This is a genomic window from Rothia sp. P100 (assembly GCF_023712425.1).
GTDB classification, from domain to species: domain Bacteria; phylum Actinomycetota; class Actinomycetes; order Actinomycetales; family Micrococcaceae; genus Rothia; species Rothia endophytica.
Map to the genome: position 1 here is coordinate 173,015 of NZ_JAMAYG010000004.1, position 57,671 is coordinate 230,685.

A 57,671-nucleotide genomic window follows, 5' to 3' on the forward strand; every position below is an offset into this window, starting at 1 on the left:
GTTATAGCGGTGGGCCAAATTCACCTGCGGTCAGCGATTTTAGGCTACTCTGCAGCGCTGGTCGTTAACGCGGCGCTCTTCTTTGCAGGGATAGCCCCTGACACCTACGGCGGTTATCTGACAGGTTATCTGGGCGATAAGAACTATGCTGGTCTGGTTCATGTTCTCTTCGGGTTGCTGATTATGACGGCTTTTACTAAACGGTGGCAGCAGGTCACGGTTTTCTTGATTTCCTGCGGTCTGTTATGGACCACAGGTTCCCGTACGTCCTTAGGTGCATTGGTTTTTGCATATCTTTGGATTCTTATTGCTCCTCGTCTGGTGCCACTTGCTAAGGTGGCTCTGATGGGCGCTTTCTGGTGGCTCCTTGGCTTTTTAACGGAAGATTACTCGCAGGCAGAAGTTTTTGGCGATCGAGCGGGAACCGACGAACTACGGTCACGTATTGATGCTATGTCATGGGCCAAGGTGCAGGATACCGGCTTCTTCGGTCAGGGACTGGGCGAGGCGTATGTCTACGATGTGGCTGATGAACGTACCTGGTTCTTTCACAACTCCTACTGGTCAGCTTTTGTCGAAGGCGGTTGGCCTTGGGCTATAGCCCTGGTTGCTATTACCCTTTTTGTTGCTGTGCGCCCCCTGAGCAAGAACCCGGGCTGGAATAAATACCAAGTTATTGCACAGGGCCTAGGTATTGCGTCGTTGGTCTGTGCCCTGCGCTTGGGTGAGGTCTTCTATACACTTCCTTGGGCTATCGTAATGGGCTACGTCTTGCGTGCTTGGGTGATTAGTCTACCGAGCAATGAAAAGGTTCCCCTGTTCGGGTACGACAAAGAGATAGTGGATGTTAAACGATGAGTAGTCCATTGCAGGCCTCGGTTATTATCTGCGTCAAAAATGGTCAGGATTTCTTGAGGAGGCAGCTCGATGCTGTGACAGCCCAAGTCACAAACCCTAGAATCAGCTATGAGATTATTGTGGTTGATAACGGGTCAACTGACGGAACCCCGCAGGTGATTCAAGAGTGGCTAAAGACAGTTAGAGCGAACGGTCTCGTCAGAACTTTCTCTCAGCCTCATCTAAAGGGGATTCCCACTGTAAGAAACTTCGCAGCGCAACAGGCTGAAGGGAATCTCTTGCTTTTTTGTGATGCTGATGATGAGGTGTCAGATTCTTGGGTTCAAGCCTATATTGACAGACTAAACGGGCAAGAAGCACTTGCTGGTGGTTTGATAGAAGCTTATGATTCTGCAGGGGCAGCTCATCCGGGCCTTTTCCCTCACAGTCTTATACAGACGACATATTTACCGCATGTTGGTAACTGCAATTGTGCAGTAAGTCGATCTATCTTTTTCGCTGTGGGTGGCTATGACCAATCATTACCTACCTATGGTTTTGAAGACGTTGATTTCTCATGGCGGGTGCAAGAGGCCGGTTTCCCCATTATCTTCGTTGAAGAAGCCCATATACGGTTTCAAATGAGCGGTTCTACTGCGTCCTTTAGAAAGAAATTCCTTTTGGGAAAGGGGAGGGTCCTGATGGCCCGTCGGTACCCTAGCTATGATTCTGAAACCTATAGTGTCGGTTATTGCACCAAAAAAATCATCAGAGTTGCTTCTGAAATTATCCACAAATTTCGTAAAGAAAGAACCTTTAACCGGCGTGAGCTATCAGTTCTAGTAGCGAGCTTCGGTAATCTATACGGTGCTCTTTTCTATTCAGGCAAGAACAGACAACCCGCCCGTGAACTTCTACCACTTTCTGAGGTATAGCTGTGGATATTGTTATTGCTACTAATAATGGTGATATGGGGGGCGGCGAGGTCATGCTACTCAACATCGCCAGAGCGCTCCGTACTCTGGGCCATAAAGTGACCGTTGTTGGCCCCGCCCAACCTGATGAGCTACTTGACGCTGCACGAGATGAAGGCTTTACCACCCTTGCCTTACCGGCAACAGACCGCAAGACTTACATGGCTCAGTTACGAGCATGGCGCGCTCGTAACCGTAATGCTTTGCTGTGGTGTAATGGACTGGTGCCTTCACTTGCCACGGCGGGCGATAAAAACCGAATTGTTCACCTCCACCAGCTCCCCGCCGGTTCCCAAAAGGTAGCTTACCGGTTGGCAAAAAAAGGAGCCCGCGCCGTCCTAGTACCCAGTCACTTCATGGCGTCTCACATTAAAAATGCAACCGTTCTAGAAAACTGGGTTACGGGAGCATCCCAGCCACTAGCGAGGGCGGTACCTGCTTCACGGATTCGAGTGGGCTTTCTAGGGCGTCCCTCTTTGATCAAGGGGACTCACACCTTGAGTGTTGCCCTTACTTCCCTTAACTCAGCAGGCGGCTATACCTATCAGCTTGTCATCGGAGGGACCGCTAAATTTGTTGACAGTACTAGCCAGGATCAAGTTAAGCAATCCCTGGAAGAGCTTGGCAATCACGTAGAGCTATTGGGATGGGTTACCCCAGAGGAGCTTTTCGCTCAGACCGATGTGCTGGTTGTTCCATCTGAGGTTGAAGAATCTTTTGGGCTGGTGGCTGCAGAGGCTATGAGCGCCCGTCAACCCCTGATTATCTCTAATGCAGGTGCTTTGCCAGAGGTCTTGGGCGAGGGCTACCCCTGGATTTTCCGTCAAGCAGATAGTGATCATCTTGCTGCTGTGCTGGGTTCTATAACAGAGCAGCTGATCACCGGTGATGAGAAGCTAGAGGAGATTCTCTCCCAGAATTACTGGCGTTGGCAAGAGAACTATTCACCTGATGCTGGCAAAGAACGCATTAGGCGCCTACTGCAAGATTTTGAAGGGTAACCCCTCCATGAGCACATATTCAGCTGCCGTCATTATTCCTACACGTGGCGGAGCCTCAAAACTTCACTACCCTCTGGACGCTCTTGAACAGCAAACAGAGAAAGACTTTCAGGTCATCGTTGTGATTGATGGCGATATCGATGATTCAGCTTCGGTAGTGCAAAGATACATCGAGCGTTCTACCCTGAATCTCTCTATAATTGTCTTTGATGAAAACCGGGGTCGAGTTGCAGCTCTAAACGCTGGTCACAACGATGCTGATGCTGATGTGCTGATTCGCTGTGATGATGACTTGCAACCAGCACCCGACTACATAGCGCAACACCTTTCACACCACCGTGGAGAGAAGGAGGTCGGTGTCATTGGTATCTATAAGAATGTACTGCCCGACACGCCCTACGCCAGGTTTTATGGACGATACCGCGATGAAAAGTTTAGGCAAGATGCTTATTCGTGCCCCTCAAGCCGCCAGTGGATGTACTGGGCTGGGAACGTCTCTATGTCCCGCAACCTCTTCCAACAGCTAGGAGGTTATGATGAACGCTACCGTCTATACGGATGGGAAGACGTTGATATGGGGTATCGGCTCTACCAGGCAGGCGCAAAAATTGTGATCGATCCCCATCTAGCTACCCATCATTATGTGGCGGCAACAACTACTGCTAGCCGAGCTAAGCGAGCTCTTTACTCAGGGGCTGCGCGGAACATCTTTGTCGACCAGCATGGGAGCACTGCTCTGGGATCACCCAAACCTACGGGGGTATGGGGGCTGGCTGTAAGGTCAATTGCTAAACTTTCCACGGAAACTAATGTAAAGTATGTGGGAAATGCCATTGATACCGTTGCTGATAAGATCCCTCCGCGATTGGCTGAAAAACTGATTTCCTTGATTGTTGAGTCAGCTAGTTATGCAGGGATTACCCACCCTCAACGCGCACAGAAGAACTTCTAATCGAATGACTTTGCTCTCTATACGTTCTCGCACCACCACAGGTGACGGCCAGACAGCTGGCACAGTCCCTCTTGCTATAGCTCATGATTATCTCACCCAACGTGGTGGAGCTGAACGAGTGGTCCTTGCCCTTCACAAGGCTTTCCCTGACGCCCCCATTTACACAACCCTCTACAATCCAGAGAATACTTACCCAGAGTTTAAAGACTGTCAGATTATTACGTCACCTCTGAATCACTTTAAAATCTTCCGCAAAGACCACCGCCTTGCACTCCCTCTTTTACCATTCTTTTCCAGCCGTTTGAAGGTTGATGCCCACAGAGTCGTAGTATCAACTACAGGTTGGGCTCACGGGTTCGACGTTCCTCAGGACGCTTTGGTCTACTGCCACTCACCGGCGCGATGGATCTACCTTACCGATCAATATTTAGGTAACCGCCTCAACAAGGGTCTAGCCAGAATCTTTAAGACGATGAGACCCTTTCTGCGCAGGTGGGACCGGGCAGCTGCTATGAGACTGCCTAATTACGTGGCGAACTCAAGCACCATTCAGCAACGAATCTTTGATGTCTATGGCAAAAGAGCTGATATTATCTTTCCTCCCCACTCGGTGCAGGATGGGCAGCAACAAGAGCCGATTGCCGGTCTCGAGGATTTCATGGAGCGCGGCTATTTCATGATTGTTTCGCGGCTACTTCCTTACAAAAACGTCCAGTATGCAGTAGAGGCTTTTTCAGGTCTTGACCACCAGCTATTAGTCGTGGGGGCCGGTCCTATGCTGGATGAGCTCAAATCAATGAGCACCCCAAATGTTGCTTTCGTATCCAATATTTCTGACGCTCAAATGCGCTGCGCCTATGCGGGTTCGACAGCCTTACTGGCTGTGTCCCACGAAGATTTTGGGATTACCCCTCTTGAAGGTGGAGCTTTCGGCAAACCAACCATCGCACTACAAGCTGGGGGTTTTCTCGATACTATTTCTGAAGGGATCAACGGGGCTTTTATTAATACTCCCAGCGTTCAAGATATTAGAAAAGCTGTCCAAGAATTAGATTCGCAGCAGTATTCTGCAGAGGCGATCAAAGCTCATGTTAAGAGGTTCAGTGAAGAGCGGTTTATCGATCAGATGAAAGCTCGTTTGGTTCAGACCTCTTAGGATTCACTCACACGGTGTAGAAGCCCCTGGTTGAGAAGAGAATCGAGGAAAACGAGCACGCTTTCAGCAATGGTCTCGCGCGGCAATCCGTAGATATCACTGATTTCAGTAACAATTTCCTCGGTACTGGCGGGCTGATCTAAAATTTCCCAGATGACTGTGCTCGGGCCTTTGAGCACAGTAATCTCAGACGTCAGAAGGTTAGCAAGATATGACGTATCGTCGTGAGGTTCTGAGCAGTCAAAGCCCATGATGAAAGCTGTGTGCGGGGAGCGGTATAGTTTTTCTGTCACGATAACAATTTCCCTACTTTCCCCACACCCGAAAACGGCTGAAAAACTTTTCTCGAATTTCCTGAGGGCTCGGTTGGTGTCCTAGCTCCATGGCTAGATGGTCTCTGTTGACTCTAAGAATGCTGAGCAGAACCCTAGTTTTTCTCCTTGGACCTTGAGCGTGATTGAACCGTGCCCGCCACTGAAGATAGAGGGGTGTCTCCTCTGATACCGATTTCCATAGAAGATAATCCGGGTGTTTATCGAATCGCTCTATCTCACCAAGCGCTGCGGCGAAAGCTAATTCAGCCCCCAAATCAGGCACGCGATCCCTCATTGTTTGCCAGTCTGCAGACGTTAAGGAGCTGTGCAAATGGTCGATGTCAGAATTGATCTGAGTTGCAGAACGGGCGGCGTGAACTATAACAAATATCCTGGAGTCAACTAAGGACGGTAGAAAACAGGGGTAGTGAGCGATTTCGCGAACACGGCGATGTTGCCATAGGGTGTCGAAGGCGGAACCCTGAGCGTTCCCGATACCAGGGAAGTAACGATGAATATCTGCCAGACCCCACGAACCGTGATAAAGAGTCATAGCGTGCTCAAAGATAGACCCTGTCTCGAAGTGAGCCTTAATCTCCCACCCGTCTTTTAACGCTGACTGAACTAACCGGTCTAGGTGTTCTGGGCGTACCAGAATATCCACGTCAGTGCTGCTTCTGCCCGGAGGGTAGATTTCTTCAGCGAAGGCGTAACCCTTAATATGCAAGATATCTACGCCACTCTTCTCAGCAAGGTGTTGGAAATAAGCGTGTGACAACTGCATTCGAATATGCAAAGGTACATCAATGACCGGGGAAGTTGGAGAAGCAGGGTTATGAGACATAGCGCCTAGGAGGTTCAAATACAGGTAAATATGTACATACAGTTTATGCCAGCTTACTCGGGGAGTATAGCTGGCATAAACAGGCAAGAGCCCAAAAAATCAGGCACTAACTACGGTACTAGGCCTTAGACTTAGCCTTTTTAGCAGAGCGTTTGCTGCCCTTCTTTGACTGTTCGTCCTTGCCGTAGTAACTGGTATAAGCGCCGTTAGAGCTGTAGGCAAAACCGTAGTAGGAGTTGCCCAGACCCGTGCGAGGTGCCCGGTTAATCACCAGCCCAAGAATCTTGGCGTTAACCGCTCGCAGATTCTTAGCTGCTTCTGCCAGGTTTTCTTTGCGAGTCTTACCTACGGCGCCCACGAGTACAACGCCATCTACAGAGTTTGAAAGTAAGGAAGCGTCAGTAACGGGGAGAACCGGTGGAACGTCAATTACTACCGTGAACTCTTGAGAGAGCTCGTGGATGAGCTGACGCATCTTGTCTGAGCCCAGCAGCTCTGAAGGGTTCGGGGGTATGCGACCCGCAGGAAGAATAAAGAGCTGAGTATCCTCAAACTGTTGAACTGCATCAGCCAGCTCAACCTGACCAGCCAATACCTGGGTAAGACCTACCTTTGAGTCCACCTTAAACTTCTTAGCGATGGTGGGGCGACGTAAATCAGCATCAATAATAACGGTAGGCTGATCAGCATCAGCCAGAGCGCGCGCAAGCGAAGATGAGACAGTTGATTTGCCTTCACCCGGTTCTGCGGAGGTAACAATAAATGAACGAGGGGGGTTATCCACGTTGACGAAGCGCAGATTAGTGCGCATCTGGCGGATAGCCTCTTGCGAGATGTGGTCGCTATTAGTGTAGAGAATGCTCTCTTCACTGATTTCATCTGAGACCGGCAGAATACCAAGCACACCTGCATCAGTCGCTTTCGTGGCGTCGTCTCGCGTCCGAAGTTTAGTATCCACAGTACGACGGAGCATCACAGCAGCCAGCACCAGAGCAAGGCCCAACCCCGCTCCGAGGAGCACTAGCTTAGGGGTATTAGGACTAGTGGGTGAGGGGTTAAGAGCTGCATCTTCAAGAGGAATAACCCTTACGGAGCTTGATCCCTCCAAGTCATTGACAACCTTAGCAACTGCTTCAAGAGAGCTATTGGCAAGAGCCTGAGCTGCTTCGGGGCTGGACGCAGTCGCTGAGACACTAATGAGTGCAGAGTTTGAATCCACGCTTGCGGTGAGACTTCCTTGAATCTCCCCCCTCGTAAGGTTAATCTCAGGGTTTGCAGCAATAATCTCATCAGCGACAGCTGAGCTTTTAATGAGCGATAGGTAGGCATTGGCCTTCTCTTTGGCTGCGACCGAGCCAGAGAGAACATCATTTATGCCGCTACCTTCGCCCACCGTCACAAAACCGGTAGACGATGAAGCGTAGACGCGGGGCTGTAGGAGCGAATATCCAAAGCCCAAGAGAGCGCCAACCAGCAAGCCAATAAGTAACAGTTTGAGATTGGCACGCACCATGCGCAGAAAATCAAGGATGGTCATAGAAACCTATATCTAGTGCAAGTGAGGGGGTGTTTAATCATTGATTTTATCAATGCAGGGGTACTGAAAGGGATGTCAATATGTGAACGTTTTAGCACAGTGAGTTCTTTTTTCTCGCCTTTTACTCCGGGAGCAACAAGTACCCCGAATGATTACTTCATGAGGTTGAGCAAGTACTGGCCATAGCCGCTCTTGACGAGAGGTTGCGCCATTTCTTCAAGCATCTCGTCACTAATCCAGCCCATGCGCCACCCAATTTCTTCGGGTGACCCAATGGATAGACCCTGCCGGGCCTGGACGGTGCGAATAAAGCTTGAAGCGTCTGCTAAAGAATCGAAGGTGCCGGTATCTAGCCAGGCCGTGCCGCGAGGTAGCACCTCAACCTGCAGTTTGCCCTGTTCAAGGTAGGTTCTGTTGAGGTCGGTGATTTCTAGTTCACCGCGAGGTGAGGGCTTAATATTCTTGGCGTACTCAACAACATTGTTGTCATAGAAATACAGCCCGGGGATAGCGTAGTCACTCTTTGGTGCATGAGGCTTCTCTTCAATGGAGATGGCCTTGAAGTTTTCATCAAATTCAACGACACCGTAGGCGGTCGGGTCAGCTACACGGTAGCCAAAGACCGCGGCACCGTCGACGTTGCTGTATTTACGTAACTGATTACCTAGACCTGGGCCATAGAAGATATTGTCGCCCAGCACGAGCGATACTGACTCCTGTCCGATGTGCTCTTCGCCCAGCAGGAATGCCTGCGCTAGCCCATCGGGGGAGGGCTGTACTACATAGGAGAAGTTAACGCCGAACTGTGAACCGTCTCCCAGCAAACGCTGGAACTGAGCTTGATCCTGCGGGGTAGTAATGATGAGGATGTCTTGAATCCCAGCCAACATCAGCGTTGAGATGGGGTAGTAAATCATCGGCTTGTCATAAACCGGGGTGAGCTGCTTGCTAATGCCTAATGTGATGGGGTGAAGGCGTGAGCCTGTGCCACCCGCGAGTAGAATTCCCTTCATCCTTTTATTGTGGCATGAATGGCAGTGTTTTCACCCCCAAGCCGCAGCAATAAACACCACGATGTACCTTAGTCTGGTTACATGGGTAAAATTCTTGTGACCGGCGGCGCCGGGTTTATTGGTTCTAATTTTGTGCACTACCTGTTGGAGAATACCGACCACAGCGTAGTGGTGCTCGATAAGATGACGTACGCAGCAAACGAGATGTCTTTAGCCGGTTTGCCGGCAGACCGTTTTGAGCTGGTCAAGGGCGATATTGCTGACACGGATATAGTTGACCCCTTGGTAAAGGACGCAGATGCAGTAGTGCATTATGCAGCGGAGTCTCATAACGATAACTCCCTGAATGATCCCACCCCCTTCATTCATACCAACCTCATTGGTACCTTTACTCTCTTGGAAGCTGTCCGCCGGCACAAGACGCGCTACCACCACATCTCTACGGATGAGGTTTTTGGGGATCTTGAGCTCGATGATCCCGCTAAATTTACTGAGACTACCCCCTACAACCCTTCCTCTCCGTATTCCTCCACCAAGGCAGGTTCTGACCTTTTGGTACGCGCATGGGTTCGGTCCTTCGGTATTGAAGCAACGATTTCTAACTGCTCCAACAATTACGGCCCTTACCAGCACATTGAGAAGTTCATTCCTCGCCAAATCACCAATATTTTGGCGGGTATCCAGCCCAAGCTCTATGGTGAGGGTTTGAACGTACGCGACTGGATCCATGCCTCAGACCACTCTTCAGCAGTGCTTACCATTTTGGAGAAGGGAAAAATTGGCGAAACTTACCTGATCGGTGCAGATGGGGAAGTTAATAACATCACCGTTCTGCGCTCAATTCTTCGCCTGATGGGTCAGCCTGAGGACGCCTTTGAGCATGTTGTTGACCGCCCTGGCCACGACCTGCGCTATGCCATCGACGGTAGCCGCCTCCGCGCGGAGCTAGGCTGGGAGCCTCAGTTCACTAACTTTGAAGCTGGCCTCAAGGACACCATCGCCTGGTACACCGATAACCGTGCCTGGTGGGAACCCCTTAAGGCTGAGGTCGAGGCTAAATACGCTAAGGCTGGCCAGTAATGCCCAAGAACTTGACTGTTCATACCACTGACATTCCCGGGCTGCTGGTTATTGACATACCTCAGCACGGTGATAACCGCGGCTGGTTCAAGGAGAACTGGCAGCGTGAGAAGATGGTCGCCGCTGGCCTGCCTGACTTCGGGCCTGTGCAGAACAATATTTCCTTCAACGCCGCTGCCGGAACTACTCGCGGCATCCACGCTGAACCGTGGGATAAGTATATTTCTGTGGCGACAGGTCGCATTTTTGGCGCCTGGGTTGACTTGCGCGCTGGGGATTCCTTCGGTGCTACCGTAACCGTTGAACTGGGCCCAGATACCGCGGTCTTCGTGCCCCGAGGTGTAGGTAATTCATTTCAAACACTTGAGGACAACACGGCCTATACCTATCTGGTCAATGATCACTGGTCAGCAGATGCTGTGGATGGCTATAAGTTTCTTAACCTAGCGGATGAAACGGTGGCGGTGCCCTGGCCTATCTCTCTGGAGAAGGCAGAACTGTCGGACAAGGACAGGGCTCACCCACGTCTTGCAGATGTAGACCCCCTGCAACCAGCACCTCTGCTGGTGGTCGGCGCTAACGGTCAGCTGGGGAGTGAACTCGTGCAACAGCTTGAAGCTACGGGTACTCCCTATATCGCGGCAACCCGAGAACAGATTGATGTGGCAGAACCAAGCACCTGGGCTGACGCCTACCGTTGGCGTTCGCTGCGGGGCATTATTAACGCGGCAGCTTATACTGCGGTGGATACCGCTGAGACTGAGCAGGGCAGAGCGCAGGCATGGGCCGCTAATGCTACCGGTGTGGCTGCTTTGGCTCGAATTGCTGATGGGGCTGGCATCCCACTGGTGCATGTTTCTACCGACTATGTTTTTGACGGCAGTCTGCCCCTGGGGCAGGAGTACACGGTAGATGCGCCGGTAGCGCCTCTGGGCGTTTACGGTCAGTCTAAGGCCGCCGGGGAAATGGCGGCTCGCAGCGTAGCTCGGCACTATATTGTCCGCACCTCCTGGGTTATGGGAAACGGCAAGAATTTTGTTGAAATCATGAAGTCTCTGGCTGAGCGCGGCGTAGAACCCACGGTGGTAGCTGATCAACATGGGCGCCCCACCTTCACCGAAGATCTGGCCGGCGCTATTTTGCACCTAGTCGAAGCAGGTTGCGAGTACGGCACCTACCATGTGTCCAACACAGGCGACGTCATCACCTGGGCTGATCTCGCAAAAACAGTTTTTGAGGCAACTGGCCACAGCCCAGATCGGGTGACCCCGGTGACAACCGAGCAGTACTTTGCCAAAGCTGAAATCTTTGCCCCCCGACCCACAAATTCCGCCATGGATTTATCAAAAATTATTGAAACAGGCTTCAAACCGCGTTCCTACCAGGATGCTTTATCCGCCTATCTCGCATAGATTTGGTAGTCATGCTCTAAGTAGGACGTCGTGTGGCAGCTCACCAGCTTGTCGGCGGCGTCCTGCCTTGTTTAAGCCTGAAAAATCAGCAATACTGGAGGGGTTGTCTTCATCGGCAACAAGCCAAGGCAGTGGAATGCCGGTGGGAAACCCCGGTAGGTCCGTAACTGACGGTGGCTGGTTAGAAAACGATTTCTAGCGCCAGTTCACTTATATAACTTGGCGCATCAACCTCTAACCAGCGAAAGGAATGCACACATGTCAAGTGCAGAAAAAATTTCAGCTAACGTCCGTGATGACTTCGGTAAGGGTTACGCACGTCGTATCCGCATGGCAGGCGACATCCCCGCCGTCATCTACGGTCACGGCGAAGACCCCAAGCACGTAGTTCTGCCCGGTCACCAGACCACCCTCGCAGCTCGTACCCCCAACGCTATCTTCGATTTGGATATCGAAGGAACCAGCGTTCTGGCTATGATCAAGGACATCCAGCGTCACCCCATCCGCCCTGAAATCCAGCACATGGACCTTCTGATTGTTAAGCGCGGCGAGCGCGTCGAAATCGAGGTTCCCCTGCACGTTGAGGGCGAGCCCGCAGTTGGTGCCGTAGCTAACCAGGAAGAAACCGTTCTTCTGGTTGAAGCGGATGCCATCAAGGCACCCGAGTCAATCACCGTTAACATCGAAGGTCGCGAAGTAGGCGCACACGTTCTGGCATCAGACGTTGAACTGCCCGCAGACGTAACTCTCGTTGCAGACGCTGAACTGCTGATCGTCAACATCTCAGAGCCCGAAGAAATCGATCTTCCCGAAGCCGGTGAAGAAGGCGGAAACGCTCCTGAGGGCGACATCGTTGAGGCTGCCGAATAATCAAATTAGGTTGGCGAATCCAACGATTCAGATAACTCAAAGCACTAAAGCTATGAGTCACCTGCCGGCACTCTAAACCGCAGGTACCTGTCAATGCCCGCGCACTTGCACCTAAAATGTACAGTGCGCGGGCATTGATATGTTGAGAGAACCATGAATTTTTTGAGAAAACTTCTTGAGCCGAAAGAGGGCGTTATAGTGGCTGATACCTGGTTGATTGTAGGGCTTGGTAATCCGGGGTCTGAATATGAAAAGACTCGTCACAACATTGGTCAGATGGCGGTTGACGAACTAGCCCGTACGGTTGGCGGCAACTTTAGAAAACACGGGCGAGCTCGTGCGCAGGTCCTTGAGGGGCGCTTGGGAATGGGTGGGCCCAAGGTAGTTTTGGCTAAGCCTCTAACCTATATGAATGTTTCTGGAGGGCCGGTTTCTGCCCTCGCCCAGTTCTACGGTATCGACCCTGATCATATTATTGCTGTTCACGATGAATTAGATATCCCCTTTAATACCATCAAGCTCAAAATTGGTGGGGGAGAAGGCGGGCATAATGGTTTACGCGATATGACCAAAGCCCTGGGGACGAAAGACTACTACAGGGTGCGTGCAGGTATCGGACGCCCCCCGGGGCGCATGCAGGTGTCTGATTTCGTACTCAAGCCCTTTAGCTCAACGGAAGCTAAGGAGTTACCGTTCCTGGTTTCTGCTGCCGCTGATGCAGTTGAAATGTTGATTAAGCAGGGGCTCTTAGATGCCCAGCAGAAATTTCATGGAGCCTAAGGCTCCCCCACTCGTCACCCCTCGAGAAAGCCGCACCTAACTACCATTTTTCTCAGCTGAGGAATAGGCTATAAAAGTATGCCGTTATAGAGGCAGAGCCATAGAAAGGGCAGACACGTGGCAATCGAATACCGTACCTCACCCGGCGCACCGCTCACCAACGATTTGGTGCGCGAACTCCGCAAAGACTTCCCCATCCTAGACCGCACCGTGAACGGGAATGCTCTCACATACCTTGATACCGGTGCCACCAGCCAGAACCCTCTGCAAGTGCTGGACGCCGAGCGTGAGTACTACCTCGGGGCTAACTCCGCAGTTCACCGTGGAGCGCACACCCTCGCTGTTGATGCAACAGATGCCTTTGAGGACGCCCGCCGTACCGTAGCAGGCTTCATCAATGCCGCAGAGACAGAGCTTGTCTGGACTTCTAATGCCACAGAAGCTCTCAACCTGCTGACCTACAGCTTCGCCAACGCCTCACAGGGGATTGGCGGCCACGATGCTGCCAGATTCGCCCTGGGGGAGGGCGATGAAATCGTCACCACCGAGCAAGAGCACCACGCTAACATCATTCCCTGGCAGATTCTGGCTGAGCGTACAGGAGCCACTCTACGGTACATCCCCGTGACCGATGAGGGTCTCATCGACTATGAGGCTGCGCAGACCATTGTCAGTGACCGCACCCGCGTGCTGACCTTTACCCACGTCTCAAATGTCGCCGGTTCGGTGACCGATGTTGAAATGTTGGTCTCCCTGGCTCGTAAAGTCGGTGCTATCACCGTGCTGGACGCCTGCCAGTCGGTGCCTCACATGCCGGTGGACGTCAAAAAACTGGGTGTAGACTTCGCAGCTTTCTCAGCCCATAAGATGCTAGCCCCCACGGGTATCGGAGCGCTCTATGGCAGAAATGAGCTTTTGGAGGCTATGCCTCCCTTCCTGACCGGTGGATCCATGATTACCAAAGTGACCATGAACGAAGCCCAATGGATGCCTGCCCCCATTAAGTTCGAGGCCGGAACCCAGCGGGTATCCCAGGCGGTAGCTTGGGCAGCAGCTGTGCGCTACCTGGATCACCTGGGTATGGATCAGGTGCACGCCTGGGAGGCACACCTTGGCCAACTCTTGGCAGAGGGTATCGCTGAAATTCCCGGCATTCGGCTTATCGGCCCTGCCGCAGGTCAACCACGTGCAGGTCTTGCCGCCTTCCACGTTGAGGGGGTACACCCCCACGACGTAGGCCAGCTCCTCGATGAAAAAGGCATTGCGGTCAGAGTAGGCCATCACTGCGCTCAGCCCCTACACCGTGCCCTGGGGCTAACCGCCTCAACACGGGCTAGTGCCTACATCTACAACACCACCGAAGATATTGAACGGTTCGTGGACCAGCTATCAACCGTGCGTGCATATTTCGGCTACTAAAGACAAAACCGGGGTTAGAGCGCCAGCTGATACCCCTAATTTCTAAACCCATACCCAACACAGGAGAATCAATGAGCGGCCTTGAACAGCTCTACCAACAAATTATTCTCGAGCACTCCAAGCAGCGTACCGGCGAAGGTTTGATCGAAGCTGAAGGGAAGCGTGCCGCCAGCAACCACCAGTACAACCCCACCTGCGGCGATGAAATCAACTTGAGAGTCATCCTCAAAGACCAAGAAGAGGTCATCGAGTCTATTTCTTGGGAAGGGAATGGCTGCTCCATCTCGATGGCGGCAGCCTCCGTCCTCTCGGAGATGGCACCCGGTATGACAACTCAGGAGTTCCAAGCTCTGGTCGATGACTTCCGCGAAATGCTACGCTCACGCGGCACCGTAGAACCTGATGAAGAAGTGCTGGGGGACGCAGCTGCCTTCGCTGGCGTCTCTCGGTTCGTAGCGCGTGTGAAATGCGCTATGCTCTCTTGGGTCGCTGCTGAAGAAGCCGCTAAGGAAGCATCTGCATAGCACCTAACCAGACTGGTAAAAACCCTGCCTTCACTCCCGACGGTGGCAGGGTTTTTTGTTGCCTAAAACAAGCTCTGACCTGCGATGTCCCCCAAAAGGCTGGCTCTTCATACTACCCACTAACCTCCTCTTTACCGTACCGTTGAAGAAGACCAAAATACTTCGCGCTCGCACCGTGAAGACCAGTATCTTAGGGGATTAATGAACATCGGTTACGCTGCAGGCGCTTTCGACCTCTTTCACGTAGGGCACCTTAACGTGCTCCGTGAAGCTAAAAAGAACTGCGATTACCTCATCGCAGGCGTTGTTTCAGATGAAATGCTGGAACTCACCAAGGGGCGCAAGCCTATCGTGCCTCTGGCTGAACGTATGGAAATCGTTTCCCACATTGATTTTGTTGATGAAGTACGCGCCGAAACCGTTGTCGACAAGCTAGAAACCTGGGAACAGGTGCGTTTCAATACCTTCTTCAAGGGGGATGACTGGAAGGGCACTCCCCGTGGAATCGATCTTGAGAACCGCTTCGCTCAGGTTGGTGTTGATGTCGTGTACTTCCCTTACACCGCTCACACCTCCAGCACCAAGTTACGCGCTGCTTTAGCCGCACTTACCTCTGCAGCTGCCTAACAGAGCTTTAACACTCTCAGCCTTGTCAAAAGAACCCGGTCAACATCAAATGTTGACCGGGTTCTTTGATCATCAGAGAAAGCTTAGTAGTTATTCTTGATAAACTCTTCAGCACTTGATCCAAGGGCTGAGAAAACACGGCCAATGTGAGGCTCAGCGGCGGCCGCAATTTTCTTGCCAACCAGGGGGATGGAGCACTTCACTTCGCCGTTCACAGTGGCAGTAGTGCGATCACCTTCGGAAATCAGTTTCTGCTGCGCGGTACCGGTGACGGGCACACCCTTGACCGAAACCTCTGAATCTACAGTGCGCGAGCCGTCTGCAGCGGGTGCTGAGACACGATCGACCTGAGTCATGGTGATACCGCTGCTCACACCGGGGATTTTCTTCGCCATATCAGGAATACGGTCAGCGGGGATACCGCGAACAGTGGTTGCTGTAAAAGCGCCGGTGTGGTCGCCTTCTACAGAGAAAGATTCGAGAGTGACTCGCACCTTTTCACTGGAAAAGCGTGCAAAGTTTTCGTCAGCGAAAGCCCGTGCTACCTGGTCAATCGGTGCGTTGATAATGGTGGTGCTCTGAACAGCCATAATGGTGCCCCTTTCAAAGGCCTTACTGAAGTGTCCTGTTCATTCTACGTGTGCTGGCACCGTAAAGGTACGGATTTCTTCCTTTAAAGTATTAGGCGCCCCTTCTCTGAGAAGGGGCGCCCCATACTTCACTCATTCACAGGTCAAGGGTCTTATTTATTTCTTAGACCGCTCACAATCTGCCGTGCACGCCGGATAAAACTGGGGTGCTGCTGCTCCAGAGTCGATAGCTGGTCGCTCAGCTTATCTGCAGCTTCATTATTGCCCGGAACCCTCAAGGTGCCCTGAAGGGACTCTGGATTAGCTAAAGCAGCATCTAGTCTACGAGCTAGGTCTTCAGCGCTGGTGACAACGATGGTTTCACCGTGCTCCTCCATGACCCGGGAGAACTCTACCTGGTGGTTATCTACCACTTCATCCAGCTCAGTGCGTCGAGGAACAGCTAGAGGAATTGCACCTACCTCTCGGGCATCCAGGATCGAACCAGGACCGCCCTGAACCAGCACCACCTTCGCTGCTCGATAAAGCTCGAGGAGTTCAGCGCGAGGTATACGCTCAACGGCTTCAGCCTGCTGGGGCGCGGCTGTGAAACCGTGTTGTACCAGGCAACTAACATCAGGATGCTCGGCTAGGTAGGTATCCACCCAGCTCACCAAACGGTCAAAGTGGTGGTAGTCGGTGCCTAATGACACCACAAGATCATAATTCTTAGCGGTCACGTTCGACTCCAGTATTTAGAGAATATGGCCGATATTAACGGCTTCGGGGAATGCCTTCTTCTGCTCATCCCACTGCACTACAAAGAGATCGCTCATGGGGTAGCACATACGTCCGGTCATGGTCGGCATAGTGATCCGGTCGTAGGCCTCAATAAAGACTGTTCTGATCCCCAGTATCTTGGCGATGATGAAGAAAGGAACAGCCACAGCGGCACCGGTGGAGATGATGGCGTCAGGGCGTTCTTTGCGAAGAACGCGCCAGGCGACCCCCATATTGCGTACAGCATTAGGGATGTTGCGGGTGGTAGGGAAGTGCACCCAGTAGGTGCGTTCACCCTCGAGAGCTGAGCGTACTTCGGGAAGGTCGAAGGTAGCCCAGGCGCGGTCATGGTCTTTCCAAAATTTATCAAGAGCGATGAGCTGGGCAAGATGCCCGCCGGCGCTAGCGGTGAGGAGCACTTTCATGAGCTTACTTTACTTACTTCTAGAGGTTGGCAGAGGAAGCGTAGTAAACAGGGATGACCTGGGTACCAGCTGAGGGAGTTAGCTCGTCAAAGAGACGGCTGACGCTGGTGTGCTGGCTCTTAGCAGTAAAGGGCAGTAGCAACACGCCAGTGCTATCGGCGGCTAACATCACCTGGGCAACTGAAGCGGTAGATGCAGTTTCTACCAGAACCGGTGAGTTCTGCTGAAGCTGGGTACTCATAGCTGAGGGTGCGATGCTATCAAACGTTGTAGCATCCATAAATGAAGTGTTGGTTGCCAATACACCCTGCAGAGTATGTGCCAAGGAGGCAGCGACACCGGGGGTAGGGGAGTAAATCGTGATTCCGCCCAGACCAGCCTTGGCAAGATCACCCTCGGGCGCACCGATTCGGCGCAGAAGGTGCTGAGCAGATTCCCGTTCTTCACCATCTGCCATCAGAGAAACCTCTGAGCCTGAAATTTCAGAAAGACGCTGAGGGTAGCCGAGACCGCGTGCAGTGCGATCAGCGATGTAAGCAAAGAGAATACCCAACAGAAGACCTGTAGCTGCACCGATAAAAATAGTCTGAGCCATACTAAAGGAAGCAGACTCCTGAGGCGGCTGGGCCTCCGAAATGATGCTACCGCTGTCAGTTGAGGTAGTTACAACGTTCAGTACTGCTTCGTCCACCACTTGTTTGGTCATATCATCGGCTACAGAATCTACCTTCTCCCGCAGCTCGTCTAGCCCAGCCTGTAAAGTGCCCTTGCGGTGATCAAGGTAAGCCTGAGCGACAGTGTTGGCTGCATTGGCTGCATCCTCGGGAGTATCAGCAGTAACCACGATATCTAAGATGGTGCTGTTGGAGTGCCCGGCAACATCGAGGGTGTCCATGAGGTCCCTGACGTCCATTCCGAGGTCATCTGCTGCTGCCTGAAGGACGGTGCGTGAGCCAGCAATAGCCTCTTCGGTGTCCATATCAACGGAATTGAGCGCTGACCTCAAGGAGGTGCCGCTGCTGGGCTGAACCACATTGATAACAGCTTTAGCCTCGTAACGCTCCGGGAACATGGCGCCTACTAAGGCTCCCAAAGCAGCAAAGATAAGTACAAACAGTAAGACAATGAATTTTTGACGCATAATACGGCGAACAGCGGTGCCTAAGGTAATGGGTGGTGCCTGCTGGTCGTTGCGTGGGCGGTTATATCGCTCCATGGGTGTATGTTCCTTCCCTAGTTTTGGCCTAGCGGCCTAATTTGCGAGTGAGTGATTTGAAGAATTTTTCGAGGCCAACCGCTGTTCTAAAGCGGTATAGCAGTAAGAGATACGTTGGAATGATAACGGCTGCGTAAACCAGTAGAGCTGTGAGACTCTGCCCCCACAGCAGCACACTAAGCGCTCCTCCTAACCCCGGTAGCAGGGCTGCAATAGTGACAGTGGGTAGTATCTCGGTGGGCTGTGGTCTAATACCGACTTTGGTGTACACCTGGTATGTCGCCATTCCACAGTCAACGAGCACCGCAGCCGACCAGGCCGTGGCCGCGCCTTTTAGCCCCCATACGGGAATCAGGGTGAGATTGAGAGCTACAGCAACGACTAGAGCTGACAGCTTGTTATAGAGCTGCCACCTACTCTTACCGCTCATAAGGAGCACGCTTTGCACACCTCCGGCAGCCATCTGCAGTAGCATGGCTGAGCAGATGATCCAAAAGAGAGGGGCGCCGATCGTGAATTCTTCGCCGAAAAAGCGGAGCAGAGTTTCCCCAAAGATGGCCAGGGTAATGAAAAAGGGCCAGCCAACTGCAATGAGAATACGAGTGGCAGAAACAAAAATCTGACGCGCACGAACCGTGTCAGCTCGCGCAATGGCTGCAGAAATTTCTGGCCCGGTCACCACACGCGCAGTGTGCTCAACCATAGCACCAACGCGCACGCACCGGTTAACGGCTCCGTAGACACCGCTTGCAGCCGGACCCAAAAAGACGCCAATAAGCAACACATCAATCCATTCCAGCGTCGCTTCGACCATGGCAGATACGCCGCGGGCAGAGCTGAAAGACCAGAAGCTTTTCGCCGATTCAGGTGCAGCTACTGAAGCCTGAGGAACCGAAACCACAGCTAGGTGGCGCGGGAGATAATGCGGCAGGTCAGGCTCAGATGGCATATATTTCTTGACCCAAAGCACAGCGAACAAGAGAACCAGCAAGATAGGAAGTGACCAAGCTAGCGCCAAGTAAACTACCGCTCCTGAAAAGCTAACTGCAAGAAGTACTGCGAGAATGCGCAGGGTGGGTAAAACAGTGCTTTGTAAGAAAGTAAATTCAACGGTTTGACCTAAGCCACGGAGTGCTCCGAAAGCCAGCGTCATCCAGGCTGCAATCAACAGAAAGGGTGCCGAGACAAAGATTGCTAATCGGATCTCTGGTTCAAGCTGTGGAGTGATGGCAGGTAGCGCGTAGATGAGCGCAGCAGCAACCACCGCTAAAGCGATAAACGTTGAAGGTACCACCGCAAAACGGATGAGTTGTGGCAGTGCAGAGTAGCGTCCAACGGCCCGTTGCGCGCTCATGGTGCGCACCAGTCCGGTATCGGCACCAAAGACACACAAGGAAGTACCCATAGCGAAAAGCGCCATGACCTGAAAGAAAGCGCCAGCGCCTGCAGCCCCAGCACCGTTAGACACGATGAGTGTAGCTATAAATGCAGCAGCAGAACCGTATATGACGTAAAGGGTTGAAAAAGCCCCGCTCTTAGCTAAGGAACGAGCCACTAGAGACCCTCCCCGTACGTTCGAGATCGCATCATCAGCGCAGCACACAACATCAAAACAGAGAGCTGAATAACGTCAAAAGAGTAGAAAGTTACTACTGCTAAGGCCGACACAATCACAGAGTGAACCCATAGACCGGTGTGAGAAGCGATATGCCAGGTGTTAATTAATACGGAAATAACGTAGGTCAAGAAAAGCCCTAGGCCTACAAAACCGAAGCAGAACATGAGAGCCCAAATCTGGCCCTGCGTTCCCATCGAGACACCCACGCTTTCTGACATCTGCGACGTCCCGTAGCCGACGAAGGGCGAACGTAACGTGTAGGCAAAAGTGAGCTCGTATAAGGAGGCTCTACCGCCTGTGGAGTTAGAGTACTCCTGACGGCCCAGAATCTCTTCAACGGCACCTGAGACTGTCAGGTAGGTAACCGTTCCTACCAGTAGGAGTGCGCCGATACCTACCGCTCGCCAGTCACCCTTAAAGAGCAGCCTCATCAAAACGTAGGCGCAAGAAGCACCAAGCCCGATGAACATACCTCTGTTGGAGGTCGCTACAGCCGGTACTAAGGAAAGCACGAGGGCGATACCCAAAAGAAGCTTGATCTTGTTTGACTTCACGCCTGCCATCACTCCAAAAACCACAGGGGTCAACAAGGCATACGCCAGACCCCACGAGTTAGCGTAGGTGAAGGGAGCAGAGGGGCGGTTATAGGGGATTTCAACGCCCCACGGCATCTGTACTTCAGCCATTGCTGGGAAGACGTAGTTACGCACCAGCTCATTGCTCAGTAGGCCACCGGGCATGATAAAACTCATGGGGGTGCGCAAACGGAAGTCAGGGAAAATGAGGGCTAAATGACCCAGGACCACCATAGTGAACCAAACGGTCAGTAAACCACCCAGTAGATGACCGTTGGGGATGCGCTCGCGGGCATTGAAATAGTAGAGAGTGAAGATACCAGCGTTGAAGATATTCATGTAGCGCTGAAACCAGCCCAGGAATTCTGAAGCAGTATCAATCGAGACGAGGCAGACCACACCCCAGAACATGAGCGCAAACCAGATCCACATGGTTGAGTGCACCAGTACACGACGACGCATCACCATGTAAACAATCATGATGCTGGACAGAATGGTGGGAGCAAACTGCAGCAGCCCCATCGCCCAGATAACGGGTAGACCGTAAAAAAGAGTGAGAAGGGGCCAGGCAGGTAGCGGTGCATTCACTGAGGGATGCACCGCTGAGAGAAAACGGTTGTTTTTAGCCGTTGGCTTGAGAGAAACCGTCATTCGGTTTAGAGCCCTCGGCCGGTTTTGTTGACCAGGTCAAGAAGCAGCTGGGGCTTGATGAGACCGGTTGCCACAATGAGTGCTGCCCAGGCACGAAGCTGAGTAGGGTCGCGGCGGATGGCTGAGGTGGCGAACTGCTTCGCTAGCTGCTTGTTATCGAGGGCTGCGTGGGCGAAAGCAACCTGACCAGCAATACGAGCAAGACCTTTAGGCTGACGCTCAAATTCGGGGTACTTCTGCAGAATGTAGGTGAGCCCATCAACCATTGACTGCCATCGACCGGCAAAGAATGAAGGGCGATCCCACAGAATGAGGGCTCCTGGCTGCTGGATGGAATGGATATCGCCTAAGCGAGTTGCTCGCAGCAGCAGGTCATAGTCTTCACCATAGGCTGCAGGTAAGTCCTCGTCTACTAGCCCGATAGATCCCTCCGGGAGCAGATCATCACGCTTGAAGAGGGTGGTGCAGGGGTTGATTTCAATGATGCGAGAAAGCAAGAAATCATCAAAAGTTGCTACAGCGGGAGCAAGGCGCTCAATGTCCTTGCCTTCGGAACGAACGACAATACCTGAGGAAATTGCTACAGCTTCGGGGTTCTGCTTCCACAAATCAATTTGAGCCGAGATTCTGGTGGGGTACCAGTAGTCATCGTCGTCACAGAAACCGACGTACTCACCGGTGGCTTCAACGACACCGGTGTTACGGCCACCAGCCAACCCCTTTGAATGGGTGTTCACCAGGGACTTGAGGGACCTGTTATCAGGAACCGTCATGTCAGACAGGTCATCAATCTCGACATAGTCAAAGACGACGATAACTTCGATGGGTCCGGCGTAGTCCTGGTCAAACATAGACTGAACAGTCTGGCGGAGCAGCTGGGGGCGTGCGCCAGCAGTAGCAATTAGTGCAGAAATTTTAGGAACTGACATAGTGATTATGCTCCTTTAGGAGTGCTGAGTGAAACGAACTTGCGTCGCATTGATAGCAGAACTGTTGCCGCGTTTGAAAGGAAGAGTAGGCCGTAGACCAGGATAAAACCCCAGCCAGTGCCCCAGAAGATGAAGCTCCAGCAGAAAGTACCTGAGTCCATGTGAAGGTTGACAAAGGAACGGAGATTACCACCGGACGCTGGTGCAGCAGTGCCCCTGTTGTTGCGCAGCTGCTCTGCAAGAATCTGACTCATGAAATGCCCGGTGATAATGACGCAGAAAGCTAGGGGGAGCCACCACAGGCCCCAACCAGCCAGAGGCCAAGAACCCTGGTACTTGATGAAGCCAACCAAGATGGTGAGATGCATAGCAGGAGTGCGCATAGCGTCTACCACGTGATCTAGCCATTCTCCGGCGGGTGAAGATGCGCCGGTAACTCGTGCAACTTGACCGTCGGCTGAATCCAGTGCATACCCAAGAGCGAAGAGAAAAGCTGCTACAGCGCCAAGCCATACAGAAGGTGGGAACAAAATCAACAGCAGCATGGCCGCCACCGAGGTCAGTGCGCTAATAGCCGTGACACCGTTAGGGGTGACACCCCATTTGACGGCTGCTGCTGCAAAGACTCGGGCTACTCGACGGTTGACCCAGCGGGTGTAAGCGGGTACTCCAATCCCCGGTTTCTGGGCTGAATTGAGGTGTGAAAGAGTTTCCCTGAAACCATAAGAGGTGCCTGAGGCGCGTGAGGTCATAGCGGTGCCTTGAATTCCCTAGAAAAGTGCGTGCGTGATGAGTGGAGTTTATGAGCATCCCGTGAGCTGACTTAGGCTATACCTGCTGGTCAGGCAGGTAGTCGCGCACAGTGAAACTCCTGGAAAAACCTAAATCTATTCTTAATTTTAAATGAACAAGGAGAGGTGGAGACAGGCGATTTTCTTAGGACAAGTGTCGTACTGATGTATACCCTTCCCCACATTTTGTGGGGTGTCATGTGGACACCGCCCAGGAAAAACAGCGATCCGCCCCAAAGGACGGATCACTGCTTCTAATTCAAGAATTACTAATTCTTGAGGGTTGCTTCGAGATCGAAGGTAGCGCTCTCACCGCGACGGTAGGCGTGAACCTGTGCCGCAATGACGTTCTTGCCCTGGTTGAGTTCGCTTGCCGGAATCGTAATGGTGATGGGGCGCTGCTTAGCGTCGCTATAAGCAACTCGCGCCAGTGCCATGGATGAGGCAGTAGCGTTAGTGGCTAGATTTTCACGGTGAACTTCTTTACCGTTCACGTAGATTGCCATGCCATCATCAGCGTAGGTGGTCAGGACCAGTGACTGCCCTTCAGCAGGATTGAGGGTGAGCTCCTTGCGCAGGAACATGGCGTTGGGCTGGTTCCACCAGTTGAAGCTAAGGTTCGATTGCAGGCTCGGCTCGCCCCAGCCAATGCTGCTGGGACCTGTGTACCACTGACGCCCTGTGTTGTAAGCGTAGTTGGTATCTTGCCAGGTGCGGTCATAAATGTTGGTAAGACCGAAAGTTACATCCCAACGGTCCCCGCTGACCACAACCTTCTGATCAGCAGGAGCCTCGGGTTCGACAGGCTCAACTGGCTCAGCAGGGTCCGGATTCTCGTCAACTACGGGAGGGACGGGGTCATTGGGCGCAGGCTCATCAATGGGAGGGATAACCGGAATTTCCCCGTTATCTACGGGAGGATCAACTGGTTCTTCTACTGGAGGATCAACAGGTTCCTCAACGGGAGGATCAACAGGTTCCTCAACGGGAGGATCAACAGGTTCTTCTACCGGGGGAGCAGGTGCAGTAGCCACAGGGGTAGTCTCTGAGTAGTTGCCCACGCTGTCAACAGAGCGAACGAAGTAGCGGGCGCCATCGGCGTGATCCACAGAGTAAGAGGTGCCACTCTTTACGGTTGCGATGACGCGGTTATCGCGCAGCACCTGGTAGTCGGTGCGACTGCGAGTGTTGCTTGTCCAGGTCAGCTCATCGGTAACGCCATCGGTGGTTACCTGCAGGTTGCTGGGAGCAGCCGCTGGAGTGACATCGCGAGGGGTAAACCGTACAAAGCCAACGGTTGATTGAGCACCGTTAGAACCACGGCTCTTGGTGATGTCGCCGCCGGCCCAGAGAACACCGGTGGAGTCAACGAATGACTCCCAGACGCCGTAGCCTTTCTCACCTGAAATCTCGGGAGCAAACTCGGGCAGAACATCGCCGGTCTGAGCATCAAATGCGCCAACCAGTCGGATGCGGTGAATGTCTGATGCAGTGTCCCATGGGGTCTGGTAGAGGTCGCCGCCTTCATAAACCCAGTTGCCACAGTGGCAGGCACCGTACATAACATCGGTGTTGGTGTCGAGTTGAAGATCCTGGAAGTCCCCGCCTGACCTCGTGATGGATGAGGACATGCGGGAGAGGTCTGACAGGCTGTACTGGGCGATCAGGTGCTCTGAGCCGCCAGCCCAAATCTCGGAGTGAGCGTGCTGTACATCGAACTGGAAGCCACCGTTAGTAGTGTTGATGGGGTAGGAGGGCTTCCAAACCCAGGGCTTAGAGATAGTGCCTGCGGTGGGGCTTAGGTAAGCCAGCTTCACAGTATTTACGTCGTTGACTTTGTTGAAGTAGCCAGCCAGGGCAACGCCGTCTTCGCTTGCGGATATACCGTTGACGGTGCCGTTAGTTACAGGTCGCCATGATAGATCAACTGAATGATCGGCGAGCAAGAAACGTGCAGCGTTACGGGAGTATGCGTAGTTGCTGCCGGTTGCGCCCTTGACGTGGGTGAATGCACCACCGATGTAAACGTAGTCTCCCTGAACCTGGATGGTCTTGACAACGGGTACAGCGCCGGAAACTCGGTTGACAACGTCCCAACCAAGGGAGGTGTCGGTTTCACCGGTGACGGGGTTTAGAATCACAAAGCCGTTAGCGGGCTGACCGTTTACTTCGGTGAACTCGCCACCGACGGCTAGAAGACCGTTGGGTAGTGACTCAAGGGCCTTGATCTGACCATTGATTTCGGGGGTGAAACTTCGGACCAGCTCTGCGGAGTTAACATCGTAACCGGCCAAGAAAGCCTGATCCACGGTTTCACCGCTGGCGCTCACCACATTCTTGAAGTCGCCACCGGTGAAGACAGTGTTGCCTACCTGGGCGATAGCCTGAACACGGGTGTTTAGTTCACCTACGACGCCGGTGCCCGACTCCGTAGAGGTACGCCAACGCATCGAGGCAGTGTAGCTGTTAGGAAGCTGGCGGTTATCTTCCGCTGCTAAACCGCTGTCCGGAATCTGTGCGAAACTAGCATCGTTTTGGTTGATTTTGGGGCGAATGAATACCTGGGTGAAACCCATAGGAGATGACCCTGAGGGCGACCAGAGGTATGAGTTAGCATCGGTATTGCCGCGTACGTAGGAACCGAAAGCGAAACCGTTATTCCACCTGTAGGTAGATGAGCTGGTAAACCGCAGGTTGTTGTAGGTCTGGTTCCAGGAAGCGATTGCACCGGTAGTTGGGGAGTAAGAGTTGCTTGCACCAATGTAAGAAGGGTTCTCGAAGCGAACGCCACCCCAGTTGGTGTTGGCTTGTAGGGTCCAGCTCCAACTTTCGGTGTTGATACGTTTTGCGTAGACATTCTGCCAGTCAGTGCCTTCTACATTGACTGCACGACGGAAGCGGACGCCGTCCTCAAGCGAGTCAACACGTTCACCGTCTAGGAGCTCATCAACGGTATCTGACGATAGCTGAGCAGGAGTGAAGGCTTCAGGGCCGGTGGGCTTAGTAAAGATATCTTCAGCCTTGCCACGGCCAAAGTATTCTTCAGTCCAACCTTCACGGCCGCGGCCAATCATAACCCAGCCGCCGCCATCAGTTTCCTGATCACAGTAAAACTGCGCAGGGGCATCCATGGAGGGAGTGTAGAGCCAGTAAGTGCCTGACGTTGACTCGGGGTCATTCTGCTTAACTTCCCAGCAGGAAGCAGCAGCGGTTTCTGAGCTCAGGCCGTTAGGAACATACGTGGTAGTGGCGCTAGCGCCCGGCAGCATAGCTACACCGACGCCCAGAGCCGTTGCACCTACGGCCAACTTAGAGATAAATGATGGTTTTTTCATATCTGTTAGCAATCTGCGTTGTTGGGGAAGTCTTGTGAAGCGATCTTCCAAGCCCCATTGTCTTCAATAAGAGTAAAAATGTTGAGTGAACGTGGCTTCCCGGTGGGGTTCATCTGCGTGCCAGCTACGTTGACAACCTTGACGTCCGAGGAGTCCAGACAAACCTCAAGGATTTTGGCTGGCTGGCCCTCATATTCGCTATCAGCTAGCCTGGGGTTTCCCACGACCTTAGAGGTTCCCTCTACCTTCCACCCGCTCATGGCGTACTCGGTGGCGGTGGCTACATACTGATCCAAAGCTGATCCGGTTGTTGTTTTTTTCAACTCGTCAACGGTAGCTTCTGAGACGTACTTATAGGGGTCAATCTCTTCGTCAACCTCTGTATTCTCAGCGCCTTCGTCCTGGTTTTTAGGTGGGGCTTGATCTGAGGTTACAACGTCAACTGCCTCAATTTTGGAAAGTACCTGTTGTACGTCCGTGTACAGTTCCTCCGTTGTTTGAACCTCCGCAGTATCTAGCGGAACCTCTTTGGCGGCAGCCAGTTCACCAGACCCTGCGAAGTTCTCTTCAATAGAGGTGTCCTGGCCTTCGCTAGCACTGCCTTCTTGTGATGCAGAGGCTGATGCTGTTGGTGAAGCTGAGGAAGTTGTCGAGGTTTCAGCCGGTTCTGATTCGGCTGGCGAGTTCTCTTGCCCTGCTCCTGAACATCCTGTGAGGATGAGGGCGCTGAGAGCGCCTACTGTCAGAAAGACTGTACGGCTAGAACTCGTGAAAAAGGGCAGAGTTAACCCGTGTTTTTTCATGAATCCCTAATATTCTTTTAGTGCGAGGTTGCCCGATTCTCATTAAGCTGTGCGAAGAGCTGTGGTTGCAATGAGTGCGGACTGAAAAGTGTTTCTCTGACGACCATACTACAGCTGAGGATTTATAAATAGCGATAGTTTTGTGCCGCTGTCACTGTATGTGGTGACAGTTTTTTTCATGCGCTCATGCTTTATTTCACGACGTAAAATGTTTAAATTTTTATCGAGTAAACCTGCCTCTGAGCGTCCCTGCCTGAGGGGATGTCCATGTGGAATAATGAGAGGGTTGTTGTTCCGGGTTTGGAAGGGGAGAATATATGGCTTTATATGGCATAACAGAGGCACTCAAGGGCGAGGGGACCTATGCCGCCATCATGGGTGTCGCTGCCGCTCATCCAACTGCAAGAGTGGATGAATTTGTTATCGGGTGCCCGGAGGGTGCAAGACCCTTTTTACTACAAGGGATTTCGGATGTCACCAGCATGGGGGACACCCTCAGGTCCCCTGTTGTTTTAGTGATTACTGCCACTGATCGAGAGGCGGAGGATACAGTATTAGCCTTGTCCGCTTTAATGCCGGCAGAAGAGGCAGTGCTTTTCCCTGCCTGGGAAACCCTTCCTCATGAAAGGTTGTCACCCCGCAGCGATACTGTGGGTCAGCGGCTTTCAGTTCTTCGATCTTTGGCGGGCCTGGGGGCAACCTTTCCTCGTGTTGTGGTTGCACCAGTTCGTTCACTGTTACAGCCTCTTGTGGCAGGTTTGGAAAAGATGGAGCCCGTTGAAATCAAAAAAGGCCAAGAGGTCGATTTTAATTTAACTGTGAAACAGTTAACACAAGCTGCCTACTCGCGAGTAGACCTTGTTTCTAAGAGAGGTGAGTTCGCAGTGCGAGGTGGGATCTTAGATATTTTCTCACCAGTTTCAGATCACCCGGTACGCATCGATTTCTTTGGCGATGAGGTTGAAGACATCAGATACTTTTCGGTAGCTGACCAACGCACTATCAACGCCGAGAATCACCCCCGTGTTTTCCTTGCACCCCCCTGTAGGGAACTACTCATCACCCCCTCCATCATGAGTAAAGCCGCCCGGCTCAAGAATAGCTACCCCGGCGCTGCTGGCATGCTCGAAAAAATTGCCGGCGGTATTTACGTTGAGGGAATGGAATCCCTTATACCCCTGCTGGTTGATGATATGGTCACGTTACTAGACCACCTGCCTGAAGGCTCTTTGCCTATCGTCATTGAACCTGAACGTGTTCGATCCCGTGCCGCGGATCTCGTCGTCACCAACGAAGAATTTCTACACGCTGCCTGGGACTCGGTAACAGAAGCATCCGACGCACCCATCGATCTGGGGCAAAACGGCCTATCGGATTTAGGCTCAGGCAGTTTTAGAACGATTGCCTCGCTGCGTGAACTTGCTCTGACTAAAAATATGGGCTGGTGGTCCATGACCTCACTTGGCGTTGATAGTGCCATCGATGATGATGTTGACTCAGTTCAGTTTGCCGCTCGAGTGCCCCATACCTACGCCGGTAACGTTACTGAGTTGTTAGATGAAGTAGGCAAAAAAGTAAAAGATGGGTGGCGTATCGCCGTAGTCACCCATGGGCCAGGCCCCCTGGCGCGCTTTCTTGATCTCTTCCAAGAAGCTGAGATTCCGGCGTCCAGAGTGGAGAGTCTCGCACGAGCTCCTGAACCGGGCATTATCGAGATGACCACAGCTAGTGTAGGGCATGGCTTCATGATGGACGGCGCTAAGTTGGGGCTGCTCACGGAGGCTGATATTTTGGGGCGCACATCGCCCTATGCCACCCGTGATTTGCGCAACGGTAAGTTGCCGTCTAGGCGCCGTAAGAACGCAGTGGACCCCATGAGTTTAGCTGCCGGTGACTATGTGGTGCACGAGCAACACGGTATCGGTCAGTTTGTTGAGCTGGTACAGCGTCCTATCGCCGGGGCTACTGTGACTCCAGGGCAACCCAAGCCCATGAAGGAGTACTTGGTTCTGGAGTATGCCCCCACCAAACGGGGAGGCCCTAAAGACAGGCTATTTGTTCCCAGTGACCAGTTAGATCAAGTCTCTAATTACGTGGGTGGAGAGGCTCCCACTCTCTCAAAAATGGGCGGAAGTGACTGGGCTAAAACTAAGAGCAGGGCACGTAAAGCCGTCAAAGAAATTGCGGCTGATTTGATTAAACTTTACTCGGCTCGCCAGGCTTCGCGCGGCCACGCTTTTGCGGCTGATACGCCCTGGCAATCTGAACTAGAAGAAGCCTTCCCCTATAACGAAACTCCTGATCAGCTGGTTGCTATCAATGAGGTCAAGGCTGATATGGAAAAGGAAGTTCCCATGGACCGCCTCATCTCGGGCGACGTGGGGTATGGCAAGACCGAAATCGCGGTTCGAGCTGCCTTCAAAGCTGTGCAGGATGGTAAGCAGGTGGCGGTTCTCGTCCCTACCACCCTGTTGGCGCAGCAGCATTTTGAGACCTTTACCGAACGCTTCTCTGGATTCCCTATCAGCATCCGCGTGCTCTCCCGGTTCCAGAAGGCTAAAGAATCTGCTGAAACGTTAGAGGGAATCAAGAACGGTTCAGTGGACGTTGTAGTGGGTACCCACCGTATTCTCTCGGAGTCCACCGAGTGGAAGGACCTGGGCCTGGTCATCATTGACGAGGAACAGCGTTTCGGTGTTGAGCACAAGGAAAAGCTCAAGACCATGCGCACTAACGTTGATGTGCTGGCGATGAGCGCTACCCCCATCCCGCGCACCCTGGAGATGTCTCTAACCGGTATTCGCGAGACCTCCACCCTGGCAACTCCACCCGAGGAACGCCACCCCGTACTGACCTTTGTTGGGGCTCGCACTGATCAGCAGGTTACCGCGGCTATACGCCGTGAACTTATGCGTGAAGGCCAGGTATTTTTCGTTCATAACCGGGTATTTTCTATCGAAGAGACCGCCAACCAATTGCAGAAGTTGGTACCTGAGGCGCGCATTGCAGTAGCCCACGGTCGGATGAGCGAATCTCGGCTGGAAAAAATTATCGTGGATTTCTGGGAACGTAAGTTTGACGTCCTGGTATCTACCACCATTGTGGAGACCGGCCTTGATATCTCTAATGCCAACACCCTCATTGTTGACAACGCCCAGAATTATGGCCTTTCGCAGCTTCACCAGTTACGTGGACGCGTGGGGCGTGGGCGAGAACGTGCTTACGCCTACTTTCTCTACCCACCCGAAAAGATGCTGTCCGAAGTCGCTCACGAGAGGCTGAAAGCGGTCGCAACCCACAACGAGCTGGGTGCGGGCATGCGTTTGGCTATGAAGGACCTAGAAATCCGTGGTGCCGGAAACCTCCTGGGAGGCGAGCAGTCCGGGCATATCGCTGGGGTAGGGTTTGACCTCTATCTGCGCCTGGTGGGGGAGGCCGTTGCCAACTTCCAGCACGGTGAGAAGGAAGAGACACCAGCGGAGATCAAAGTTGACCTACCGGTCAATGCTCATATGCCGCATGACTATGTCTCTTCAGAGCGTCTGCGGCTTTCTGCCTACCGCCAAATCGCCCAAGCACTGACAATTGAGGAACTGAACGAAGCCCGCGAAGAGCTGGTAGACCGCTACGGTGCTCTGCCTGAACCTGTAGAGAACCTCTTCACCATTGCTGCCCTGCGCCAACGCGCGCGTGCAGTGGGTTTGAGGGAAATCGTTGCTATGGGGCCAAAGGTTCGCTTCTTCCCGGTTAACAATCTGCCCGAATCTAAACAGATGCGGCTAGAGAGAATGTACCCCGGTTCTCTTTACCGCCAGGTGCCCGGCACCGAGAACTGGCAGATTCTGGTCCCCCGCCCTAAGACCGCTAGGGTGGGTGGAAAAGATTTGGTGGACGCCGCTATGGTTGAATGGACGGAGCAGTTCCTCCACGCCATTTTCGAAACCAGCTAGTAGCCGATACACAAAATGGGACTCCCCAACCGGGGAGTCCCATTTTTATCGTAACGTGGTGACTACTTCATGTAGAGATCGGTGCCACCTGAATGCACCGCTTCATTGGTCTTTGACGGTAGGACCCAGAGCGGGATCATGAAAGCAAGAGCGTAAAGCACGATTGCGATAGACCACCAGATCCAGCCACCCTCGGGGTAGGTGCCCAGCGCGTAGAAGCAACCGAGCAGAATGCCGAAGCACAGTACGAACAGTGCGATGTTGGAGCCCATTTCCTTGGTACCAGAGTGCTGGGGAGTACCTGAACGGGGAGGGTTACCTGATTCCAGGCCGAGTGACTCGACGTTTGAGCGCTTCTCAGCCTCAGAGCGATCGTTATCAGACATAAGATAGTCCTTTGGGTGTGTGTACAGCTTAATGTTTAGTATAGGTGCTCAGGGGCAGCTTCGCACGGTGTGTCACTAAAATGAACGCTAACTTGGGTAGGTGGCGCGTGCTTTAGTAACCGCTTTCGCTTGCCTCGCCCGCACCAATAATAGCAATTCCCTTTGAAGCGCCGATACGGGTTGCTCCGGCAGCAATCATTGCCAAAGCCTCTTCACGGGTGCGGACACCACCAGAAGCCTTAACGCCCAGCTCAGGGCCAACGGTTGCGCGCATGAGGGCGATGTCTTCAACGGTTGCTCCGGCAGAGGAATAGCCGGTAGAAGTCTTCACAAAATCGGCTCCGGCTTCAACGGATGCTTCACAAGCCAGAACTTTCTGGTCATTGGTCAGCTCACTGGTCTCGATAATGACCTTAAGAGTGGCACCGCCGGCGTGAACGGCGTCTGCTACAGCCTTGATATCTGCCACCAGAGCAGCGCGGTGGTTAGCGCGGGCAGCTGCAATATTGATGACCATATCAACTTCGCGAGCACCTGCCTCTACAGCGGTTTTAGCCTCGAACGCCTTGACCTCGGTAGCTGAAGCACCAAAGGGGAAACCAACAACCACGCAGGGCACCGACCGGGAGCCAGCTAGCTCCTCGGCGAGAACCGGAGCCCATACAGGGTTAGCACAGACACTAGCAAAGCCGTATTCCCGGGCTTCGCTACACAAGCGGCGGACATCTTCTTCAGAAGCGTTGGGGGCAAGAATAGTGTGGTCAATCATTGCTGCGAGCTGGTCGCGGGTTAGTTCAGAGGTCATTGTTTCTCCTAATTGATGCAGTCAAAGGTATGCCTGCTGAAAGTACAAGTGGTGGGCGGGTTTAGAGGCCCAGGGCTGCCGACATATCGGCTTTGATGATATCGAGCTTGGTGGCTGCGGTTGCGCGAGCGTCAGCTACTGAACCGGTCACTGGAACTACCGCCTCAAGGTAGCACTTGAGCTTGGGCTCCGTGCCCGATGGTCGCACAATGACTCGCGAGTCATCCTCGGTGTAGTAGCGCATACCGTCGGTGGGAGGCAGGGTTTCGGTACCCTCGGTGAGATCCTCAACAGAGGTTACTGGTGAGCCTGCTAACTGGGCCGGGGCGTTATCGCGCAGTCGCTTCATCATGGCAGGAATCAGTGCCAGGTCATCAACGCGCACCGAGAGCTGGTCGGTAGCATAGACCCCGTGCTGGGCTGAAAGATCATCAAGCAGAGCGGGCAGGTTGCTGCCAGCATCCTTGAGCTCCTGAGCGTAAACCGCCATGACCAGGGCAGCTGAAATACCGTCCTTATCGCGCACCTGAGCATGGTCCACGCAGTAACCCAGTGCCTCTTCATAGCCAAAGCTCAGGTTTTCTACACGGGCAATCCATTTGAAGCCAGTGAGGGTTTCCACATGTTTGACGCCGGCTGCATGAGCAAGCGCCCCCACCTGTCGTGAGGAGACAATGGAGTTAGCGAAGGTTGCCTCAGCATGGTTCTCAAGGGTGGAGAGCATGCGGTTGGCTAGAATCGATCCGGTCTCGTCGCCTCGGAGCATACGCCAGGTGCCGCAGTCATTGACGGCAAAAGCCGCGCGATCAGCATCGGGATCGTTAGCAATAATCAAATCGGCACCCAGCTTCTGCGCCAGAGCAAAGGCTAGGTCGAGGGCGCCGGGCTCTTCGGGGTTAGGGAAAGCGACGGTAGGGAAGGTGGGATCTGGGTCCGCCTGCTCCGGCACTAGCGTGACATGGGTGAAACCTGCCCCGCGTAAGACAGCTTCGGCAGTTTTGCCGCCCACACCGTGCATAGGGGTCAGCACAATCTTGAGGTCACGGTCCTGCTGGGGTACGAGCGAGAGGACCTTCACCATGTAGTCATCGGCCACGGTATCGGGCAGAACGCTCCAGCCCTCATCAGCTAGAACTGGCTGGCTAACAGCGGCAATAGCCGCCGCAATGTCACCATCGTAGGGGGGGACGATTTGCGCACCGCGAGCACCATCTTCTACTGCCTGACCGCCCAGATAGACCTTATAACCGTTATCGTTGGGAGGGTTGTGAGATGCTGTGACCATCACACCAATTTCAGCCCCGTATTCACGGGTAGCCCAGGCTGTCACGGGGGTGGGCAGGGGAGAGGGCATGAGCTTGACCTCGATACCCGCTGCTGTGAAAATTGCTGCGGTATCGAGAGCGAAGACATCAGAATTCTTGCGGGCATCAAAACTGACGACCGCTGAAATCTGCTCCCACCCTTCGGCCTCAGCCCGAGCGGTGGCGTAATCAGCTAGGCCCTGGGCAGCCCGCTGGACTACCACGCGATTCATGCGCATTGGGCCAGCACCCAGCTCAGCGCGCAAACCTGCGGTGCCGAACTGCAAAGTACCAGAGAAACGGTCAGCTAGATCAGCTGCTGCAGCTTCATCGCCAGCCTCAGCCTGAGCCAGAATGCCTTCAAGCTGGGCGCGAGTCTCAGCGTCCGGATCGTCAGTGATCCAAGCGCGGGCTTGCTCGACGAGCTGAGGTAAAAGGGTAGACATCAATAAATCCTTAGATTTCAGCAGCCACATTATGGCTGGCCAGTGGTTAGAGTGAAGCGATAATGTCTGCCAGAAGGCGGGAAATACGGGGGCCAGCGGCCTCGCCTGCCTCGATCACCTCAGCATGGCTGAGCGGGGTTTCCTGAATACCGGCAGCCAGGTTGGTGACCAGTGAAATACCAAATATCTCAAGCCCGGCGGCACGAGCTGCAATAGCCTCCAAGGCGGTAGACATGCCAACCAAGTCGGCACCTAGAACTCCAGCCATCTTTACCTCTGCGGGAGTCTCGTAGTGAGGACCGGGGAACTGCATGTAGACACCTTCCTGTAAGGAAGCGTCAATGCTGCGAGCGATTTCACGGATGCGAGGGGAGTAAAGATCAGTGAGATCAACAAAGTGTGCACCGCTCAGTGGGGAAGCCGCCGTGAAATTAAGGTGATCAGAAATGAGCACCGGTTCACCGGCGGAGTATGCGGGATTCAAACCGCCGCACCCGTTGGTCAGAATCATGGTCTTGGCTCCAGTAGCCGCCACGGTGCGTACCCCATGAACTACCGCGTCCACACCGCGACCCTCGTAGTAGTGGGTGCGTGAGCCAATTACGAGAGCACGCTGGCCCTTTGGGGTAAGGATTGAAGTAAGGGTGCCGGGGTGACCCACCACAGCAGCCTTATGGAAACCAGGCACCTCCGAAGCATCAAGAGTATGGGTGACCTCGCCGATGAGGGTGGCGGCTTCGCCCCAGCCTGAACCCAGAGTCAGACCCAGATCGTGCTTCTCAACACCGGTCTTCTCAGCAATAAATTCAGCTGCCTCACGAGCCCGCACCAGCGCGGGATGGTTGGGGTCAGCGGTCGATACAGCGGGTATATTTGATTCATTCAACACGCCTTCTAGCCTACCAATAATGACGGGGCGAGACTAGGTAGATCGAGGGGGCTAGGCCTTTGGTTGGAAGACGGGGCTGACCCAGAAGGGAAAAGGGGCAAGGTAAACGAGTGCGCCCAACTTACACCCTTTTAGTGTTCTAGCCCTAAAATTCTGTGCCTGCAAGTTGAGCCATCCTGGGATGTGGGACACAATGGATAGGTGACTCTAAAAACAGATTACTCTTCCCACAAACTCGTCATCCTCGGCGGCGGCCCCGGCGGCTACGAAGCTGCTCTGGTGGCAGCTAGCCACGGTGCCGATGTTACCATTATCGAAGATAAGGGCATGGGCGGATCAGCCGTGCTCACCGACGTCGTTCCCTCCAAAACCCTCATCACCAGTGCGGACGCCCGCAACCGCTTTGGTAAGGCACAGGAGCTCGCTATCTCGGTGGGCGAAGACGATAACCCGCCTCAGATTTCGGTGGACCTTGCCAAGGTTAACCAGCGCCTCATTGACCTAGCTCTACAGCAGTCCCACGATATTAAGCGCACACTGGAACGCAACGGGGTGAAGGTAATTGCCGGGCGTGGCACGCTCATTGACCGTAACACTGTTCAGGTAACCGATGCGGACGGGCTGACGTATGAACTCAATGCCGAGTTCATTCTGCTGGCTGTCGGTACCCACCCGCGCGAGCTACCAACTGCACAGCCAGACGGGCAACGTATTCTCAACTGGACCCAACTGTATGACCTCAAAGAACTACCTACAGATTTGATTGTGGTGGGCTCCGGTGTAACCGGCGCCGAATTCGCATCAGCCTATGATGGTCTGGGCTCTAACGTTACCCTTATCTCTTCGCGCGACCAGGTGCTTCCCGGCGAAGATGGGGACGCTGCAACCGTGCTAGAGAACGTCTTTGAGCGTAAGGGTGTGAGGGTTCTACCGCGCTCGCGCGCGGAGGGTGCTGAGTATAACGAAGCCGATGACGGTGTAGTAGTTACGCTCTCTGACGGTCGCAAGGTCGCAGGTTCTCACGTCCTGATTGCCGTTGGATCTATCCCCAACACAGACAACCTGGGGTTGGATGCAGTCGGTGTTGAGATTTCAGAAACCGGGCACATCAATGTGGATCGTGTTTCACGTACCAATATTTCAAATATCTACGCGGCCGGTGACTGCACCGGTGTTTACCCGCTGGCGTCGGTTGCGGCCATGCAGGGGCGGGTGGCGGTCTCCCATATGCTGGGTGACACGGTTAAACCTTTGCGGACCCACCAGGTTGCAGCCAATATCTTTACTGCCCCCGAAATCGCGACTGTCGGGGTCAGTCAAAGCGAAATCGAAGCGGGTAAGTATCAGGCTGATATGGTCATGCTGCCCTTGGCAACCAACGCACGCGCTAAGATGCTGGCGGTAGAAGACGGTTTCATCAAGATTTTTGCCCGTAAACATTCAGGCACCGTGATCGGTGGTGTGGTAGTAGGGCCTCGTGCCTCCGAGCTTATTTTCCCGCTTTCACTGGCAGTGGATAAGAAACTGCACGTGGACGATATCGCCGAGACTTTCGCGGTCTATCCCTCGCTCAGCGGCTCTATTTCTGAGGCTGCCCGCCAGCTGCACATCATGCAGTAGGGTTTCAGCTTCAACAAAAAGTCCACCGAGAAACCTCGGTGGACTTTTTTGTAGTGAGTGATTTACTTGGTGCGGGCCATGGTGGAAAGATCAACATCACGGGTTTCGTGAGTGATTGCCATGAAGATGAAAGTGAGAACCCCGGCGCCTGCCAGGTAAAGGCCCACAGCACCCACACCGCCGTTAGCGTTTAGCCAAACCGCTGCATAAGGGGTCAGTGCAGCACCCAAAATTGAGGCTACGTTATAGGAGATGCCCGATGCGGTGTAGCGGACGTTGGTGGGGAAGAGCTCGGGCAGGTAGGCCGACATGGAGCCAAAGGTCAGGCCCATGAGCGTCATGCCGATTGCCATAAAGAGCACGATGCGGCTGGTGTTAGCTTCAGCGCCGGTGCCCACTACCTCGGGGTTCATGAGCAGGCCAAAGCAGAGGCCGAAGGCGATAATGCAGGCGGTGATGACGAGCTGCGATGAGCGTCGACCGTACTTATCCGCTAGCCATCCCGAGACAGGAACCATAGCTGCAAAAAAGAGGATGGTGATGAGCTGAATAACGAGGAAGCTGCGGTAGGGGATGCCCAGGCCACCCTTCTCTGCTGCGCCGATGCCAAAGGAAAGAATCCAGGCAGTCATCAGGTAGAAGAGCACGTAGGTTGCCAGCATGATGAAGGTACCTTGAACCATAGGCCACCAGGCAACCTTGAAGGCCTCAACCAGCGGGGTCTTAACCTTCTCGTCCTTAGCCACCGCCTGCTTGAAGACGGGAGTCTCTTCTAGCTTGAAGCGAACGTAAAGACCCACAGCCACCATGATGACGGAGGCGATAAAGGGAACGCGCCAGCCCCAGACTAAGAAGTTGTGGTCCAGGCCGTCACCGGTAGCGACCGAAGTGAAGCCCATCGCTACAGTCAGCAAAAGCATGAAACCGTTGGCGAGGATGAAGCCGAACGGTGCGCCCAGCTGGGGCCACATGGCAGCGCGGGCGCGTTTGCCTTCCTCAGCGTACTCCGTGGCGAGAAGAGCCGCGCCGGACCACTCGCCACCCAGACCCAGACCCTGGCAAAAGCGCAGGATGGTCAGCATGATGGGCGCCCACAGACCGATGTGGTAGTAGGTGGGGAGTAAGCCGATGAGGAAAGTAGCAATACCCATGGTGAGCAGTGCGCCTACCAGAGTTGCCTTACGGCCTACCTTGTCGCCAAAGTGGCCAAAAATTACGGAGCCAATAGGGCGGGCGACGAAAGCAGCCCCAAAGGTCGCCATCGATGCAAGAAGCTTGGCAGTGTCATCTTCACCGGTAAAGAAGAGCGCTGGGAACACTGCCACGGCTGCGGTGGCGTAGATGTAGAAATCATAGAATTCGATGGTGGTGCCGATCAGCGATGCCATGATGACGCGGCTGCGGGGTATGGTGATATCGCTGGCCGATGCGGCCGTTGATGCGGTTGAAGTGGTCACGGAAAGCTCCTGTATATACCGCTGACACGGTGATATGTGGTGTAACAGAAACTCACTGTAAACTGGCTGACTGATATATGAAACCGGATTTCATATTCTAAGACATCGTCTGAGGTAAAAAAGTGCCGGGGTGCAGCTGTAAGTTGCCCCCGGGCACTCGGATAAAAACTTAGCGAATTGTGGCGATGACTGCCCCGGCAGAGACGGTCTCACCCTGCTTGAGCTTCAGTCCATTGACCTTGCCAGCCTTGTGAGCGGTGATAGGCTGTTCCATCTTCATGGCTTCAAGAACTACGATGAGATCGCCCTCTGCTACCTTGGCGCCCTCCTTGACGGCTACCTTCACGATGGTCCCCTGCATGGGGCTGGTCAGCTCATTGCTGTTGGCCGCTGTGGTACCACCACGGGTTGAGCGTGACTTGCGTGCCTTAGCCGCTGCGGGTTTAGCTACCGCTGAACCTCCGAATGCGGGAAGCGTGACCTCAAGTCGTTTGCCACCCACTTCAACGGTAACCTTCTGACGCTCGTCTCCATCATCAAGTACGCCCAGGGCTCCGTTGTAGGCGGGTAAGGTGTTATTGAATTCAGTTTCAATCCAGCGGGTATGCACGCTAAAGGGCTGCCCATCAGCAGGTGCAAAAGCCGGGTCTTTAATGACGGTGGCATGGAAGTTAGCTACGGTGGGCAGGCCCTCAATCTTAAGCTCCGCCAGTGCCCTGGAGGCACGAGCGAGAGCCTGCTCACGGCTATCACCGGTCACAATCAGCTTAGCTAGCATGGAGTCAAAGTTGCCGCCGATAGTATCACCAGAAACCACACCGGAATCCCAGCGGACGCCGGGGCCCTGCGGCACTATCAGTTTTTCGATGGTACCGGGGGAAGGCATGAAGCTGCGGCCGGCGTCCTCACCGTTGATGCGGAACTCAAAGCTGTGCCCGCGCACCTCGGGGTCGGTAGGGTTGATTTCTTCGCCACGGGCAATGCGGAACTGTTCACGCACCAGGTCGAGGCCGGTGACCTCTTCAGAAACAGGGTGCTCTACCTGTAGACGGGTGTTAACCTCAAGGAAGCTGATGGTGCCGTCGGTACCAACCAGGAACTCGCAGGTGCCTGCGCCCTGGTAGCCAGCCTCTTTGAGGATAGCCTTGGACGCATCATAGAGGCGCTGATTCTGTTCTTCGGTGAGGAAGGGGGCAGGGGCTTCTTCAACTAGCTTCTGATTGCGGCGCTGCAGGGAACAGTCGCGGGTAGAAACCACCACAACGTTGCCGTGGGCATCAGCCAGGCACTGGGTCTCGACGTGACGGGGGGAATCGAGGAAGCGCTCAATGAAGCATTCGCCGCGGCCAAAAGCTGCGATGGCCTCACGTACAGCTGACTCATAAAGCTCGCCGATGCCCTCGCGCTCGCGAGCCACCTTGATGCCGCGTCCGCCGCCGCCGAAAGCTGCCTTAATTGCTACGGGGAGACCGAATTCGTCGGCAAAGGCTTCAACTTCTTGGGGGCTGGTGACCGGGTCTTTGGTGCCGGGAACCAGGGGAGCGCCTACCTTCTCGGCGATATGGCGGGCTGCTACTTTATCACCCAGCCGGTTGATAGAGGCGGGGGAGGGGCCGATCCAGGTGAGGCCAGCGTCGATGACCTGCTGGGCGAACTGGGCGTTTTCAGAGAGGAAGCCGTAGCCTGGGTGTACAGCATCGGCGCCTGAGCGCTGAGCAACTTCAAGGAGCTTGTCCATTACCAGGTAGGATTCAGCAGCAGTTGAGCCACCCAGGGCATAGGCTTCATCGGCAAGTTGAGCATGCTGAGCTTCGCGGTCGGGTTCAGCGTAAACTGCCACCGTCGCGATGCCCTCATCTTGAGCAGCACGAATAATGCGTACCGCAATCTCACCGCGGTTAGCGATTAGAACCTTGGTGACTGGGCCGGTGTGGCGCCCGGTCACCGGGGTGAAATTCTGTCCAGCATCGATAGTTTCAGTCACTCAAAGCTCCTTGGGAAGTATTGCGCCACGTCAAGGCGTCTAGTTGATGGCGCAACGGCTCATTTTAGGTGGCGTTTAGAAAAAATTTAACCGCATCTTGAAATTTATCGCGAATTTTTCCAAATGTCGCTGATTGAAACACCGAACGTGGTGAGCATCGTGCGGAGGGCATGTACCGAGAGGCCGACGATGGTGTGAAATTCTCCCTCAATACCCTTGATAAAAGCTGACCCAAAACCGTCGATAGTAAAGGAGCCAGCTACCCAGAGTGGCTCACCGGTCGCCACGTAGCTTTCTACCTCAGCCTGGGTGAAGTGATCAAAGTGCACAGTGGCGCTACGTAACTCACTGGTTTCTACCGGCTGCTGCCCGCGGTGATCAATCAACCAGTGGCCGGTATGCAGAACCCCAGATTTTCCGCTCATCGCGGTTATTCGCTCTAGTGCCACTTCTGCACTGCCGGGTTTGCCGTAGGGCCGCCCCTCAAGTTCAAAGACAGAATCACACCCAAGGACGATTGCCCCCGCGCACTGGGGTAGGGATGCAACAGCGCGGGCTTTAGCCTGAGCCAGTAAAAGGGCAGTCTGTGCCGGGGAGATATCACCGAGCCCCTTAGTGTAGGCATCTTCCTGTGCTGCTGCCAGAACGGCGTCCTCATCAACATCACTGACAAGAACCTCAAAACTAATGCCCGCGTCCTCAAGAAGTTTCTTACGAGCGGGAGACTGAGAAGCCAGTACGAAGCGGGGCTGTTGGGCGGGGATATTATGCATAGCTCTAAGTGTATTGAATAGCCAGCTTTTGTGGTTGCTTAAACCCCGCACCATCCCTCAGCATCCTGCCTGATATGCAGGGGGTAAGAAGGATGGCGCGGGGTCTAAGTGAAGCGGGGCTTAGAAGAGACCCATGGGCTGATCTGAGTAGGAGACCAGCATATTCTTGGTCTGCTGGTAGTGATCCAGCATCATCAGGTGGTTCTCGCGGCCGATGCCACTCTTCTTATAGCCACCGAAAGCTGAGTGAGCTGGGTAGTTATGGTAGTTATTGACCCAGACACGCCCTGCCTGAATGGTTCGCCCCGCGCGGTAGGAGATGAACTGGTCTCGGCTCCAAACTCCGGCACCCAGACCGAAATCGGTGTCGTTGGCGATGCGCATAGCTTCGTCAAAATCGGTGAAGCTGGTGGTAGCTAGGACGGGGCCGAAAATCTCTTCCTGGAAGATGCGCATATCATTATTACCCGCGAAAACGGTGGGCTGAATGTAGTAGCCACCCGCTAGATCTCCGCCCAGTTCGCAGGCTTCACCACCGATCAGGACGTCCGCGCCTTCATCCTTTCCGATTTTAAGATAGCCAGTGATTTTGTCCCACTGTTCCTTAGATGCCTGGGCGCCCACCATAGTTTCGGTATCCAGGGGGTTGCCCTGCTTCATGGCCTTGACTCGTTCGAGTCCAGCTTCAAGGAAAGAGTCATAGATAGGCTTTTGGATCAGGGCGCGGGAGGGGCAGGTACAGACTTCGCCCTGGTTGAGACCGAAAGAGGCAAACCCTTCAAGAGCCTTTGAATAGAAGGAGTCCTCTTCGCGAGCCACATCCTCAAAGAAAATGTTAGGGGACTTGCCGCCTAGCTCCAGGGTGATGGGGACGATGTTCTCTGCGGCAGCCTTCATAATGATCGAGCCAGTAGTGGTTTCGCCGGTGAAGGCAATTTTGCGGATGCGCTTGCTCCCCGACAGGGCAGCGCCTGCTTCAGTACCAAAGCCATTGACTACATTTAGCACGCCAGGAGGCAGTAGGTCCTTCCAGAGGTCAACCAGGAAGAGAATGGATGCCGGGGTCTGCTCTGCGGGCTTGAGCACAATGCAGTTGCCGGTGGCTAGAGCCGGTGCAATCTTCCAGATTGCCATGAGGATAGGAAAGTTCCAGGGGATAATCTGCCCCACGACGCCCAGCGGCTCGTGGAAATGGTAGGCGACGGTGTCCTCATCGATTTGAGACAGACGGCCTTCCTGAGCACGAATGGCTCCTGCAAAGTAGCGCAAGTGATCTGCTGCTAGGGGAATGTCTGCCGCTAGAGTTTCGCGCACCGGTTTACCGTTATCCCAGGTTTCGGCTACCGCGATAGCTTCAAGGTTGTCCTCGATAACCTGGGCTAGTTTGAGCAGTAAGTTGGAGCGTTCGGTGACGGAGGTTTTGCCGTAGGTTTCAAAAGCCTTCCAACCGGCGTCCAGTGCTTTATCGATGTCAGCGGCGGTGCCGCGGGCTACCTCGGTAAAGGGCTTGCCGTTGACCGGTGAGATGTCTTCGAAATACTGGCCTTCGGCGGGAGCCACCCATTCGCCACCGATGAAGTGGTCATAACGGCTCTTGAAGGTAGCAAGTGAATCTGAGGTGCCTGGGGCGGCGTAGACAGTCATGGGGACTCCTTTGACGAAACTGTTTGTAACACGGGTCACGTTTCAAGAAGTCTAGCCGCTCACTGAGGTGGTCGGCAAGGGTATATTTTGAGAAGATAGACAGCCTTCGCGCTGCACACCTTATGCGCTACCCCGGAGGAAAATATGGATAGCCCCCGCCTCGGTCTCATCGGGACTGGAATGATAACCCAGGAATTCGCGGCAGCTACTAAAGCTGAGAATGCCTTCGAGCTGGTTGCTGTGATGAGTCGCTCTAGCGCTACCGCACGTTCTTTTATTCAGGATGCTGATCTAGACCGGGTGGGCATCGCTACCGAAATAAGCGAGTTGCTGGAGCATTCGCTAGATGCGGTGTATATTGCTTCCCCCAATTCCTTCCATAAGAATCATGCCTTGGCCGCTATCGATGCGGGGGTGAATGTCATTGTGGAAAAGCCAGCTTTCTGGAACCCCGCGCAATGGCAGGAGGTACACCGTGCTGCTGAAAGAGCCGGGATCTTGGTCTTTGAAGCCGCGCGGCATCTTTTTGAGCCCGGCTTCGAAACAGTTGGGAAGTGGGTGGATGAACAGAAGTCAAGCGGGCGAGAGGTGACAGGTGCCAGCCTGAACTTTCACCAGTATTCTTCCCGCTGGGACGCTGTGTCGGCAGGCCAGGAACCCAATATTTTCTCGCTGCGTCACGGCGGCGGTGCCCTGGTTGACCTGGGAATTTACACGGTCTATGCAGCGGTAGCCTGGTTTGGGGAGCCGCAGGCTATTTCATACAGAGCCCAGCTGGCGCCAACCGGGGTGGATGCTGCCGGCGTCCTGCTGCTGACCTACCCCGGCTTTACCGCTGAGCTATCTTTCTCTAAAAACCAGGTCTCCCGCCTGCCCAACGAGATTAGGGCGGGACGCTCGGGCTTGTTACTGAATGCGGTGCAGGGAATCGACAGGGTAAAGACAGTCGAGGGGCAGACCCTCTTTGAAGCAGATAAACCCGGTGCACCGTTGAGCCAGCTGATGCGCTATGAAGCTCTTGCCTTTGCGGAGCTGGTCGCAGCTCAGAGGCAAGGCAACCTCACCGCGCAACAGAGGGACCACTACCGCTACCTAACTCAGCTGTCGCGCATCGTCAACCGCATCTGCACCGAGGCGCGCCACCAGGCGGAAATCGTGTTTAGCGGGGAAATTGGTAGCTCTGAAAAGCGCTAACCCGGGGGCTGAGGTCCTCGCGAAGAGCGGGCACCTTGTCTGTTAGCTGGCTCGGGGCTAGCGTTTAAGGGTACTAACAGACAGGGTGCCCGCTCATGAGCTAAATACTCAGTCTAATAACCTAGTGCTCGCTTGAGGGTGTCTAGGCCAACAGAACCGAGCATGAGGGCGCGGGTGTGGAAGTCCCTATCTGAGACACCGGCGGCGCGGGCATCCTCACGCAGCTGTAACCAGAGGCGCTCGCCTACCTTATAAGAGGGAGCCTGGCCGGGCCATCCCAGGTAGCGCAGGAATTCAAAGCGGCGCTGGCCGTCTGACATGTCCAGGTTGGCCTCCAAGAAGCGGTAGCCGCGGTCGGCGTCCCAGATACCGGGTTCAATGCCGAGTTCCTCAACCCAGCGCTGGGGGATTTCGAAGCCGCAGTGCAGACCGATGTCAAAGACGACGCGTGCAGCGCGCAGGCGCTGGGCGTCCAGCATACCCATGCGGTCGCCGGGGTCTGCCAGATAGCCGAGTTCGTCCATGAGGCGTTCGGCATAGAGAGCCCAGCCTTCGCCGTGGCCTGAGACCCAGCAGGCTGAGGCGCGCCAGTTATTGAGGGATTCTGCCATGGCGGTTGCGGTGGCTATCTGTAGGTGGTGGCCGGGGGTGCCTTCGTGGTAGACAGTGGAGACTTCGCGCCAGGTGCCGAAGGTGTCTTCGCCTTCGGGGACTGACCACCACATGCGACCGGCTCTCTCGAAGTCGGCTGACGGGCCGGTGTAGTAGATGCCGCCTTCTTGGGTGGGGGCGATCATGCACTCGAGATTTCGCAGGGGCCCTTCGATGGTGAAGTGTTCTTTAGAGAGAAAATCCAGAGCTTCGTCGGAGAGCTTCTGCATCCAGGCTTGGAGTTCATCGGTGCCGTGCAGAGTGCGGGCGGGGTCAGCATCCAGTGCTGCCTTGGCCTCTTCGATACTGGCACCGGGCTTAATCTCTTCTGCTACTTCCTGCTGGGCTGCGATGATGCGGTCTAGCTCTTCAATGCCCCAGGCGTAGGTTTCTTCTAAATCTAGGGTAGTACCCACGAACTGGCGGGAGTAGAGGGAGTAACGCTTACGTCCTACAGCGTCTTCTTGAGGTGCTGCCGGGCGCAGGGTTTCTTGCAGATAGGTCAGCAGCTTGCCGTAGCCTGCCTTGGCGGATGCCGCGCCCTCCTTAGCATGGTCGGCGTGGGTGGGAGCTGCTTCGGCAACTTCAGCGGCTAGGGCGTCAAAGAAACCGCCGTCAGCGATGTAGGCGGTGACCTGCTCGATGGCTGTGTCGACCTGACGCACAGCGGCTACGCAGCCGCGGGTGTGTGCTTCTTCGAGGCTCTCGATATAGCCTTCGAGCGCAGAAGCGACGTTGTGGAGGCGCCCTGCAATAAAACCCCAGTCTTCTTCATTATTGCGGTTCATGAGGTCAAAGACTGAACGGATACCCTGAATGGGGGAGGCTAGGTTATTGATTTCCCAGGTTCCCAGCCCAGCCTCATGAAGCTCAAGTTCTAGGCCCAGACGCTCCTGCATGGCATCGACGGTGACCTTGTCGATGTCATCGGTAATTTCTGCCTGATTCAACTGTTCAAGGGTTTCACGGATAACAGCGATATTGGCAGCGGTGCCGGCGGGGGAGAAGTCGGCGTACTCGGTTTCCCTGCCCTTGCGCCCTTCTAGGGTAGCGCTGGCGGGGTCTAGCTCCAGGCACTTCTCGTAGTAGGCATTGGCAATTTCATCGACGCGAGTTTGTGTGCGGTTGGTGGTAAAAATAGCAGGTAAATCTGGGTGAATAGTCATGAGACCTATATTACAGTTCAGATGCAGAAAAGGGCCTTCACCCTTGCCGGAGTGAAGACCCTTTTTGAAAAATTGAACTACTGCGGCCGTGCCCGCTTCCAGGAGCCCGGACCTGGTCGCAGACGGGCGCCTAGCTGCTGGGTGGTGTTTAAGCGGCGCTGCCAGTGCTCCAGCGTAGTTTCCCTATTCTGCTCTGCTTGCGCGGCAGAAGCTGCCACCACTGCGGTTAGAGCTGCCAGCTCCTCGTCGGTGGGGTTGCCCTTGACCACGCTCAGCAGGGGAGCCTCCGAAGGGGCAGTCGTGCTGGCGGCCAGGCTAGCGTCATCCTGCGCGGTTACAGGTGTGGGTGCTGCTGCCGGTTTCTTACCGAAGCCCAAGAGCGAGAGGGGGTTGGGGGTTGCCATAGAGAATTAGCCTTTACAGAGGAATATTGCCATGCTTTTTGGCCGGGCTTGCTGCCCGCTTATCGTTCAAGGCACGCAGGGCGCTGACGATGCGCACACGGGTCTCTGATGGAGCGATGACCTCGTCAATATAGCCCAGCTCAGCTGCCTGGTAGGGGTTGAGCAGCTCTTCTTCATACTTGGTGATGAGCTCAGCACGGCGGGCCTCGACGTCCCCACCTTCTTCGGCAAGGGCGGCAAGCTCACGACGGTAGAGAATGTTTACCGCGCCCTGAGCGCCCATCACACCGATTTGAGCGGTGGGCCAGGCAAGGTTAATGTCTGCGCCCAGCTTCTTGGAGCCCATCACAATGTAAGCACCGCCGTAGGCCTTACGGGTAATGACGGTAACCAGGGGAACAGTAGCCTCAGCGTAGGCATAGAGCAGCTTAGCACCGCGGCGGATGATGCCGTTGAACTCCTGGTCGGTACCTGGCAAGAAACCCGGTACGTCCACAAAGGTCAGAATAGGAATGTTGAAGGCATCGCAGTTGCGTACAAAACGGGCAGCCTTCTCGGACGCGTTGATATCTAGGGTGCCAGCGAACTGCATAGGCTGGTTAGCCACGATACCAACGGTCTTACCCTCAACACGGGCGTAACCGATCATGACGTTAGGGGCGTAGAGCGCCTGCATTTCCAGGAAGTGCCCGTCATCCACAACCGCCTCAATCACCGAGCGCATGTCGTAGGGTTGGTTGGCTGAGTCGGGAATCAGCTGATCCAACTCAAGGTCATCTACGGTCGGTTCGGGGTCCTGGTCATGGTCTAGGGGCAGATTGACCGCCAGGTTGTTGGAGGGCAAAAATTCGATGAGCTCGCGCACGAAATCGAAAGCGTCCTCTTCATCCTCTGCCAGGTAAGTGGAGGTACCGGTGACCGCATTGTGCTGGCGCGCCCCACCCAGTGTCTCCATATCAATCTCTTCGCCGGTTACGGTCTTAATGACATCCGGTCCCGTGATAAACATGTGACTGGTCTTATCAACCATCACGATATAGTCCGTCAAAGCGGGGGAGTAGGCTGCACCGCCAGCTGAGGGGCCCATAATCACAGAAATCTGCGGAATGACACCTGAAGCGCGCACATTCATGCGGAAGATATCAGCGAACATGGCTAGGGACGCCACACCTTCCTGGATGCGGGCACCACCACCGTCATTGATACCAATGACCGGGCAACCGTTCTGGAGTGCGAACTTCTGCACCTTAACGATCTTCTCGCCGTTGACCTGGGACAGTGATCCGCCGTAAACCGTGAAGTCCTGAGAATAAACAGCCACCAGGCGGCCGTCAATCGTGCCGTAGCCTGAAACTAAGCCATCGCCTAGAGGGCGTTTCTTATCCATACCAAACGCTGTGGTGCGGTGGCGCGCCAGAGCATCAAACTCAACAAAAGAACCTTCATCAAGCAACATCTCAACACGCTCACGGGCGGTCTGCTTACCGCGCTCATGCTGACGATCAATCGGAGCCTGGCCGGTAGGAGCGAGAGTCTGCTCCCGGCGGGCATAAAAATCCTCAATCTTTCCTGCGGTTGTTGAAAGATCTGGCCCGTTGTCAGCCTGCTCGGTGAGATTCTCGCTCATGGTGCCTCTTCACGCTCTTGGTGTGTCTAGGTGCCCCTGGTCAGGGCATTCGTATCAACTATAGTCGTCGCCTGAGCCGAGGGTAAATTTTTTTAGGAATTTTGGGGTGTTTTCTCTAAATAAGAGGGGTAAATGTTTGGTGGACGCACCCGAAGCTGGTTTCGGGTGCGTCCACCAAATACGTGTGGGTAAGGAAAGCTACTGACCTACCTTGCCAATGACTGCGTTCCATTCGCGCACCTTGTAGCCGGTGAGAACGCCGCCGGTGCTCATGGGGTCAGCCGCAATGAGAGCGTCCAGGTGTTCCTTGTTATCGGCAACAAAAATGAGCAGAGCACCAAAAGGCTCCCCATCGGGGTAGGCGCCTGCGGCGTGCAGGTTGCCTTCTTTATGAAGTTTGGCTAGGTACTCGCGGTGGGCTGGGCGGTGCAGCGTCTGAAGATCGGCAGGCCCATAGGAATATTCAACAGCGTAGGTGGTCATAGGTTGCTCCCTAAAATATTGTGAGACTAGATTCAAGAAATCCTGCTGTGTTACTGGGACCCGTGGGGTGTCTTTGCACCGTTTGGCGCAAGGATACCCCATCGGGTTTCCGTACATCATTGTTGTGCAAGACTGCTGAACTGAATTGCTCTCCCCAGTATCTCACCTCACAGGCTCGCCGCTAGTATTAAGAGGCAGATTAAAGAAAGGTAACCATGACTCAGCTTGACCCCAGCGCTGTTGACCTACCCGGCTTCGACCGGGTAGAAATTCTTGAGAGCATCGGCTCAACTAACGACTACGGGCGGACCGTACTGATGGGGGATGCTGTGGCTCGGCGCAGCTGGGGCGAGCTGTCCGTCATCTCAACCGGGGACCAAAACTCCGGGCACGGGCGGTTGGACCGGGTCTGGTCAGCACCTCCGGGATCCAGCTTGGCGACAACTTTTGTGGTGCGTCCTCACGCCAACCCCCGGGTGCACATCGCCCCCGATCAGTACCACTGGCTAACCTCCCTAGCCGCACTTTCAGTCCGCGACGCACTGATGCAGGAATTTAGCCTGGTTCCCAGCATTAAGTGGCCCAACGATGTGCTGTTAGGTAACCGTAAGGTATGTGGCATCCTGGCGCAGCTAGTACTAGAACCTGAGGGCGATATCTCGGTAATTGTGGGGGTGGGGCTCAATCTCAATATGACCGCTGAGCAGCTGCCGGTCCCCACTTCAACCAGCACCTTGGTAGAGAGCGGTCAGCTAGCTGACCTGGAGCAGGTGCTTACTTCTTTAGCGACCCGGTTTGAGTATTACTACCGCGAGTTTGCGTCAGGCGGGTTTGACGCATCACAGCCCTTTGGCGGTGCCAGCCTGTTGGAGCGCCTGCGCGGTGCTCTCAGCACGATTGGTGCCCATCTCACCATTCATCTGCCGGGCGATGAGACCTTCCGCGGGGTTGGTGTTGATATCGCTGACACCGGAGAGTTGGTAGTCCGGGCTGAAAACGGTGAAGAACGCCAGTTTACGGTGGGGGATGTCGTGCACGTGCGACCCGATGGCTATGGCTCATAGTCTCCCTGGTTGTCTGAAGCAAACATTCAGGTTTAAGCACTACACTCTACAACGATGAAAATTAGAGGTGAGCTCATCCCTGGCGAATATGCTCTAGCGGCAACCCGGTCCCACGGGGTGCTACTTTTGCGCCCCCTTGGTTGGGCACTGGGATCGATGGTGGCGTGGAGCTTTTCCTCAGCGCTTGGAACTGATTCCCGCTGGATCAGTTATTTAGCGCTCGCGCTGGCACTTGGACTGCTTTACCGGGCTGTTAAGAGTGGACTGCGCTGGTGGTTAACCGGCTATGTCCTCACCAGCCACCGTCTTTTAGTGCGTACCGGTATGAAATCTTCTACCGACGTATCAATTCCCCTTGAGATCATTGAGGGTGCTAACCTGAAACGGCTTACACTGATGGGAATAGTGGATGCCGCGCCCATAGTAGTGCGGGTAAGAGGGCAACAGTATATTTTGAATGCCGTGCCCGATGCTGCCCGTTTCTCGCACGAAATAAGGCAGGCGCAGATGAACGTGCTTGCTACTGGTAAGGGTCGCCCCCAGGGCAACTGATGCCTAGCTTTTCCTAAAAATTGAGAAATGAGATGTGGGCAGGGTTAAGATGGAAGAATGCGCCACAGACTGCGACCAGTCGTAGTCCAGCTCACAAAAGAGTATTCTGGATGTAGACCGTCACCCACCGGTGCCCGTCTGATAACCGCAAACACCAGAGACAGCGAAAGCGAGAGACTCCGTGGAGAAGCCAGCAAACGGCATCGGCTCTGAAGCCGGTACCGAACGCTACAGGAGCAAGCGCCGCAGGCACCGGGTGCAGGGTCAGCTTTACCGCAGCGACGAAGCCCGAGAGGGTGTTTTGGAGCTTGAGCGGGCTTTGCTGGGCGATAACCGCAGTCTCACCCGCGCCGAAGTCGCTGCTGAAGCTGACGTATCGCTCCTGACGGCGCGTAAAATCTGGCGTTCGTTGGGTATCCCCAACCTTAAAGACGACGATGCCTTTTTCACGCATATGGACAGTGAAGCTCTGACCACCATTAGCAATATGGTGCGCGAAGGCAAACTCACTGAGGATGCCTCCCTTTCAATTACACGATCCGTCGGTCAGATGATGGACCGCATGGTGGTGTGGCAGGTGGAAACTCTGGTTGAAGATATGGTCATCAATCGGGGAATTACTGATGCAGAAGCTCGAGCCGAGTTACTCCACCTCCTCCCTAAACTTCTAGACGATTTGGAACTCATCACCGTCTACGGCTACCGCCGCATGATGAACTCGGCAATCTTGCGTCTAGCTCTGCGCGATGAACAGGACGATGCTGATTTAGCTGAAACTGCTTTACCGCTTGCCCGAGGCGTGGGCTTTGTTGACCTGGTTTCCTACACCTCCCTATCTCGTGAGATGAACGAGAAATCTTTAGCGCGTTTGGTCAAGCATTTTGAGCAACGGTGCGCAGAGGTCATCGCAGTAGGTGGCGGCCGCATTATTAAAACGGTGGGGGACGAGGTCATGTACCTGGTAGAGTCACCCGAGGACGGAGCACGCATTGCGCTGACTCTATCCAAACTGATCAGCGAAGATTCGCAGCTGCCCGAAGCTCGCGTGGCTTTTGTGTGGGGGCGGGTGCTTCCCCGCCTCGGTGATATTTATGGCCCTACCGTCAACCTGGCGTCACGGCTCGTGGCTCTCACCGAACCCGGCGTCGTGCTGACCGATAGCTCAACGGCTGATGCGTTAGAGGGCGATGAACGATTTGTGCTGATTCCGCAGGGCGTGCGTAACGTGCGCGGCTTTGGCAACGTCAGGCCCGTGGCCATCACCCCGGGAATTGGTAACGAACTGGAGATTGAATTCGAATGAGCACGGCAGAACGCCTGACTGTTTACACTGGCACCGCCACTGACGTTGGGCAGCACAGGGACAACAATGAAGACTCACTGACTGTTGCAGGTACCCTCTGCGTCGTGGCAGACGGTATGGGTGGGCACGAAGCTGGTGAGGTTGCCTCACGTCTGTGCACTCGCACCCTGGCTTACTCTCAAATGTTTACCCGCCCCGGGGGTATGACAGAAGAAGAAGAAACCGAATTTCAGCAGGCTTTAGAGGCTGAAATTCAGCAGAAAACTGAGGAGCCTCAAACTAATCGTCGTTTGCGCCGCCGCAAGGACACCTCGGTGCTCAACCAGCAGATTCTTAAAACTATCGAGAACATCAAGGGCGTTATCTCTGAGGCTGACGAAGCCATCAAAAATACTCTGGGCCTACGTGCCGGTACCACGGTGACCGGTGCCTGGCTAACTCATATTGGTGAGCAGCCGATGTGGTTCATCTTTAATGTGGGTGACTCACGCACCTACCGGTTGCTTCGGAGTGAAGACGTAGAGACCGAGGAAGCTCTATCGATTTCTAATGGCCCCATTGAGGGTCTTCGGTTGGAGCAAGTCACGGTCGATCACTCTGAGGTGCAGTATCTAGTAGATACCGGTCAGATTACCGCACTAGAGGCGCTTACCCACCCCCGCCGCAACGTCATCACCCGTGCTCTGGGTACCGGCAATTATTGGGAACCTGACTTTTGGGTTATTCCGGCTAAGCCGGGTGACCGCCTCATGATGTGCTCAGATGGTTTGTCCGGCGAGCTTTCCCACAACTATATGGCGCGTGTTCTGGCGACCGTTGAGCACCCTCAGGACGCTGCGGATGTGCTACAGATGGCAGCCCTGCGTGCAGGAGGTAGGGACAATATCACCGTGGTGGTGGCAGATGCCATCACGGAAAGCGATGCCAAGGTGAGGGCTGAAGAGCTCAAGGAGCTGACCCACACCGATGCCCACAAGATTGCCGCCCGTATCGAAGAATTCGACTATGAGCACACCACTGATACCGAAGAGGAACAGTTCCACCCTGAACGCGAACTGCACCGCGGTATTAACGGCTAGTACCTTTTCTCTATGGCAGTCCAGGGCGCCGCACCCCTACCCGGGATGCGGCGCCCTTTTCCTTAGCTAATCCGCTTTTAGGGCACGCATTTTCAGGGCACAATAGAGGGGTGAGCGATATGAAGAACCTACCCGGTGTAGAAGAAGAGACCGTGCACGGCATTGACCGCGACCTGCTAGAAAGCCAGGGGGTGTCAGCTGAACTTAAAGAAGAATATGCGCAGCTGGTAGACCGTGTGCGCAAAGCTAGGCAACAGTATTATATGGACGACGCTCCGGCGCTGTCAGATGCTGAGTATGACCAGCTCTACCGGCAATTGGAAGGTTTGGAAGCTAAGCACCCCGAACTGATCGCCAATGATTCTCCCACTCAGGAGGTCGGCGGCGAGGCGTCCAGCGCTTTTGCACCAGTACAGCACCTAGCACGTATGTACTCACTTGAGGACGTCTTCTCGCTGGATGAGCTTGGAGCCTGGCTCGACCGCGCCGAGACGAACGCCGAGCAGATGACAGGTGCGCGCCCCACCTGGCTGACTGAGCTCAAGATTGACGGGCTGGCAGTTAATCTGCTCTACCGTGATGGGGTTTTGGTGCGTGCTGCCACGCGAGGTGATGGCACTATCGGCGAAGATGTCACCCACAACGTTCTGACTATTAAGAGCATCCCCACCCAGCTGACCGGTAGCCAACACCCTGCTGAGATTGAGGTTCGCGGGGAGATTTTCATATCGTCTAAAGATTTCAAAGCACTCAACGAGAGCATGGTAGAGCAGGGTAAAGCCCCCTTCGCCAACCCCCGCAACGCAGCTGCCGGTTCTCTGCGTCAGAAGGACGCCACGCTGACTGCCCAGCGCCCTTTGAGCATGTTTGTGCACGGTATCGGTGCTCAGAGCGGTCTGTCTATTAGCAATCAGTATGAGACCTATGAGCAACTACACCAATGGGGGCTACCGGTCAGCCCTTACTCACGGTTGTTGAATAGCCGTGAGGAGATCCTGGAGTTCATTGCCACATATGGGGAGCAGCGCCACTCCTTGATTCATGAAATCGATGGCATTGTTATCAAGGTCAATGATTTTGATACTCAGGCACGTCTGGGTTACACCTCCCGAGTTCCACGATGGGCAGTGGCCTACAAGTACCCACCCGAAGAGGTTCACACCAAACTTCTAGATATTTTGGTGAACGTGGGCAGGACCGGTCGAGTAACTCCCTTTGGCATGATGGAGCCTGTGAAGGTGGCAGGCTCTACCGTTGAGATGGCCACACTGCATAATCAGGAAGTTGTTAAGGCTAAGGGTGTCTTGATTGGCGACACAGTGGTATTGCGGAAGGCTGGGGACGTCATCCCCGAGATTGTTGGCCCTGTAGTTGCCCTGCGTGATGGCAGCGAGCGGGAGTTTGTGATGCCTACTCTCTGCCCCTCCTGTGGGGAGCCTCTTGCTCCTGCTAAAGAGGGGGATGTTGATATCAGGTGTCTCAACGCTCGTTCCTGCCCATCCCAGCTCAAAGAGAGGGTAAACCATCTGGCTGGGCGTGGTGCCTTTGATATTGAAGCACTAGGTTATGAGGCAGCTCGGGCACTCACCAGCCCAGCGGAGCCAGAGGTCCCCCCACTCACGAGTGAAGCCTTCTTATTTGATCTCACCCCTCAGGATCTGGCGGATGTGAAAATCGAGAGGGAGAAGACCCTGCGCGGTGTCACACAGATGGTGCGCGAACCCTATTTCTATAGCAAAGGGACCGCTAAGAAACCCAGTGCACCGAAGGCGAACACACTCAAGCTCTTCGAACAGCTGGAAAAGGCTAAACAGCAACCGCTCTGGCGTGTGCTGGTTGCTCTATCGATCCGCCACGTTGGGCCTACCGCAGCTCGGGCACTTGCCACAGAGTTTGGGTCTATGGACGCTATCCGTGCAGCTAGCGAGGAACGCCTCTCTAATGTCGATGGCGTAGGAGCGATTATTGCCCGCTCGCTCATTGAATGGTTCGAGGAGGACTGGCACCGCGAAATAGTCGATCGTTGGGCTGCTGCCGGGGTGCGCATGGAAGATGAGCGCGATGAGTCTATCCAACGGACACTTGAGGGACTGACCGTAGTCGTCACCGGCTCTCTTGAAGGCTTCACCCGTGACAGCGCTAAAGAGGCCATTATCCTGCGGGGCGGGCGAGCCTCGGGTTCTGTCTCAAAGAAGACAGATTATCTTGTAGCAGGAGCCGCTGCAGGTTCAAAGCTAGATAAGGCTGAAAGCCTGGGGGTCAAGGTGCTAGATGAGGCAGGATTTGAGGCTTTGCTGGCAGGAGACCTATCTTAAACGGTGGCAGAGATGTGATTTACGATACCAAATCGTGATTTTGTGGGGGTGCTTGGGTTGCATGTCAGCCCGAGCACCCCTGAAATTCAGGGGTTTCACTCTCAAAAATGGGTCTTGTAAAGACCCCCGCTCTATTTTCGTTACCAAATTGTGACTTTCTGATCTGCTGTGAGGGGGAAAGTTTAAAAAGTTTTGAGAGATTTGAAACTGGATTTAAACCCCAAGAACAGCTCGTCGGAGAGTTAGCTCCAAGTGTCTATCTGCTTCGATAAAGCCCGTCAAATCAGCGGGCAATGCGGTGTGAACCCTGGGGCAAACGGTGCAGGAGGGTTCCGTTGTGAGGGTTTTGTTAGTACAGGGCTAGTGATGGCTTAAAGGTGTTTCATCTCAAAAAGGGGTTGGCATGGCCCTAATCGTTACGTTATCGTTATCAACGAATCGAAAACGCCTTCACTCTGAAGGCTTTATAGTTCGCGGTGGAAGCCGCGAACACATGCTGGGTTATACCGCACACCTGATATCGTCTACAGGGTATAACCTTCACAAGATCCACTCAACATCTTGGGTAGACGGTAACGCACAGACGCCCAGGGATGGGAAGAGCGTAAGGTGGCCTTCGGAGCATATACATGACTTCCAACATTCGTCGTAACGCAGCAGCACTTGCCCTCGGTGGCGCAGCAGCAGTAGCTACTCTGGCAGCTCCCGCAACCTCAGCAAACGCAGCTCCCCTCGAAGCTTGGGATGCACTGGCACAGTGCGAGTCCGGTGGTAACTGGTCAATCAATACCGGCAACGGCTACTACGGTGGCCTGCAGTTCTCACAGTCCTCATGGAACGCAGCAGGTGGCTCAGGCTCACCCGCAGGTGCTTCAAAGGCTGAGCAGATCCGCGTAGCTGAGAACCTCCTGCAGATGCAGGGCTGGGGCGCATGGCCTTCATGCACCGCTCAGCTTGGTCTTTCCGCTTACGGTACCTCTAGCGCACCCGCAAATCTTGCCCCCCAGTCAGACCAGGTTGCAGAAATTGCAGCACCTGCTGTAGTTGAAGCAGCACCTGCTGTAGTTGAAGCAGCACCCGTTGCAGAAGCTCCTGTAGCTGCAGTAGCTGAGGCACCCGTTGCTAACACCTACACCGTTGTCGCTGGCGATACCCTTTCAGAAATCGCTTACGCTCACGGCTTCAGCAGCTGGGATGCCCTTCTGGCAGCTAACTCAGAACTGATTACCAACGCTAACGTTATCGAAATCGGCTGGGAACTGACCATCCCCGCCCAGTAAGGTCTTTATCAAGAGGCTTTAGCGTCTATAGCGCATCAAAAGGTGCCCGCGTACCCCGAGGGGGAGCGCGGGCACTTTTTTGTTTACCTCTTAGTGCTTGTCTTTCTGCGGATGGACAGAGTCTGGCCATCCGCCCCGGTGGTGGGCGCCCGGGGGCAGTGCGGTAAACTAAGAGACTGAAACCTATGTCTACCTCGTGGAAGTGATTATGTCTGCCATTACGAGTGAGCAGGTGGCGCACCTGGCCATGCTGGCTCATATTGAGATGACCGAAGAAGAGCTTGCTTCGATGGCAGCTGAACTCGATGTCATCGTTGACTCTGTGAAGTCAGTGTCCGATGCGGTATCAGCTGATATCCCCGCAACGTCGCACCCCATCCCCCTGCAGAATGTCTTCCGTGAGGACGTTGTGGGTGAAACTCTCACCGCTGAAGAAGCGCTCTCGGGAGCACCCGATGCCGAAGACGGCAAGTTCAAGGTGCCGGCTATTTTGGACGAAGACTAAGGAGCGGGCATGAACAATATGTTGACACTTACCGCAGCAGAAATTGCTGAAAAGCTTACCGCAGGGGAGCTAACCTCTGTAGAGGTAACCCAGGCTTTTATTGACCGTATTATCGCTACGGATGGCGAGGCACTGGATGCCGACAACCGGGCTGCCGGAAAGAATGGCGTCAACGCTTACCTGCACCTGAATGCTGAAGAAGCGCTGGCTGTAGCAAAGAGCGTGGACGAAGACCGAGCTGCCGGTAAGGAACTGCCGGCTCTGGCGGGCGTCCCTATTGCTGTGAAGGACCTCATCGTCACTAAGGGCCAGCCCACCACAGCCGCTTCCCGCATGCTTGAGGGCTGGATGAGCCCCTACGATGGCACCGTTACCCAGAAGGTCCGCGAAGCGCGCATGCCGATGCTGGGCAAGACCAATCTGGACGAGTTCGCAATGGGATCGACCACCGAGCACTCAGCCTTTGGTGTGACCCGTAACCCCTGGTCGCTGGATCGCACTCCCGGTGGCTCCTCCGGCGGTACCCTAGCAGCACTCGCTGCCTTCCAGGCACCCCTAGCGCTTGGCACCGACACCGGTGGTTCGGTGCGTCAGCCCGCAGCTTTCACGGGCACTGTGGGTATGAAGCCCACCTACGGCTCAATTTCGCGGTACGGTGTGATTGCTATGGCATCATCACTCGATCAGGTGGGCCCCTGCGCCCGCACCGTGCTCGATACCGCCCTGCTACACGAAGTTATTGCCGGGCACGACCCGAAGGACTCCACTTCACTGCAGACTCCTGTAGGCTCCTTTGCTGATGCTGCCCGTGCTGGTGCGGCTGAGGGCGGGCTTCAGGGGCTGCGCGTAGGCGTTATTAAGGAATTGAGTGGCGAAGGCTTCCAGCCCGGCGTCCTAGCTCGTTTTAATGAGTCTCTTGAACTGCTCAAGAGCGCTGGTGCTGAAATCGTTGAAGTATCCCTGCCCTCTGTCAAGGAAGCCATTGGTGCCTACTACCTGATTATGTCTTCTGAGGTTTCTTCAAACCTCGCTAAGTATGATGGCGTGCGCTTCGGTCTACGCAAGCTGCCTGAAGAAGGCAACGTCACTATCGAGCGCGTCATGGGCGCCTCACGTGCCGCCGGTTTCGGTGCAGAGGCTAAGCGCCGCATCATCTTGGGCACCTACGCGCTCTCAGCAGGCTACTACGACGCCTACTACGGTTCGGCCCAGAAGGTGCGTACCCTCATTCAGCGTGACTACGCTAAGGCATTTGAGGTTGCGGACGTACTGGTATCGCCGACCGCTCCCACCACCGCCTACAAGCTGGGTGAGAAGACCAAGGGTGACCCTATGGCTATGTACATGGGCGATATCGCCACCGTGCCGACCAACCTGGCTGGCGTGCCCTCTATTTCTCTGCCCGGTGGCCTCGCTGATGAAGACGGTCTACCCGTTGGTATCCAGTTCACCGCCCCCGCCCATGAGGACGAGCGCCTCTACCGCGCCGGCGCTGGGCTTGAAGCTCTGCTGACCGAAAAGTGGGGTGGCCCTCTGCACCAGCAGATGCCTGACCTTGAAACCTTGATTCGTGACTTCAACTTTGAGGGAGCTAAGTAAATGACTGACGACATTCTGTCCTTTGAAGAAGCCATGGAAAAGTACGACCCTGTACTCGGCTTTGAGGTGCACGTAGAGCTCAACACCGCTACCAAGATGTTTGACGCTGCCCCCAACGCCTTTGGCGACGAGGCAAACACCAACATTACCCCGGTCTCC

Annotated in this window: 50 protein-coding genes (2 of these 50 running past the window's edge); 24 read left to right on the plus strand and 26 right to left on the minus strand. The window is 54.5% G+C overall.

What is annotated here, in order from left to right:
* The 5 genes in view from M3668_RS10000 to M3668_RS10020 are tightly spaced (at most 7 nt apart) and all read left to right on the plus strand, a layout consistent with a single transcriptional unit that may run on beyond the window.
* Positions 1-858 carry the 3' portion of an O-antigen ligase family protein gene (locus tag M3668_RS10000; RefSeq protein ID WP_251380702.1) on the plus strand. 390 nt of this gene lie to the left of the window's left edge, so only the last 858 of its 1,248 coding nucleotides appear in the window; the start codon falls outside the window, past its left edge; its stop codon occupies positions 856-858.
* Positions 855-1,772, plus strand: a complete 918-nt coding sequence (locus M3668_RS10005) for a glycosyltransferase family 2 protein (RefSeq protein ID WP_251380703.1) — start codon at positions 855-857, stop codon at positions 1,770-1,772. The genes M3668_RS10000 and M3668_RS10005 overlap by 4 nt, the downstream gene beginning before the upstream one ends.
* A 2-nt stretch (positions 1,773-1,774) precedes the next feature.
* Entirely contained in the window at positions 1,775-2,812 is a 1,038-nt protein-coding gene (locus M3668_RS10010; RefSeq protein ID WP_251380704.1) for a glycosyltransferase family 4 protein, read from the plus strand.
* Positions 2,813-2,819: 7 nt separating this feature from the next.
* Entirely contained in the window at positions 2,820-3,764 is a 945-nt protein-coding gene (locus M3668_RS10015; protein ID WP_251380705.1) for a glycosyltransferase family 2 protein, read from the plus strand.
* A gap of 4 nt (positions 3,765-3,768) precedes the next feature.
* A complete protein-coding gene (locus M3668_RS10020) occupies positions 3,769-4,920 on the plus strand; it encodes a glycosyltransferase (RefSeq protein WP_251380706.1) in 1,152 nt (383 codons plus the stop codon).
* Here M3668_RS10020 and M3668_RS10025 read toward each other — a convergent pair.
* The 4 genes from M3668_RS10025 to rfbA all read right to left on the minus strand — a co-directional run bounded on the left by M3668_RS10025 (position 4,917) and on the right by rfbA (position 8,628).
* A complete protein-coding gene (locus tag M3668_RS10025) occupies positions 4,917-5,213 on the minus strand; it encodes a PqqD family protein (RefSeq protein ID WP_251380707.1) in 297 nt (98 codons plus the stop codon). The two genes, M3668_RS10020 and M3668_RS10025, sit on opposite strands and share 4 nt — an antisense overlap.
* Positions 5,214-5,226: 13 nt before the next feature.
* The gene (locus M3668_RS10030) at positions 5,227-6,078 is read right to left on the minus strand and encodes a nucleotidyltransferase family protein (protein WP_251380708.1); all 852 of its coding nucleotides are present in this window, start codon (positions 6,076-6,078) and stop codon (positions 5,227-5,229) included.
* Positions 6,079-6,196: 118 nt separating this feature from the next.
* Positions 6,197-7,615: a tyrosine-protein kinase domain-containing protein gene (locus tag M3668_RS10035; protein WP_251380709.1), complete on the minus strand. Its 1,419-nt coding sequence runs from the start codon at positions 7,613-7,615 to the stop codon at positions 6,197-6,199.
* Between the two features lie 152 nt (positions 7,616-7,767).
* Positions 7,768-8,628, minus strand: a complete 861-nt coding sequence (gene rfbA, locus M3668_RS10040; RefSeq protein ID WP_251380710.1) for a glucose-1-phosphate thymidylyltransferase RfbA — start codon at positions 8,626-8,628, stop codon at positions 7,768-7,770.
* 81 nt (positions 8,629-8,709) lie between these two features.
* Between rfbA and rfbB the strand changes: the two genes are divergently transcribed.
* From rfbB to M3668_RS10075, 7 genes are all read left to right on the plus strand, one after another.
* Complete coding sequence (gene rfbB, locus M3668_RS10045) at positions 8,710-9,708, plus strand: dTDP-glucose 4,6-dehydratase (RefSeq protein ID WP_251380711.1); 999 nt, start codon at positions 8,710-8,712, stop codon at positions 9,706-9,708.
* Complete coding sequence (gene rfbD / locus M3668_RS10050) at positions 9,708-11,120, plus strand: dTDP-4-dehydrorhamnose reductase (RefSeq protein ID WP_251380712.1); 1,413 nt, start codon at positions 9,708-9,710, stop codon at positions 11,118-11,120. The genes rfbB and rfbD overlap by 1 nt, the downstream gene beginning before the upstream one ends.
* A gap of 258 nt (positions 11,121-11,378) precedes the next feature.
* Positions 11,379-11,990 (plus strand): 50S ribosomal protein L25/general stress protein Ctc, encoded by a 612-nt coding sequence (locus M3668_RS10055; RefSeq protein ID WP_251380713.1) that lies wholly within the window; start codon positions 11,379-11,381, stop codon positions 11,988-11,990.
* 198 nt (positions 11,991-12,188) lie between these two features.
* A complete protein-coding gene (gene pth, locus M3668_RS10060; protein WP_251380714.1) occupies positions 12,189-12,770 on the plus strand; it encodes an aminoacyl-tRNA hydrolase in 582 nt (193 codons plus the stop codon).
* 117 nt (positions 12,771-12,887) lie between these two features.
* Positions 12,888-14,189 (plus strand): SufS family cysteine desulfurase, encoded by a 1,302-nt coding sequence (locus tag M3668_RS10065; RefSeq protein WP_502948967.1) that lies wholly within the window; start codon positions 12,888-12,890, stop codon positions 14,187-14,189.
* A gap of 71 nt (positions 14,190-14,260) precedes the next feature.
* On the plus strand, positions 14,261-14,713 hold the full coding sequence (gene sufU / locus M3668_RS10070; RefSeq protein ID WP_251380715.1) for a Fe-S cluster assembly sulfur transfer protein SufU: 453 nt from the start codon (positions 14,261-14,263) through the stop codon (positions 14,711-14,713).
* 201 nt (positions 14,714-14,914) lie between these two features.
* Positions 14,915-15,340: an FAD synthase family protein gene (locus M3668_RS10075; protein WP_251380716.1), complete on the plus strand. Its 426-nt coding sequence runs from the start codon at positions 14,915-14,917 to the stop codon at positions 15,338-15,340.
* Between the two features lie 83 nt (positions 15,341-15,423).
* Here M3668_RS10075 and M3668_RS10080 read toward each other — a convergent pair whose 3' ends face one another.
* The 10 genes from M3668_RS10080 to M3668_RS10125 form a co-directional block, all read right to left on the minus strand.
* The gene (locus M3668_RS10080; protein WP_251380717.1) at positions 15,424-15,930 is read right to left on the minus strand and encodes a DUF2505 domain-containing protein; all 507 of its coding nucleotides are present in this window, start codon (positions 15,928-15,930) and stop codon (positions 15,424-15,426) included.
* A gap of 152 nt (positions 15,931-16,082) precedes the next feature.
* On the minus strand, positions 16,083-16,649 hold the full coding sequence (locus tag M3668_RS10085) for a glycosyltransferase (protein WP_251380718.1): 567 nt from the start codon (positions 16,647-16,649) through the stop codon (positions 16,083-16,085).
* A 15-nt stretch (positions 16,650-16,664) separates the two neighbouring features.
* Positions 16,665-17,114 carry a PssD/Cps14F family polysaccharide biosynthesis glycosyltransferase gene (gene pssD / locus M3668_RS10090; protein ID WP_251380719.1) on the minus strand — a complete coding sequence of 150 codons (450 nt, stop codon included), beginning with the start codon at positions 17,112-17,114 and terminating at the stop codon, positions 16,665-16,667.
* Positions 17,115-17,133: 19 nt separating this feature from the next.
* Positions 17,134-18,330, minus strand: a complete 1,197-nt coding sequence (locus M3668_RS10095) for a YveK family protein (RefSeq protein WP_251380720.1) — start codon at positions 18,328-18,330, stop codon at positions 17,134-17,136.
* A 28-nt stretch (positions 18,331-18,358) separates the two neighbouring features.
* Positions 18,359-19,885, minus strand: a complete 1,527-nt coding sequence (locus tag M3668_RS11210; RefSeq protein ID WP_251380721.1) for a polysaccharide biosynthesis C-terminal domain-containing protein — start codon at positions 19,883-19,885, stop codon at positions 18,359-18,361.
* Positions 19,885-21,174: an O-antigen ligase family protein gene (locus tag M3668_RS10105; RefSeq protein WP_251380722.1), complete on the minus strand. Its 1,290-nt coding sequence runs from the start codon at positions 21,172-21,174 to the stop codon at positions 19,885-19,887. The genes M3668_RS11210 and M3668_RS10105 overlap by 1 nt, the downstream gene beginning before the upstream one ends.
* 5 nt (positions 21,175-21,179) lie before the next feature.
* Complete coding sequence (locus tag M3668_RS10110) at positions 21,180-22,103, minus strand: glycosyltransferase family 2 protein (protein WP_251380723.1); 924 nt, start codon at positions 22,101-22,103, stop codon at positions 21,180-21,182.
* A 5-nt stretch (positions 22,104-22,108) separates the two neighbouring features.
* A complete protein-coding gene (locus M3668_RS10115) occupies positions 22,109-22,855 on the minus strand; it encodes a CDP-alcohol phosphatidyltransferase family protein (protein ID WP_251380724.1) in 747 nt (248 codons plus the stop codon).
* A 308-nt stretch (positions 22,856-23,163) separates the two neighbouring features.
* The gene (locus M3668_RS10120) at positions 23,164-26,229 is read right to left on the minus strand and encodes a fibrinogen-like YCDxxxxGGGW domain-containing protein (RefSeq protein ID WP_251380725.1); all 3,066 of its coding nucleotides are present in this window, start codon (positions 26,227-26,229) and stop codon (positions 23,164-23,166) included.
* Positions 26,230-26,234: 5 nt separating this feature from the next.
* Entirely contained in the window at positions 26,235-27,032 is a 798-nt protein-coding gene (locus tag M3668_RS10125; RefSeq protein WP_251380726.1) for a hypothetical protein, read from the minus strand.
* Between the two features lie 317 nt (positions 27,033-27,349).
* Between M3668_RS10125 and mfd the strand changes: the two genes are divergently transcribed.
* Positions 27,350-30,982: a transcription-repair coupling factor gene (gene mfd / locus M3668_RS10130; RefSeq protein ID WP_251380727.1), complete on the plus strand. Its 3,633-nt coding sequence runs from the start codon at positions 27,350-27,352 to the stop codon at positions 30,980-30,982.
* Between the two features lie 62 nt (positions 30,983-31,044).
* On the opposite strand, the gene M3668_RS10135 is transcribed toward mfd, so the two are convergent.
* The 4 genes from M3668_RS10135 to M3668_RS10150 form a co-directional block, all read right to left on the minus strand.
* The gene (locus tag M3668_RS10135; protein ID WP_251380728.1) at positions 31,045-31,368 is read right to left on the minus strand and encodes a hypothetical protein; all 324 of its coding nucleotides are present in this window, start codon (positions 31,366-31,368) and stop codon (positions 31,045-31,047) included.
* Between the two features lie 112 nt (positions 31,369-31,480).
* On the minus strand, positions 31,481-32,173 hold the full coding sequence (gene deoC, locus M3668_RS10140; RefSeq protein ID WP_251380729.1) for a deoxyribose-phosphate aldolase: 693 nt from the start codon (positions 32,171-32,173) through the stop codon (positions 31,481-31,483).
* Positions 32,174-32,234: 61 nt separating this feature from the next.
* Entirely contained in the window at positions 32,235-33,923 is a 1,689-nt protein-coding gene (locus M3668_RS10145) for a phospho-sugar mutase (protein ID WP_251380730.1), read from the minus strand.
* Positions 33,924-33,969: 46 nt separating this feature from the next.
* Positions 33,970-34,794, minus strand: coding sequence for a purine-nucleoside phosphorylase (locus M3668_RS10150; protein WP_502948972.1), 825 nt, complete (start codon positions 34,792-34,794; stop codon positions 33,970-33,972).
* Positions 34,795-35,013: 219 nt separating this feature from the next.
* On the opposite strand from M3668_RS10150, the gene M3668_RS10155 reads away from it, so the two are divergent.
* Complete coding sequence (locus M3668_RS10155; RefSeq protein ID WP_251380731.1) at positions 35,014-36,432, plus strand: NAD(P)H-quinone dehydrogenase; 1,419 nt, start codon at positions 35,014-35,016, stop codon at positions 36,430-36,432.
* A 62-nt stretch (positions 36,433-36,494) separates the two neighbouring features.
* Here the strand turns inward: M3668_RS10155 and M3668_RS10160 are convergent, their stop codons facing one another.
* From M3668_RS10160 to exaC, 4 genes are all read right to left on the minus strand, one after another.
* Positions 36,495-37,889, minus strand: a complete 1,395-nt coding sequence (locus M3668_RS10160) for an MFS transporter (RefSeq protein WP_251380732.1) — start codon at positions 37,887-37,889, stop codon at positions 36,495-36,497.
* A gap of 169 nt (positions 37,890-38,058) precedes the next feature.
* Positions 38,059-39,873, minus strand: a complete 1,815-nt coding sequence (locus tag M3668_RS10165; RefSeq protein ID WP_251380733.1) for an acetyl/propionyl/methylcrotonyl-CoA carboxylase subunit alpha — start codon at positions 39,871-39,873, stop codon at positions 38,059-38,061.
* 104 nt (positions 39,874-39,977) lie between these two features.
* Positions 39,978-40,646, minus strand: coding sequence for a Maf family protein (locus M3668_RS10170; RefSeq protein ID WP_251380734.1), 669 nt, complete (start codon positions 40,644-40,646; stop codon positions 39,978-39,980).
* Between the two features lie 120 nt (positions 40,647-40,766).
* Complete coding sequence (exaC, locus tag M3668_RS10175; RefSeq protein WP_251380735.1) at positions 40,767-42,290, minus strand: acetaldehyde dehydrogenase ExaC; 1,524 nt, start codon at positions 42,288-42,290, stop codon at positions 40,767-40,769.
* Positions 42,291-42,434: 144 nt separating this feature from the next.
* On the opposite strand from exaC, the gene M3668_RS10180 reads away from it, so the two are divergent.
* Complete coding sequence (locus M3668_RS10180) at positions 42,435-43,484, plus strand: Gfo/Idh/MocA family protein (RefSeq protein WP_251380736.1); 1,050 nt, start codon at positions 42,435-42,437, stop codon at positions 43,482-43,484.
* Between the two features lie 113 nt (positions 43,485-43,597).
* On the opposite strand, the gene M3668_RS10185 is transcribed toward M3668_RS10180, so the two are convergent.
* From M3668_RS10185 to M3668_RS10200, 4 genes are all read right to left on the minus strand, one after another.
* Entirely contained in the window at positions 43,598-45,301 is a 1,704-nt protein-coding gene (locus M3668_RS10185; protein ID WP_251380737.1) for a DUF885 domain-containing protein, read from the minus strand.
* Positions 45,302-45,378: 77 nt separating this feature from the next.
* Positions 45,379-45,705, minus strand: coding sequence for an acyl-CoA carboxylase epsilon subunit (locus M3668_RS10190; RefSeq protein WP_251380738.1), 327 nt, complete (start codon positions 45,703-45,705; stop codon positions 45,379-45,381).
* A gap of 13 nt (positions 45,706-45,718) precedes the next feature.
* On the minus strand, positions 45,719-47,332 hold the full coding sequence (locus tag M3668_RS10195) for an acyl-CoA carboxylase subunit beta (RefSeq protein WP_251380739.1): 1,614 nt from the start codon (positions 47,330-47,332) through the stop codon (positions 45,719-45,721).
* 198 nt (positions 47,333-47,530) lie between these two features.
* On the minus strand, positions 47,531-47,815 hold the full coding sequence (locus M3668_RS10200; protein WP_251380740.1) for a YciI family protein: 285 nt from the start codon (positions 47,813-47,815) through the stop codon (positions 47,531-47,533).
* A 215-nt stretch (positions 47,816-48,030) separates the two neighbouring features.
* On the opposite strand from M3668_RS10200, the gene M3668_RS10205 reads away from it, so the two are divergent.
* The 9 genes from M3668_RS10205 to gatB all read left to right on the plus strand — a co-directional run.
* Positions 48,031-48,879, plus strand: a complete 849-nt coding sequence (locus tag M3668_RS10205) for a biotin--[acetyl-CoA-carboxylase] ligase (protein WP_251380741.1) — start codon at positions 48,031-48,033, stop codon at positions 48,877-48,879.
* Positions 48,880-48,933: 54 nt separating this feature from the next.
* Positions 48,934-49,431: a PH domain-containing protein gene (locus M3668_RS10210; protein ID WP_251380742.1), complete on the plus strand. Its 498-nt coding sequence runs from the start codon at positions 48,934-48,936 to the stop codon at positions 49,429-49,431.
* Between the two features lie 181 nt (positions 49,432-49,612).
* A complete protein-coding gene (locus M3668_RS10215) occupies positions 49,613-50,734 on the plus strand; it encodes an adenylate/guanylate cyclase domain-containing protein (RefSeq protein ID WP_502948968.1) in 1,122 nt (373 codons plus the stop codon).
* Positions 50,731-51,813, plus strand: coding sequence for a PP2C family protein-serine/threonine phosphatase (locus M3668_RS10220; RefSeq protein WP_346924093.1), 1,083 nt, complete (start codon positions 50,731-50,733; stop codon positions 51,811-51,813). Before M3668_RS10215 ends, M3668_RS10220 begins: the two co-directional genes overlap by 4 nt.
* Positions 51,814-51,932: 119 nt before the next feature.
* Positions 51,933-54,128 carry an NAD-dependent DNA ligase LigA gene (ligA, locus tag M3668_RS10225; protein WP_251380743.1) on the plus strand — a complete coding sequence of 732 codons (2,196 nt, stop codon included), beginning with the start codon at positions 51,933-51,935 and terminating at the stop codon, positions 54,126-54,128.
* Between the two features lie 629 nt (positions 54,129-54,757).
* Positions 54,758-55,408 carry a LysM peptidoglycan-binding domain-containing protein gene (locus M3668_RS10230; RefSeq protein ID WP_251380744.1) on the plus strand — a complete coding sequence of 217 codons (651 nt, stop codon included), beginning with the start codon at positions 54,758-54,760 and terminating at the stop codon, positions 55,406-55,408.
* A 208-nt stretch (positions 55,409-55,616) separates the two neighbouring features.
* Positions 55,617-55,913 carry an Asp-tRNA(Asn)/Glu-tRNA(Gln) amidotransferase subunit GatC gene (gene gatC, locus M3668_RS10235; RefSeq protein ID WP_251380745.1) on the plus strand — a complete coding sequence of 99 codons (297 nt, stop codon included), beginning with the start codon at positions 55,617-55,619 and terminating at the stop codon, positions 55,911-55,913.
* 9 nt (positions 55,914-55,922) lie between these two features.
* Positions 55,923-57,512 carry an Asp-tRNA(Asn)/Glu-tRNA(Gln) amidotransferase subunit GatA gene (gene gatA / locus M3668_RS10240; protein WP_251380746.1) on the plus strand — a complete coding sequence of 530 codons (1,590 nt, stop codon included), beginning with the start codon at positions 55,923-55,925 and terminating at the stop codon, positions 57,510-57,512.
* Positions 57,513-57,671, plus strand: the beginning of a protein-coding gene (gene gatB / locus M3668_RS10245) for an Asp-tRNA(Asn)/Glu-tRNA(Gln) amidotransferase subunit GatB (RefSeq protein WP_251380747.1). 1,347 nt of this gene lie beyond the right edge of the window; only the first 159 of its 1,506 coding nucleotides appear in the window; the start codon lies at positions 57,513-57,515; its stop codon lies beyond the right edge, outside the window.

Coding starts and splice junctions, on each gene's coding strand:
- M3668_RS10005 (WP_251380703.1), top strand. CDS start 855: ATGAGTAGTCCATTGCAGGCCTCGGTTATTATCTGCGTCAAAAATGGT.
- M3668_RS10015 (WP_251380705.1), top strand. CDS start 2,820: ATGAGCACATATTCAGCTGCCGTCATTATTCCTACACGTGGCGGAGCC.
- M3668_RS10020 (WP_251380706.1), top strand. CDS start 3,769: ATGACTTTGCTCTCTATACGTTCTCGCACCACCACAGGTGACGGCCAG.
- M3668_RS10030 (WP_251380708.1), bottom strand. CDS start 6,078: ATGTCTCATAACCCTGCTTCTCCAACTTCCCCGGTCATTGATGTACCT.
- M3668_RS10035 (WP_251380709.1), bottom strand. CDS start 7,615: ATGACCATCCTTGATTTTCTGCGCATGGTGCGTGCCAATCTCAAACTG.
- rfbA (WP_251380710.1), bottom strand. CDS start 8,628: ATGAAGGGAATTCTACTCGCGGGTGGCACAGGCTCACGCCTTCACCCC.
- rfbB (WP_251380711.1), top strand. CDS start 8,710: ATGGGTAAAATTCTTGTGACCGGCGGCGCCGGGTTTATTGGTTCTAAT.
- rfbD (WP_251380712.1), top strand. CDS start 9,708: ATGCCCAAGAACTTGACTGTTCATACCACTGACATTCCCGGGCTGCTG.
- M3668_RS10055 (WP_251380713.1), top strand. CDS start 11,379: ATGTCAAGTGCAGAAAAAATTTCAGCTAACGTCCGTGATGACTTCGGT.
- sufU (WP_251380715.1), top strand. CDS start 14,261: ATGAGCGGCCTTGAACAGCTCTACCAACAAATTATTCTCGAGCACTCC.
- M3668_RS10075 (WP_251380716.1), top strand. CDS start 14,915: ATGAACATCGGTTACGCTGCAGGCGCTTTCGACCTCTTTCACGTAGGG.
- M3668_RS10080 (WP_251380717.1), bottom strand. CDS start 15,930: ATGGCTGTTCAGAGCACCACCATTATCAACGCACCGATTGACCAGGTA.
- pssD (WP_251380719.1), bottom strand. CDS start 17,114: ATGAAAGTGCTCCTCACCGCTAGCGCCGGCGGGCATCTTGCCCAGCTC.
- M3668_RS10095 (WP_251380720.1), bottom strand. CDS start 18,330: ATGGAGCGATATAACCGCCCACGCAACGACCAGCAGGCACCACCCATT.
- M3668_RS10105 (WP_251380722.1), bottom strand. CDS start 21,174: ATGACGGTTTCTCTCAAGCCAACGGCTAAAAACAACCGTTTTCTCTCA.
- M3668_RS10110 (WP_251380723.1), bottom strand. CDS start 22,103: ATGTCAGTTCCTAAAATTTCTGCACTAATTGCTACTGCTGGCGCACGC.
- M3668_RS10115 (WP_251380724.1), bottom strand. CDS start 22,855: ATGACCTCACGCGCCTCAGGCACCTCTTATGGTTTCAGGGAAACTCTT.
- M3668_RS10120 (WP_251380725.1), bottom strand. CDS start 26,229: ATGAAAAAACCATCATTTATCTCTAAGTTGGCCGTAGGTGCAACGGCT.
- M3668_RS10125 (WP_251380726.1), bottom strand. CDS start 27,032: ATGAAAAAACACGGGTTAACTCTGCCCTTTTTCACGAGTTCTAGCCGT.
- mfd (WP_251380727.1), top strand. CDS start 27,350: ATGGCTTTATATGGCATAACAGAGGCACTCAAGGGCGAGGGGACCTAT.
- M3668_RS10135 (WP_251380728.1), bottom strand. CDS start 31,368: ATGTCTGATAACGATCGCTCTGAGGCTGAGAAGCGCTCAAACGTCGAG.
- deoC (WP_251380729.1), bottom strand. CDS start 32,173: ATGACCTCTGAACTAACCCGCGACCAGCTCGCAGCAATGATTGACCAC.
- M3668_RS10145 (WP_251380730.1), bottom strand. CDS start 33,923: ATGTCTACCCTTTTACCTCAGCTCGTCGAGCAAGCCCGCGCTTGGATC.
- M3668_RS10170 (WP_251380734.1), bottom strand. CDS start 40,646: ATGCATAATATCCCCGCCCAACAGCCCCGCTTCGTACTGGCTTCTCAG.
- exaC (WP_251380735.1), bottom strand. CDS start 42,290: ATGACTGTCTACGCCGCCCCAGGCACCTCAGATTCACTTGCTACCTTC.
- M3668_RS10180 (WP_251380736.1), top strand. CDS start 42,435: ATGGATAGCCCCCGCCTCGGTCTCATCGGGACTGGAATGATAACCCAG.
- M3668_RS10185 (WP_251380737.1), bottom strand. CDS start 45,301: ATGACTATTCACCCAGATTTACCTGCTATTTTTACCACCAACCGCACA.
- M3668_RS10190 (WP_251380738.1), bottom strand. CDS start 45,705: ATGGCAACCCCCAACCCCCTCTCGCTCTTGGGCTTCGGTAAGAAACCG.
- M3668_RS10195 (WP_251380739.1), bottom strand. CDS start 47,332: ATGAGCGAGAATCTCACCGAGCAGGCTGACAACGGGCCAGATCTTTCA.
- M3668_RS10200 (WP_251380740.1), bottom strand. CDS start 47,815: ATGACCACCTACGCTGTTGAATATTCCTATGGGCCTGCCGATCTTCAG.
- M3668_RS10205 (WP_251380741.1), top strand. CDS start 48,031: ATGACTCAGCTTGACCCCAGCGCTGTTGACCTACCCGGCTTCGACCGG.
- M3668_RS10210 (WP_251380742.1), top strand. CDS start 48,934: ATGAAAATTAGAGGTGAGCTCATCCCTGGCGAATATGCTCTAGCGGCA.
- M3668_RS10220 (WP_346924093.1), top strand. CDS start 50,731: ATGAGCACGGCAGAACGCCTGACTGTTTACACTGGCACCGCCACTGAC.
- ligA (WP_251380743.1), top strand. CDS start 51,933: ATGAAGAACCTACCCGGTGTAGAAGAAGAGACCGTGCACGGCATTGAC.
- M3668_RS10230 (WP_251380744.1), top strand. CDS start 54,758: ATGACTTCCAACATTCGTCGTAACGCAGCAGCACTTGCCCTCGGTGGC.
- gatC (WP_251380745.1), top strand. CDS start 55,617: ATGTCTGCCATTACGAGTGAGCAGGTGGCGCACCTGGCCATGCTGGCT.
- gatA (WP_251380746.1), top strand. CDS start 55,923: ATGAACAATATGTTGACACTTACCGCAGCAGAAATTGCTGAAAAGCTT.